Consider the following 57,671-nt stretch of genomic DNA (forward strand, 5'->3'; position numbering starts at 1 on the left):
AACACCGACGCGAACACCGGGAAACGGTCACACAACTCACGACCCATCCCCACCCGCTGCGCACCCTGACCAGCGAAAACAAAACCCAACCGCCCCGGCCGGGCAACACCACGGGCGATCTCCACACCATCCAACAGCACAGCGCGGTGCGCGAACAACGACCGGGACAGCAACGACCACGCCACGTCCCCAGCCGGAAGATCCACACCGGACAGTCGATCGACCTGGGAACCCAACGCCTCGGCGGACTTCGCCGACACCAACCACGGCAACACGGCGGTACTGGCGGGCGCGGGCGCGGCAGGGCCCGCTTCCAGGATCACGTGTGCGTTCGTGCCGCTCAACCCGAACGACGACACGGCCGCCCGTCGGGGACGGTCGACGGGGGGCCAGTCGACGGCGGTCGTCGCCAGCTCGATCTCACCGTCGGCCCACTCGACCCGTGAGGACGGGACATCCGCGTACAGGGTCGGCGGGACCACGCCGTGCCGCATGGCCTCGATCATCTTGATCACGCCGGCCACACCGGCGGCCGCCTGGGTGTGCCCGAGGTTCGACTTGACCGTGCCCAGCAGCAGCGGCGCCTCGCGGTCCTGGCCGTAGGTCGCCAGCAACGCCTGCGCCTCGATCGGGTCACCGAGCGTGGTTCCGGTGCCGTGCGCCTCCACCACGTCGACGTCCCGGGTCGACAGACCAGCGTTGGCCAACGCCTGACGGATCACCCGCTGCTGCGACGGACCATTCGGCGCCGTCAACCCGTTGGACGCACCGTCGGAGTTGATCGCCGAGCCACGCAGTACCGCGAGTACCGGCCGCCCGGACCGGATGGCGTCCGACTGTCGGGCCAGCACCAGCACGCCGACGCCCTCGGACCAGCCGACACCGTCGGCGGAATCCCCGAACGCCTTGCACCGCCCGTCGGGAGCCAGACCACCCTGCCGCGAGAACTCGACGAACGGCGACGGCGTCGACATCACCGTCACCCCGCCGACGAGCGCCAGCGTGCACTCCCCCGACCGCAACGCCTGGGCGGCCAGGTGCATCGCCACCAACGACGACGAACACGCGGTGTCGACCGTGACCGCGGGGCCCTCCAGCCCGAACGTGTACGCGATCCGCCCGGACGCGATACTCGCCGCGCTGCTCTGCCCCTGGTAGCCCTCGTGTTCCTCGCCCCGCAGCAACGCCGCGTAGTCGTTGTACATCACCCCGGCGAACACACCGGTCCTGCTGCCACGCAACGAGGCCGGGTCGATCCCTGCTCGCTCCAACGCCTCCCAGGATGCCTGGAGCAGCAACCGCTGCTGTGCGTCGGTGGTGAGCGCCTCACGGGGGCTCATCCCGAAGAACGCGGGGTCGAACAGGCCGGCGTCGTGCAGGAACCCGCCGGACGCGCTGTGTGAGGTGCCCGGCCGGTCCGGGTCGGGGTGGAACAGGGAGTCCAGGTCCCAGCCTCGGTTGCCGGGCAGGTCGGTGATCGCGTCGACGCCGTCACGGACGAGCCGCCACAGGTCCTCGGGGGTCGCGACGCCGCCGGGGAACCGGCAGGCCATGCCGACCACGACGATCGGGTCGTTCTGGCCTGCCGTGGTGACCGGGTCCACCATCTCGGTCACCGGGACGGTGCCGAGCAGTTCGGACGCCAGGTACTCGGCGAGGACGGTCGTCGACGGGTGGTCGAACACGAGTGTCGCGGGCAGCCGCAGCCCGGTCTCGGTGGTGAGGCGGTTGCGCAGTTCGACCGCGGTCAGCGAGTCGAACCCCAGCTCGTGGAACGCGCGGTCGGGGTCGACCCGGTCGACGTTCGGGTGGCCGAGCACTCCCGCGACCTGGCCGCGGACGAGGTCGGTGAGCAGGGTGAGCCGGTCGGCCTCTCCCAGCGCGGTGAGCCTGCCGATCAGGCCGGGGGCCGCGTCGGACACCCTGGCGACGCCACGCCGGGTCGGCACCCGGACCAGTCCGCGCAGCAGCGGCGGAACCTGTCCGCCTCGCACGCGGGGAAGCCGCACGGGGACCACGGTCGACCGACCGGCGGCGAGGGCGGCGTCGAACAGGGCGAGGCCCTGTTGGGTCGACAACGCCGGCATTCCGGTGCGGGCCTCGTCGACATCGCCTGCCATGCCCACCGTCCACGGGCCCCAGGCCAGCGAGACCGTGTCGGGGTGGTGCTCGGCGAGCGCGTCGAGGAAGGCGTTGGCGGCCGCGTAGTTTCCCTGTCCCGCGGCGCCGAACACCCCGGCGGCGGAGGAGAACAGCACGTGTGTCGCGGCGGGCAACAGCTCGTGCAGGTGCCAGGCGGCGTCGACCTTCGGTCCGAACACGGTGTCGATCCGCTGCGCGGTCAGTGACTCCATCGTGCCGTCGGCGAGTACGCCCGCGGCGTGCACCACGGCCGAGACGGTCTCACCGTTCAGGGCCGACTCGAGTGCGGCACGGTCGGCCACGTCGCACACCGACGCCCGCACCCCGTCCACATCGGACAGTGCGTCGGGCACGGTGCCGGTTCGGGACAGCAGCAACAGGTCGGTGACGTCGTGGGCCTCGGCGAGGTGACGGGTGACGAGCGCGCCGAGGCTTCCGTTGCCGCCGGTCACCACGACCGTGCCGGCCCAGGTGGTGGGTGCGGCCGTGGCTCGCACCCGCACGAGACGTGCGGCGGTCACGTCCGTGCCGACAGTGAGCCGCGGCTCGTCGGCGGCGAGCGCGAGCAGGAGCGTCGCGGAGGTCCAGCCGTCGGCCAGTTCGACCGTGCCGAACCTGCCGGGCTGCTCGGCGTCGGCGGAACGCACCAGCCCGTGCGCGGCCGTGGCGGGCAGGTCACCGGCGCGGGAGACGAACACCAGGCGGGCGGGATGCCGCCAGTCCTGGATCAGGGTCAGCGTCCGGTGGGTGAGGTCGTGTGCGTCGGCGACCGGGTCACCGGTCCCTTCGAGGCAGGCCAGCACCACCTCCGGTCGGCCAACCACCGCGTCACTGTCGAAGGCGGGCAGGTCGAGACCGAACGGGTCGGTACCGAGGATCGCCGCCGTGGCGGGGTCGCCGGGCAGCGGAATCGGCACCTGGTCGATACCGTGCAGAGCGTCACGCACGAGCGCGCCCGCCGGGTCGACGGCACGCAACACGAGCGCGTCGACCGTGGCGACAGCGCCGCCGGCGGGGTCGGCGAGGGTGAGGGACACGCGGTCCTCACCGGTGCGCGTGACGCGGACGCGCACCGTGGTCGCGTGGGCCGTGTGCAGGGTCACGCCCTCCCACGAGAACGGCACCGCGCCCGTGGGCATACCGAGGCCGGCGGCGCCGATGGCGTGCAGAGCGGCGTCGAACAGCGCGGGGTGCAGGCCGTAGCGGTCGGCGTCGCCGACCACGTCCGGCAGGGCCGTCTCGGCGTACACGGTGTCGCCGGCGTGCCAGGCGGCGCGCAGACCGCGGAAGACCGGCCCGTAGACGAATCCCGCCTCGGCGAGGCCGTCGTGGAACCCGGTGAGGTCGACCGGTGTCGCGTCGGCCGGTGGCCAGGCGGCGAGATCCGACTCGACCGCCGGGCCGGCCGTACTCAGGGAACCGGTGGCGTGCTTGGTCCAGGGCGCGTCGTGGCGGTCGTTGGGACGGGAGTGGATGGTCACGGGCCGGCTGCCGTCCGCGCCGGGCTCGCCAACGGCCACCTGGAGCGCGAGGGCGCCGTGGGCGGGCAGCACCAGTGGTTCGGCGAGGACCAGTTCGGCCACGTGCCCACAACCGACCTCGTCGCCCGCGCGGATGGCGAGTTCGAGCAGTGCGGTGCCGGGAACGAGGACCTGGCCGCCGACGGTGTGGTCGGCCAGCCACGGCTGGGTGCCGAGCGAGAGTCGGGAGGTGAACAGGAGGCCGTCGCCGTCGGCGAGCGGCACGGCCGCGCCGAGCAGCGGGTGGTCGGCCGCGACGAGCCCGAGCCCTTCCGGGTCGCCGGTCCTGCCGGACGGCGCGGGCCAGAACCACTCGTGTTGGAACGCATAGGTGGGCAGGTCGACGAGTCGACCGCCGGCCACCAACGGAGTCCAGTCCACCGTGGTTCCGGCGACGTGCAGTCTGGCCAGCCCGGTCAGGAAGGCCGTGTTCTCGTCACGGTCCCTGCGCAGCAACGGAATCCCGTCGACCAGCGCGGACAGCGTGCCGTCAGGGCCGATCTCCACGAACGTGTCGGCACCGGCCGCGGCGACGTCGTCGGCGAACCGCACGGTCTCCCGGACCTGCCGCACCCAGTACTCCGGGTTCGCCACATCCTTGACGAAGGCGACCACGGGCTCCTGGAAGGTGATCCCGGCGATGGCGGCACGGAAATCGTCCAGCATCGGGTCCATCAACGGCGAGTGGAACGCGTGCGACACCGCGAGCCGCTTGTGCTCACGGTCCCCCACCGCCACCATGACCTCGGCCTCGACACCCGCGAGAACGACATTGTCCGGACCGTTGACCGCCGCGATCGACACCCCGTCGGACAGCGTCACGTCAGAGGTACGGATGGCGACCATCACGCCACCCTCGGGCAACGCCTGCATCAACCGGGCACGTGCCTCCACGAGGGTGCACGCGTCATCCAGGGAGAACACGCCGGCCACCTGGGCAGCCGCGATCTCACCGATCGAATGACCGACCAGCACATCCGGCCGAACACCCAACGACTCGACCAGGCGGTAGAGCGCCACCTCGAACGCGAACAACGCCGGCTGCGCCCAACCCGTCCGGGTCAACGACTCCTCGTCACCCCAGACCACGTCCCGCAACCCGGGGAACCGGTCCACGATCTCGTCGAACGCCGAGGCGAACACGGGGAACAGCCCGTGCAACTCCCGGCCCATGCCAAGGCGCTGCGCGCCCTGTCCGGCGAACAGGAACGCGACCCGGCCGGGCGCCGCCACACCACGGGCGACCTCCACCCCGTCCAGCAGCACCGCCCGGCGGTCGAACGAGGATCGGGTCAGCAGGGAGAAGCCGACGTCATGGGCCGTGCGATCCACGGCCGTCAGTCGGTCCAGCTGTGCGTCCAGTGCGGCGTCCGTCTTCGCCGACACCACCCAGGGGACCGCACCGGCCCTCGGCCGGGGGACCTCCCGCTCGGCGGGCGGTTGCTCGACGATCACGTGCGCGTTCGTGCCGCTGATCCCGAACGACGACACGGCCGCCCGCCGGGGACGGTCGACGGTGGGCCAGTCGACGGCGGTCGTCGCCAGCTCCACCTCACCCGCCGACCAGTCCACGTGCGTGGACGGGACGTCCGCGTGCAGGGTCGGCGGAACCACGCCGTGCCGCATGGCCTCGATCATCTTGATCACGCCCGCCACCCCGGCGGCCGCCTGGGTGTGGCCCAGGTTCGACTTGATCGCGCCCAACAGCAACGGCGTCTCGCGGTCCCGGCCGTAGGTCGCCAGCAACGCCTGCGCCTCGATCGGGTCACCGAGCGTGGTTCCGGTGCCGTGCGCCTCGACGACATCGACGTCCCGGGTCGACAGTCCGGCATTCGCCAACGCCTGTCGGATCACCCGTTTCTGCGACGGGCCGTTCGGTGCGCTCATCCCGTTCGACGCGCCGTCCTGGTTGACCGCCGATCCCCGCAGGACGGCCAGTATCCGGTGCCCGTTGCGTTTCGCGTCGGACAGCCGCTCCAGAACGACCATGCCGACGCCCTCGGACCAGCCGACACCGTCGGCGGAGTCCCCGAACGCCTTGCACCGGCCGTCCGCGGCCAGTCCACCCTGGCGGGAGAACTCGACGAACGGCATGGGGGTCGACAGGACGGTCACCCCGCCGGCCACGGCGAGCGAGCAGTCGTCCGAGCGCAGCGCCTGTGCCGCGAGGTGCATCGCCACCAACGACGACGAGCACGCCGTGTCCACGGTGACCGCCGGGCCCTCGAACCCGAACGTGTAGGACAGGCGACCCGTCAGCACGGCCGGTGAGGCTCCGGCGCCGCGGAATCCCTCGAACTCGTCGTCGCCGAGCAGGCTCACGTAGTCGCCGTACATGACGCCCGCGAACACGCCGGTCCGGCTGCCGCGCAGGGTGGACGGGTCGATGCCCGCGCGTTCCATCGCCTCCCACGTGACCTCGAGCAGTTGCCGCTGCTGGGAGTCGGTGGCGAGCGCCTCCCGGGGGCTCATCCCGAAGAAGTCGGCGTCGAAGGAGCCCGCGTCGTGCAGGAAACCGCCGTCGGTGACGTGGGTGCGACCGACCGCCGCCGGGTCGGGGTCGTAGATCGCGGTGAGGTCCCAGCCTCGGTTCTCGGGGAACCCGCCGATCGCGTCCCGACCGTCGGCGACCAGGTCCCACAGGTCCTCGGGAGTCCGCACACCGCCCGGGTACCGGCAGGCCATGCCGACGATGACGATCGGGTCGTCACCGGTCACCGCGGCGCGGACGGGTGCCGGTAGGTCGACATCCGACCCGAACAGCTCGTCGAGCACGTGGTTCGTGAGTGCTGTGGCGCTCGGGTGGTCGAACACGAGGGTCGCCGGCAACCGCAGCCCGGTCTGTTCGGTCAGCCGGTTGCGCAGCTCCACCCCGGTGAGCGAGTCGAATCCCAGGTCGGTGAACGGGGCGGCCGGGTCGACCGCCGCCGCGTCGGCGTGCCCGAGCACGGCCGCGATCGCCGTGCGGGCGATACCGAGGACGGTCGCGCGACGCTCGTCGGCCGACAGACCCGCGAGCCTGCCGACGAGGTCGTCGGCGGCGGCCGAGACGACCGTGACCGCGCGCCTGCCCTGCGCCCTGACCAGGCCGCGCAGCAGTGGCGGCACGTCGCCCATGGTCCGCAGCACGGGCAGGTCGAGCCGCACCGGTACGAGCGCGGGCGGTCCGGCGGCGACCGCGGCGTCGAACAACGCGACCCCCGCCTCGGCCGTCAGCGGCGGCATCCCGGAGCGCTCCAGGCGCTCCACGTCGGACTCGCTGAGCCCTCGGGTCATACCGGCGGTCCGGTCCCACGGCCCCCACGCGAGGGAGGTCGCCGGCTGGCCGAGTGCGTGGCGGTGCGCGGCGAGGCCGTCGAGGAAGGCGTTGGCCGCCGAGTAGTTGGCCTGTCCTGGGCTGCCCAGGGTGGCCGACGCGGAGGAGAACAGCACGAAAGCGCCGACCTCGCCGACCAGTTCGTGCAGGTACCAGGCGGCGTCGGCCTTCGGACGCAGTACGCTGTCGAACCGCTGCGGGGTCTGGGACACGAGCAGGCCGTCGTCGAGGACACCGGCGGTGTGCACGACGGCGCCGATCTCGCGGCCGGCCAGGGTCGCGGCGAGCGCCGCGCGGTCGCCGACGTCGCACGCGACGACCTCGGCGGTGGCGCCGGCCTCGGCCAGCTCCTCGACCAGGGTCCCCGCGGCGGCCGGGCCGCCTCGGGACAGCAGCAGCAGGTCGGTCACCCCGTGCGCGGTGACGAGGTGGCGGGCGATCCGCGCGCCGAGCCCGCCGGTGCCACCCGTGACGAGCACCGTGCCGGTCCACGGGTTCTCGCCGGTGCCAGGACGGGTACGGGCCAGCCGGGGCACCGTGATCTCGCCGCCACGCACGGCCACCTGGGGTTCGTCGACCGCGAGTGCCCGGCCGAGCGGCTCGCGGGACCCGTCGAGGTCGACGAGCCGGAACCGTCCCGGGTGTTCTGCCTGCGCGGTGCGCACCAGGCCCCAGACCGCGGCGGCGGCGAGGTCGTCACCGGTCGTCGCGCCGTCGGTGACCACCACGAGGGTCGACTCGGCGTGCGCTGGTGCGGCCAGCCAGGACAGCAGGCGGGTGAGCACCTCGGCGGTCAGGTCACGGGTGGCGGCAAGGGGGTCGGCGCTCGCGCCGGTCGCCTCGGTGAGCACCAGCGGCGGGGTCGGACCGTCGGGGAGCGACTCCAGCCACGGCGCGTCCTCCACGGCCGCCCCGGCCGGCGCGGCGGCGACCCAGTCCACCTGGAACAGGGCGTCCCGGTCGACGACCCCGGCGACGGCGAGCTGCTCGGCCGACACGGCCCGCACCACGAGCTGGTCCACCGACAGCACCGGCTCGCCGTGGGTGTCGGCGACGACGATCGACACGGAGTCCTCGCCGGTGCGGGCCAGCCGGGCACGCACGGCCGTGGCGCCCGCCGCGTGCAGGGAGACGCCCTCCCACGTGAACGGCAGCCCGCCGCGGCTGATGACCCCGAGGTCGGCGAACGACACGGCGTGCAGCGCGGCGTCGAGCAGCGCCGGGTGCAGCCCGAAGGGCGCCGCCGCGGCATGGTTGCCGGTCGGATCGGGAAGGACGGCCTCCGCGTAGACGGTGTCCTCGGCGAGCCAGACCGCGCGCAGGCCCTGGAAGACCGGGCCGTAGGTGCGGCCGCCCTCGGCGAGGCCGCGGTAGAGGTCGCCGACCTCGACGGGTTCGGCGCCCGGCGGCGGCCACTCGGTGAGCGGCACTCCCGGTGGGTCGGCCGGGGACAGTGTGCCGCTCGCGTGCCGTACCCACGGGCCGTCGTCGGCGTTGTCGGGCAGGCTGTGCACGCTGACCGTTCTGCGGCCCTGCGCGTCGGCGGCGCCGAGGCGGAGTTGGAGTCGGACCGCTCCGGTGAGCACGAGCGGCGCGGCGAGGGTCAGCTCCTCGACGCGGCCGCAGCCGAGCTCGTCGCCCGCGTGGGCCACCAGTTCGAGAAAGCCTGTGCCGGGGAACAGGATCTGGCCGAGGACGACGTGGTCGGCGAGCCACGGGTGGGTTGCCGACGACAGGCGGCTGGTGAACACCGCGCCGCCATCGTCGGCCAACTCGACCACAGCACCGAGCAGCGGGTGCCCGGCGGCGCGTTGTCCCAGCCCGGTGGGGTCGCCGGTGTGTTTCGGGTTCGACGGCCAGTAGCGGGCGTGCTGGAACGGGTAGGTCGGCAGGTCGACACGGCGGGCGCCGGTGCCGTCGAACAGGGCGTGCCAGCGCGGGGTGACGCCGACGGTGTGCAGGCGTGCGAGACCGGCGACGAACGCGGTTTCCTCGTCGCGGTCCTTGCGCAGCAACGGAATCCCGTTCGTGAGCGCGGACAGCGTGCCGTCGGGTCCGATCTCCAGGAACGTCGTGACCCCGGCGTCGGTCATCGTGGTGACGTCATCGGCGAAGCGGACGGTGTCGCGCACCTGATCGACCCAGTAGTCGACCGACGAGACGTCCTTGGGCAACGGGATCGTCGGCGTGGCGAAGGAGATCCCGGCGATGGCGGCCCGGAACGCCTCAAGCATGGGGTCCATCAACGGCGAGTGGAACGCGTGCGACACCGCCAGCCGCCTGTACTTACGGTCCCCCACCACCGCCATGACCTCAGACTCGACACCCGACACCACCACCGAATCCGGACCATTCACCGCCGCGACCGACACACCCCCGGTCAACGTCAACTCGTCCTCGGAACACCGCACCGCCACCATCGCGCCACCCTCAGGCAACGCCTCCATCAACCGCGCCCGCGCACCCACCAGGGTGCACGCGTCATCCAACGAGAACACACCCGCCGCATGAGCCGCCGCGATCTCACCGATCGAATGGCCAGCCAGACAGTCCGGCACAACACCGAACGACTCAACCAACCGGAACAACGCCACCTGCAACGCGAACAACGCCGGCTGCGCCCACCCCGTCCGACTCAACTTGTCGACATCACTACCCCACACAACCTCACGCAGCCCCGGAAACCGGTCCACGACCTCGTCGAACACCGACGCGAACACCGGAAACCGCGCATGCAGCTCGCGACCCATCCCGAGCCGTTGCGACCCCTGGCCGGAGAACAGGAATCCCGTCAGCCCGTCGCCGGTGACCCCACGGGCGATCTCGGCGCCGTCCGCGAACACCGCGCGATGAGGCATCATCGCCCGGCCGGCAAGGGACAACGCAACGTCAACGGAGGACCGACCGGCCGTCGCGGCGGTGACCCGCTCGATCTGCTCGTCCAGTGCGGCCGCCGAGCGGGCGGAGAAGACCCACGGCACCGCCGACGGTGTCACGGTGACCGGTGTCGGGTCGGCGACCACGACCGGCGCCTGCTCGACGATCACGTGGGCGTTGGTGCCGCTGATGCCGAAAGCCGACACCCCGGCCCGGCGCGGACGGTCCACCGACGGCCACTCGGTGCCCTCGGTGAGCAGGTCGATCGAACCGGCGGCCCAGTCCACATGCGACGACGGCTCACCGACATGCAGGGTCGCGGGCGCGAGACCGTGACGGAGTGCCTGCACCATCTTGATCACGCCGGCCACACCCGCGGCGGCCTGGGTGTGCCCGATGTTCGACTTCACCGTGCCGAGCAGCAGCGGCGTCGACCGATCCTGGCCGTAGGTCTCCAACAGGGCCTGCGCCTCGATCGGGTCACCGAGGTCGGTTCCCGTTCCGTGTGCCTCGACGACGTCGACGTCCTGCGTGGACAGTCCGCAGCTGTCGAGGGCGGCACGGATGACCCGTTGCTGTGACGGGCCGTTCGGAGCGGTCAGCCCGTTGGACGCCCCGTCGGAGTTGAGTGCCGAGCCGCGTAGAACGGCCAGCACGGGATGCCCGTTGCGCTGCGCGTCCGACAACCGCTCCAGCACCACCACGCCGACGCCCTCGCCCCAGCCGGTGCCGTCGGCCGACTCGGAGAACGCCTTGCACCGCCCGTCCGCGGCCAGGCCGTGGCCCTGTGCGGTGAACGCCTCGAACGGCGCCGGGGTCGTCATGACCGTGGCGCCACCGGCCAGCGCGACCGAGCACTCCCCCGACCGCAGGGCGTGGATCGCCCAGTGGATCGCCACCAGCGAGGACGAACAGCCGGTGTCCACGGTGACCGCCGGCCCCTCAAGGCCGAGCACGTAGGCGATCCGGCCGGACAGCACGCTCGCGGCGAACGCCGTGCTGCCGTAGACCTTCAGGTCGTCGTCGGAGTCGATGACGACCGTCGAGTAGTCCTGGCCGGTGGTGCCGGTGAACACGCCCGTCCTGCTGCCCCGCAGTGAGTCCGGGGCGATACCGGCCCGCTCCAGCGCCTCCCACGCGACCTCCAGCAGCAGTCGCTGCTGCGGATCCATGGCCGTCGCCTCACGCGGCGAGATCCCGAAGAACGCCGGGTCGAAGTCAAGCGCCCCGTCGAGGAAGCCGCCCTCGACGGTCAGGCTCTCGCCGCCGCCCAACGCCCCGAGGTCCCAGCCCCGGTCGGCGGGGAACGGGCCGACCGCGTCGTGCCCGCCGGCCACCAGGTCCCACAGCTCCTCCGGAGAGGTGACCCCGCCGGGGTACCGGCAACCCATGCCGACGATCGCGATCGGCTCGACCGCGCTCGCCACGAGCTGCTGGTTCTGTCGCTCCAGCAGCTCGATCTTCCGCAGCGACGCGCGCAGTGCCTCGACGTAACGGTCGTTGGTCATCGTGCTCCGGTTTCAGGTCAGTTCGTGATCTCGCCTGCGAGGCGCAGCAGGTCCTCGCCGTCCAGGTCGTCGAGCGAGTCGCCGTTCGCCTCGGCGTCGGTGCCGGTGCCCGTACCGCCGTCCTCGGACGCGAGGCTCAGTACCAGATCCAGCACACCGGCCTGGCGCAGCCTGCTGACGGGGATCGTCGCGAGCGCGGCACGGATCTCGGCGTCCGGGTCGGCGACCGAGGTCGCGTCCTCGGGGTAGAGCTGGGCCAGCAGGTAGGAGGCCAGGGCGGTCGCGGTCGGGTAGTCGAAGACCACACCGCCGGACAGGGTCAGCCCGGTGGCCGCCCGCAGCCGGTTGCGCAGTTCGACGGCGGTGACCGAGTCGAGGCCGAAGTCCCGGAACGGCCGGGCGACGGGCACCGGCTCGGTCGTGTCGAGGCCGAGTACCACGCCCGCCTCCGCGCGTACCAGCTCCACCATCTCCCGTTCCCGTTCGGCGGGACGCAGTCCGTCCAGTCGGGACCGCAGCGCGCCCTGGTCGACCTGATCGTCCGGTGTCGCCTCGGAGAGCGCGCGAACCGCGGGAAGGTCCCCGACCAGCGGACTCGGGCGCACGGCGGTGAAGCTCGACGCGAACCGGGACCAGTCCATGTTGGACACCACGAGGGTGGCGGCACCGTCCTCGACGGCGCCGTGCAGCGCGGCGACCGCGAGCGCCGGATCCATCGCCAGCACACCCCGGCGGACCAGCTGCTCGTCGTTGTCCGCCTGGGCCGCGATCCCCACGCGCCCCCACGCGCCCCACGCCACCGACGTAGCGGGGCGGCCGGTGGCGCGGCGGGACTCGGCCAGCGCGTCGAGGTAGGCGTTGGCGGCGGCGTAGCCGGGTTGGCGCCCGCTGCCCCACACTCCGGCGCCGGAGGAGAACAGCACGAAGTCCACCAGCTCGATGCCGCGCAGCGCGGTCAACTCGTGCAGGTGTACCGCACCGGCGACCTTCGCACCGAACAACGAGGTCAGGCCGGGCACGTCCAGCTCACGGACCTCGGCGTCGTGGTCGGTCCCGCCGGCCGCGTGGAAGACGGCGGTCAGGGGCAGCTCGGCGGGGACGGAGTCGAGCAGCGCGTCGAGGGCTTCGCGGTCGGCGACGTCGCACGCCGTGACCGTCACCCGGGCGCCGGTCGCCCGCAGCTCGTCGGCCAGGTCCGCCGCGCCCGGCGCGTCCGGGCCACGGCGGCTGGTGAGCAGCAGGTGCTCGGCACCGGCGGCGGCGACCCAGCGGGCCACCTCACCGCCGACACCACCGGTGCCGCCGGTGATCAGGACCGTCCCGGTGGGCCGGAACGGCCGCTTGCGCGACGCGGGCCGCGCGTGGACGAGCCTGCGGCCGAACACCCCGGCCGAACGGATCGCGACCTGGTCCTCGGTGCCCGCGAGGACTCCGTCCAGCCGCCGCGCGACGTGGTCGTCCACCACCGGAGGGAGGTCGACCAGGCCGCCCCACAGGCCGGGCAGCTCCAGTGCGGCCACCCTGCCGTAACCCCACACGGCTGACTGTGCCGGGTTGGTCAGGGGGTCGTGGTCGCCGGTCGACACCGCGCCCCGGGTCACGCACCACACGGGTGCGTCGACCCCGGCGTCGCCGACGGCCTGCACGAGCGTGACGGTCGCCGCGAGCCCGGCGGGCACCGGTGTCCCCGCGAGCGGCTGCTCGACGATGCCGAGCAGCGACAGGATCCCGGCCGGGTGAGCGGCGGTCCCGGTCGCGGCGAGGGTGGCCGCCGCGTCGCTGATCAGGCCGGTGAGACCCGCCCGGTCCGGCGCCGGGTCCGGAGCCACCACCGGCACCGCCCGCGCTCCGAGCGCGTCGAGCACGGCGCTCACCCACGGGTCGTCCTCGTGACCCGCTGGCAGGACGACCAGCCAGTCGCCGTCGGTCCGGCCGTCCGCGCGCACGGGGGTCCACCCGATCCCGTAGCGCCATGAGTCCACCGTCGATCGCTCGCTGGCCCGGCGGCGCCACGCGTCCAGGCCCGGTGCCACCTTCCTGGCGAGTTCGGGGTCCACGTCGAGGGCGGCCGCGAGCGAGTCGGCGTCGCCGTCAGAGACGAGGTCCCAGAACTCCGTGTCGCCGAACCCCGCCCGTGAGTCGGGGGCGGGCTCCCACCAGTACCGGTTCCGTTGGAAGGCGTAGGTGGGGAGATCGACCCGACGGCCCGCAGCCCCGAAGGACTGGGCCCAGTCCACATCGACGCCGGCGACCCACGCCTGCGCGAACGAGGTCACCAGGCGCGCCGCGCCACCGTCGTCGCGGCGCAGCGTGCCGACGACCACGAACTCGCCGCCCGCCGCCTCGCAGGTCTCGGTGAGGGCCGAGGTCAGCACCGGGTGCGGGCTGACCTCGACGAACGTGCGGTAGCCGTCGGCGACCAACGCGGTCACCGCGGTGTCGAGTCGGACGCGGGTGCGCAGGTTCCGGTACCAGTACCTGACGTCCATGGTCGTCGTGTCGATCGGCTCACCGGTCACCGTCGAGTAGAGCGGCACGGCGGCCTGCCGTGGCCTCACGTGCGCGAGCACCCGGACCAGCTCGTCGCGGATCTCCTCCACGTGCGGGGAGTGCGACGCGTAGTCCACCGAGATTCGCTTGGCGCGCACGCCATCCCGCTCGCAGGCCGCCATCAGCTCGTCGAGTGCGGCGGCCGCGCCGGACACGACCACCGTGAGCGGCCCGTTCACCGCGGCCACCGAGATGTCCGCGCCCCACGGGGCGATCAGTTCGCTGGCCGTCTCCAGCGAGCACGGCAGCGACACCATGCCGCCCCGGCCACCGAGCGGCAACAACGCCTTGCTGCGCAACGCGACCACCGCCGCGGCGTCGTCGAGCGAGAGCGCACCGGCGACGTGGGCCGCCGCGATCTCGCCCTGCGAGTGCCCGACAACGGCGGCCGGTTCGACGCCGTTGGCCCGCCACACCGCGGCCAGCGAGACCATCATCGCGAACAGGGCCGGTTGGACGACGTCAACCCTGGACAGCAGGGTCTCGTCGACAGCACCGGAGATCACGTCGGTGAGCGACCAGTCGACGTGCGGGGCGAGCGCGGCGGCGCAGTCGTCGATACTCGCCCGGAAGACCTCGGAGGTCGCCAACAGTTCGGTGCCCATCCCCTGCCACTGGGAACCCTGACCGGGAAAGACGAACACCGGACCCGCCGAGCCCGGCACCACGGTCCCGGTCACCACACCGGGTGCGGTGGCCCCGTCGGCGACGGTCGCCACGCCCTGCTCGTGGTCGGTGAGTACGACAGCGCGGTGCTCGAACGCCTGTCTGCCGCGCAGCAGCGACCAGCCGACGTCGGCCACCGGTTCGGCGACCTCGACGAGCCGGCCCGCCTGGGCGGCCAGTGCCCCGGCGGACCTGCCGGACACCAGCCACGGCACCGAGCCGCCCACGGGGGACTCGTCGGGCTCCTGGTCGGCGGGCGCCTGTTCGAGAATCACGTGCACGTTCGTGCCGCTGATCCCGAACGACGACACGCCGCCGCGGCGCGGCCTGCCGGCCTCGGGCCACGGCAGGCCCGCGGTCAGCAGGTGCAGCGCACCGGAGGACCAGTCGACGTGCGGGGACGGCTCGTCCGCGTGCAGGGTGGGCGGCAGCACCCCGTGGCGCAGGGCGAGCACCATCTTCATGAGGCTCGCCGCGCCGGACGCGAGCTGGGTGTGCCCGATGTTCGACTTGACCGAGCCGAGGTACAGCGGCGTCTCACGGTCCACGCCGTAGGTGGCGAGCAACGCACCGGCCTCGATCGGGTCGCCGAGTTTCGTACCGGTTCCGTGTGCCTCCACCACGTCGACGTCATGTGGGGACAGTCCGGCCGCGGCGAGGGCGGCACGGATGACCCGCTGCTGGGACGGTCCGTTCGGCGCGGTCAGGCCGTTCGACGCGCCGTCCTGGTTCACCGCGCTGCCGGCCACGACGGCCAGCACCGGGTGGCCGTTGCGCCGCGCGTCGGACAGTCGTTCCAACAGCAGCACACCGACGCCCTCGGCCATGCCGAAGCCGTCGGCGTCCGCGCCGAACGCCTTGCACCTGCCCTGGGCCGACAATGCGTCCAGCTCACCGAAACCGGCGAACTCGGCCGGGCTGGCCATGACGGTGGCGCCGCCGGCGATGGCGAGCGTGCTCTCCCCGGTGCGCAGTGACTGGCACGCGAGGTGAAGGGCGACGAGCGCGGAGGAACATCCGGTGTCGAGGGTGACCGCCGGTCCCTCGAACCCGTACAGGTAGGAGATCCGGCCGGACATCAGCGACGGCGACACCCCGGTGACGGAGTGGACGTCGGCGTCGATCTGGCCGTAGTCCTGGTAGGCGCCGCCGACGAACACGCCGGTCGGGGTGCCGCGCAGGGTGGTCATGTCGATGCCGGCGCGTTCGACGGTCTCCCAGGTCGTCTCGAGCAGGAGCCGCTGCTGCGGATCCATGCCGATGGCCTCGCGCGGGGAGATGCCGAAGAACCCGGCGTCGAAACCCGCCACGTCGGCGAGGAAGCCGCCCACGGCCTGGATGTCCCAGCCTCGGTCGGCCGGGGCAGGGCCGACGGCGTCGACCCCGTCGGCCACGAGTCGCCACAGGTCCTCCGGGGAGCTGACCCCGCCGGGGAAGCGGCAGGCCATGGAGACGACGACGATCGGGTCGGTGTCAGGGCCGGTGTCTGGGTCGGTGTCAGCGTCGGTGTTGTCGATCCGACCGGTCACGGGGACGTTCGTGGTCGCCCCGAAGAGTTCCGCGTGCAGGAACTCCGTGAGCGCCTGCGGGTTCGGGTGGTCGAACACGAGTGTCGCGGGCAGTGCCGCGCCGGTGGCGGCGGTGAGGCGGTTGCGCAGGTCGACCGCGGTGACCGAGTCGAAACCCGCGTCGCGGAAGGCGACGCGCTCGGACAGTGCGTCCGTGCTGGTGTGCCCGAGAACGGCGGCGGCCTCGTCCCGGACGATCCGCAGCAGCGCCTGCCGGCGTCCGGTGGCGGGCAGGGTCCGCAGCCGGTCAGCGATCCCGGTCGATGCCGCCACCGGCGTGGCGGTCAGCGCCGCGACCTCCGGCACCAGGTCGAACAGGGTTGTCGTGCGGCCGGAGGCGAACACCGGGTAGTAGCGCTCCCACCGGACCCCGGTGAGTGCCAGCACCGTCTCGTCGTCGTCCAGCGCGCGCCGCAGTCCGGTCATCGCCAGGTCCGGGTCGAGGTGGGCGAGGCCGGATCGGCGTGCGCCGAACGGGTCGTCGGAGTCGAACAACTCCCGGACCTCGTCGCTGTCCGGCCACTTCCCCCAGTGGATCGCGGTGGCGGGCAGGCCGGCCGCACGGCGGTGTTGTGCGAGAGCGGCGAGGTAGGCGTTGGCCGCCACATAGGCAGCGTGGTCACCGCTGCCCCACAGGCCCGCGTTGGACGAGTACAGCACGAAACTGTCGAGGTCGGTCGCCAGCTCGTGCAGGTTGCGGGCACCGGTGGCCTTCGCGCCGACGACCCTGGCGACGTGGTCGAGAGACGCGGCGTCCAATGAGGACAGCTCGATGACGGCGGCCGCGTGCACGACGGTGCGGACGGGACGGCCGGCGTCGGCGAGCTCGGTGAGCAACGCGGTGAGCGCGACGCGGTCCGCGATGTCGCAGGCGGCGACCGTGACGTGCTCGCCGAAGTCGTGTTCGGTGGCCGTGCGGCTGGTGAGCACGATGTCGGTGGCACCCTGGTCGAGCAGCCACCTCACGAGCCGGGGGCCGATCTGACCGGTGCCGCCGGTGACGAGCGTCGTCCCGGTCGGCGTCCACCGTCCGGACGGGGCACCGGAGGCCGGCGCGCGCACGACCCGACGGGCGAGCGTGCCGGTCGCGCGGATCGCGAGCTGGTCCTCGCCGGTGCCGCCCGCGAGGACGGTCAGCAGACGGCGCCCGGCCCGCTCGTCGAGGGCGGCGGGCAGGTCCACCACACCGCCCCAGCGGCGCGGGTGCTCCAGCGCGGCGGTCCAGCCGACGCCGAGTGTCAGTGCCTGCGACGGGTTGGTGAGTGGCTCGGTGTCGTTCGTGGACACCGCGCCCCTGGTCAGTGCCCAGACCGGCGCGGTGGTGTCACCCAGCGCCTGGACCAGGGTGATCGTGAGTGCGAGGCCCAGCGGCAGGTCCGGATGCGTGGCGCACGGTTGTTCGGCCACGGCCAGCAGGGACACGATGCTGGTGACCTCGCCCGGCAGTCGGGCCGCGAGCGTCACCCGGTCGAGGTCGGTCTCGTCGAGGACCAGCACCCGGAACGGGACTCCCGAGTTCGCGAACGCGGCCCGCACGTCGGTGTCGTCGACCCCGGAGGCCGTGACGAGCAGCCATTCGCCGTCCGGCACCCGGTCACGGACGCCGGTGACCGGGCGCCACGCCACCCGGTACCGCCAGTCGTCCACGGTGGATTCCGCGGACCGCTGCTCGCGCCACGACCGCAGGGCGGGCAGGACGTCGGCGAGCGCGTCGGCGGGCAGGTTCAGGTGCTTCTCGGGGTCGGCCAGCGCCGTCCACAGCTCGTCGTCGCGGGCGTGGGTCGGCGCGACCGTCGGCCAGTACCGCTCGCGCTGGAACGGGTAGGTCGGCAGGTCGACGTGGTTGCCCGGCAGGGCGGGCCATCGCACCGCGACACCGAGGGTGTGTGCCTGCGCCAGTGCCAGCGCCAGCCTGTCCGCTCCGCCGTCGTCGCGGCGCAGCGTGCCGAACACGGCGGCGGTGGGCGCGGTCTCCTGGATGGGCAGGGTGAGCACGGGGTGCGGGCTCACCTCGACGAAGGTGTCGTAGCCCGCCTCGGCGAGCTCGGCGACCGCGTCCAGCAAGCCGACGGCGCCGCGTAGGTTGCGGTACCAGTAGTCGGCGTCGACGCTCGGGTCCCATCCGCCGGTGACCGTCGACCGGAAGGGCACGACCGCGGGCGACGGAGCGACCTCGGCGAGGTCGGTCAGCAGGACGTCGCGGATGTCCTCGACGTGCCTGGAGTGCGAGGCGTAGTCGACGGGAATCATCTTCGCCCGCACGTCGTCCGCCTCGCAGTCCGTGACCAGGGCGGCGAGCGCGGACGGGTCGCCGGACACGACCACCGCGGCGGGACCGTTGACGGCGGCGATCGACGCGTCACCGTCGAGCTTCTCCAGGCGCGCGATGACCGTCTCGACCGGTTCGGCGACCGACGCCATCGCACCCCGGCCGGACAGGTGCGCGGCGATCGCCTGGCTGCGCAACGCGACCACCCGCGCGGCGTCCTCGATGGACAGGGCACCGGCGACGACCGCCGCCGCGATCTCGCCCTGCGAGTGGCCGAGCACCGCGTCCGGTACGACCCCGCGCGCGGCCCACACCCTGGCCAGCGCGACCATCATCGCCCACGACGCGGGCTGTACGACGTCGACCCGCTCCAGCCCGTCACCGGTGCGCAGCACCTCGTGCAGGGACCAGGTCACGTGCGGGGCGAGCGCGGCGGCGCACTCGTCGACGGCGGCGGCGAACACCGGTTCGTGGTCGAGCAGGGCGGCCCCCATCCCCGCCCACTGTGCGCCCTGGCCGGGGAACACGAGCACGACCCGGCGGGCGGTGGCCGCCGTGCCGGTGACCACGTTCGCGGCCGGACGGTCGTCGGCGAGCGCGCGCAGCCCGTCGGACAGCTCGGCGGCCTCGGCACCGACGACGACCGCGCGGTGGTCGAAGCGGGTACGGCCGGCCAGGGTCGCGGCGATCGACAACGGGTCCGCGTCCTCATCGGACAGCCGGTGCGCGAGGTCGCGCAGGGCCCGCGGTGACCGCGCGGAGAGCAGGTAGGGAATCACCGGCGGCGCGGCGCCCGGTTCGGTCGCGACGGCCGGGGCCTCGCCGAGCACCACGTGCGCGTTGGTGCCGCTGATCCCGAACGAGGACACCCCGGCACGCATCGGCCCGCCGTCGGTTCCCCAGTCCACCGGCTCGGTCAGCAGCCGCACCGCACCGGTCCAGTCCACATGGGACGACGGGGTCTCCGCGTGCAGGGTGCGTGGCAGTCGCCGGTGTCGCATGGCGAGCACCATCTTCATCACGCCCGCGACCCCGGCCGCCGCCTGTGTGTGGCCGAGATTGGACTTCACCGACCCCAGGTACAGCGGGGCCTCCCGGTCCCGCCCGTAGGTCGCGAGCAGCGCCTGCGCCTCGATGGGGTCGCCGAGCTTCGTGCCGGTGCCGTGGGCCTCGACGGCCGTGATGTCCGACGGGGACAGTCCGGCGTTGGCGAGCGCCTGGGTGATCACCCGCTGTTGGGCCGGGCCGTTGGGGGCGGTGAGCCCGTTGGAAGCGCCGTCCTGGTTCACCGCGGAACCCAACAGAACGGCCAGGATCGGGTACCCGCTGCGCCGCGCGGTGGACAGCGGGGCGACGAGCAGCATGCCGACGCCCTCGGCGAACCCGGCACCGTCGGCGCCCTCGGCGAACGCCCTGCACCGGCCGTCGGGCGACACCGCGCCCTGGCGACCCAGTTCGGTGACCGGGCCCGCGGTGCTCATCACCGTGACACCGCCCGCCAGGGCGAGATCGCACTCGCCGCGGCGCAGCGAGTCGGCAGCCAGGTGCAGCGCGACCAGCGACGACGAACACGCCGTGTCGACCGTCAGCGCCGGGCCCTCCAGCCCGAAGGTGTAGGAGATCCTGCCGGCGAGCACGCTCGCGGCGATGCCGGTGCCGGCGTGCCCGTCGGTGTCCTCGACGCAACCGCGCACCAGCTCCAGGTAGTCCTGGCCGTTGGTGCCGACGAACACGCCGGTTCGGCTGCCGCGCCCGGCCACCGGGTCGATGCCCGCGTTCTCGAAGGCCTCCCACGAGGTTTCCAGCAGCAGCCGCTGCTGCGGGTCCATCGCGAGCGCCTCACGCGGGGAGATTCCGAAGAACCCGGCGTCGAACCCGGCGACGTCGGTGAGGAAGCCCCCGGCGCCGTGCGGTGTCGAGGTGTCCCAGCCTCGGTCGGTCGGCAGTGGACCCACCGCGTCGCGGCCCTGCGCGAGCAGGTCCCACAGTTCTTCGGGAGTGGTGACGCCGCCGGGGAAACGGCAGGCCATGCCGATGATCGCGACCGGTTCTGCGGTGGCGATCTCGGCGGTCGCCTCGACGGTCGGCAGGGTGCCGAGGAGGTGGTCGGTGAGCTGCCGCACGGTCGGGAAGTCGAACACGATCCCGGCGGGCAGTGTCAGCCCGGTGACGGCGGTGAGCCGGTTGCGCAGTTCGACGGCCGTGAGCGAGTCGAACCCGAGGTCGCGGAACGCCGTGTCCAGACCGATGCTCTCGGTGGTCGGGTGGCCGAGTACCGAGGCGACCGCGGCGCGGACGGCGGCGAGCAGGCCCGCGGGGTCGCCGGGGGCGGCGGTGGGCGGGGCCTCGGCGACGTCGGGCAGTTCGGCGAACAGCGGGTGGTGGCGGTGCCCGGTGAACAGCCTGCGGTCGGTCAGGTCGAGCACCAGCAGCGACGGTTCGCCCGACGCGACGGCCGGGCCGAGCAGGCCGGCGGCGGCCTCGGGGTCGAGCAGGGGAACGTTCGCGGGCCGGTGCCCGGCGGCCATCCCGGCGCCCGCCCACGGGCCCCACGCGATGGCGGTCGCGGTCAGGCCCCTGGCGTGGCGGCGTTGCGCGAGCGCGACGAGTTCGGCGTTGGCCGCGGCGTACCCGGCCTGGCCGGGGTTGCCGATCACGGCGGACGCGGACGCGAACAGGACGAACGCGTCGAGGTCGAGGTCGGCGCTGCACTCGTCGAGTACCAGGGCCGAGGTGACCTTGGCGTGGCGCATCGCGGCGAGGTCGGCGGGGTCGAGGGTGTCGATCATGCCGTCGTGGACGACGCCCGCGGTGTGGACGATCGCGGTGACCGGGTGCTCGGCGAGCACCGCGCTCAGGTGCTCGCGATCGGCGGCGTCGGCGGCGACCACGGTCACCCGGGCACCCGCCTCACGGAGTTCCGCGCACAGGTCGTCCACGCCGGGCGCGTCGGTGCCTCGGCGGCTGACGAGGAGCAGGTGTTCGGCGCCGTCGGCGGCGAGCCCGCGGGCCACGTGGCCGCCGAGTGCTCCGGTGCCGCCGGTGACGAGCACGGTGCCGCGCGGGCGCCAGCCCCCGGCGGGCAGTTCGGCACGCACAAGCCTGCGGCCATACGCGCCGGACTCGCGGACGGCCAGTTCGTTCGCGCCGTGGGCAAGGGCGCGCGCCACGGTGGCCAGGACGGTGTCGGTGAGCTCCGCCGGAAGGTCCAGCAGACCGCCCCACTCGGCCGGGTACTCCAGTGCCGCCGTGCGACCGAAACCGTGCACGGCGGCCTGGGCCTCGTTCGGTGTCTCGCCGTCCTCGACCGCGACGGCGCCGCGGGTGAGGGCCCACACGGGAACGTCGAGGCCGGCGCGCAGCACGGCGGCGGTGTCGATGCCGACGAAGGACAGGATGCCCTCGGCGGCCGGGAGGTGGTCGAGGTCGGTGATCGCGACCGTGTCGGCCGCCAGGGCGGCGGCCACCGTGGTGGTCCAGGCGTCCGGTGTCTCGGGAACGATCGCCACCCAACGGCGTGGCGTCGCGTCCACGTCAGGCAGGCGACGCCAGGTCTCGCGGTAGGTCCAGGAGGTGACCGGTTGTTCGGTTGTCGGCAGCGTCGGCCAGTAGCGGGTCCGTTCGAACGGGTAGCCGGGGAGGGTGGCGCCCGGAACGCCGGTGAACAGGGTCGCCCAGGCGACGGGGACACCGGTGACATACAGCCGGGCGAGTCCGGTCAGGAACGCCACCTGGTCGTCACGGTCCCTGCGCAGCAACGGAATGCCATCGACCAGTGCCGACAGGGTGCTGTCGGGGCCCAGTTCGAGGAAGGTGTCCGCGCCGGTGGCCGCCACGTCGTCGGCGAAGCGGACGGTGTCGCGTACCTGGTTCACCCAGTAGTCGACCGACCCGACATCCTTGGTCAACGCGATCGTGGGCTCGGCGAAGGAAATCCCCGCGATGGCCGCACGGAAGTCAGCCAACATCGGATCCATCAACGGCGAATGGAACGCGTGCGACACCCGAAGTCGCGTGAACTCCAACCCCTCCACCGCGGCCAGGACCTCGGACTCGACCCCGGACAACACGACGTTGTCCGGTCCGTTCACCGCGGCGACCGACACGCCGTCGGTCAACACCACGTCAGCCGTACGGATCGCGACCATCGCGCCGCCCTCGGGCAACGCCTCCATCAACCGCGCCCGAGCCGCCACCAGCGAGCACGCGTCATCCAACGAGAACACGCCGGCCACATGAGCCGCCGCGATCTCACCGACCGAATGGCCCACCAGCACATCCGGCCGAACACCCAACGACTCCACCAGGCGGTAGAGCGCCACCTCGAACGCGAACAACGCCGGCTGCGCCCAACCCGTCCGGTTCAGCGCCTCGGCGTCGACACCCCACATGACATCGCGCAACGCGCCCGCCATGCGGGCGTCCAGGACGTCAGCCACCTCGTCGAACGCGTCGGCGAACACCGGGAACCGGTCGTACAGCGCACGACCCATCCCGACACGCTGCGAGCCCTGACCGGCGAACAGGAACGCGAGCGATCCGACGGAGTCGTCGCCCACGATCTCGTCACGCGCGACCTCGACCACACCGTCCAGCGTCGACAGCAGGACCGCGCGGTGTTCCAGCACTCCGTGACGGGCCAGCGCCGCGGCGATCCGCACCGGCGCCTCATCCACGGTGGACAGCGCGGTCGCGCGGGCGGTGAGCGCGCGGGACGTCCTGGCGGACAACACCCACGGCACGACCGCTGGCTCGGCACGCTGGGCCGGCTCGTCGGCCACCTGCTCCAGGACGACGTGCGCGTTGGTTCCACTGACCCCGAACGCCGACACCCCCGTCCGGCGCGGCCTTTCGACGGTGGGCCATCCGGTGTTCGCCGTGACCAGCTCGACCGAACCCGTCGACCAGTCCACATGCGACGTCGGCGCGGTCACGTGCAGCGAGGCGGGCACGATGCCCGAGCGCATGGCCAGCACCGATTTGATGACGCCCGCGATCCCCGCGGCGGCCTGGGCGTGGCCGATGTTCGACTTCACCGAACCGACCAGCAGCGGGGTCCGCCGATCCTGACCATAGGTGGCGAGCAGGGCCTGCGCCTCGATCGGGTCGCCGAGCGTGGTTCCGGTGCCGTGCGCCTCGACGACGTCGACGTCCGACGTGGACAGTCCGGCGTCGGCGAGGGCCGCGCGGATGACCCGCTGCTGTGACGGGCCGTTCGGCGCGGTCAGTCCGTTGGAGGCGCCGTCGGAGTTCACCGCGGAGCCCCTCACGATCGCCAGCACCGGGTACCCCGCCCGCTCCGCGTCGGACCGCCTGGCCACCACCAGCACGCCGACACCCTCGGACCAGCCGGTGCCGTCGGCGTCGTCGGAGAACGGCTTGCAGTTCCCGTCGGCGGCCAGGCCGCCCTGGACGGAGAACTCGACGAACGTGTTCGGGGTGGACATGACCGTCACGCCACCGACCAACGCGAGCGAGCACTCCCCGTCCCGCAGCGCCTTGGCTGCCAGGTGCAGCGCCACCAGCGACGACGAGCAGGCGGTGTCCACGGTGACCGCGGGGCCCTCCAGGCCCAGCGTGTACGCGAGCCTGCCCGACAACACGCTCGCCGCCGTGCCGATGCCGACATGCCCGGCCGCGTCGTCCTCGCTCGCGTCGAGCACGCTCACGTAGTCCTGACCGCTGTTGCCGACGAACACGCCGGTTCCGCTGCCGCGCAACGACTCCGGCGCGATCCCGGCGGCCTCGACCGCGTCCCACGTCGTCTCCAGCAGCAGCCGCTGCTGCGGGTCCATGGCCAGCGCCTCACGCGGCGAGATGCCGAAGAACTCGGCGTCGAAGTCCGCCGCCCCGGCCAGGAAACCGCCGCGGGTGGTGGCGGAGGCGACTCCGGCCAGGTCCCAGCCCCGGTCGGCGGGGAAGTCCGAGACACCGCTGCGTTCGGCGACCAGCAGCCGCCACAGGTCAGCCGGCGACTCGACCCCGCCGGGCAGTCGGCAGCCCATGCCGACGATCACGACGGGGTCCTGCTCGGGCGGCGCGGCGACCCCGGCGGCCGTCGGTAGGTCCGCGTCGCCGGCGAGGTGCGCGGCGAGCGCGGCGGCGGTCGGGTGGTCGAACACGAGCGTCGCGGGCAACCGGGTGCCGAACAGCGAGGACAGCCGGTCCCGCAGTTCGACGGCGGTGAGCGAGTCGAAGCCGAGGTCGGCGAACGCTCGGTCGGGTGCCACCGCGTCGGCGCCGGAGTGGCCGAGCACGGCGGCCACCTCGACGCGGACCAGGTCGAGCAGGGCGGCCGGGTCGGCCGGCGCGGTACGTACCGACGCCTCGGCGGGGGTGTCGGGCAGCAGCCCGGTGAACAGGTCGCTGGGTCGCCGCGCGGTGAAGCTGGCCACGAACCGAGCCAGGTCCAGGTCGGCCACGACGAGCGTCGGGTGACCCTCGGCGACGGCGCGGTCCAGCACCTCGACGGCGAGGGCCGGGTCCAGTTCGCGGACGCCGTGGCGGCTCAGCCGCAGCGACGCGTCCTGGTGGTCGGCCGCGATGCCCACCGCACCCCAGGTGCCCCACCCGATCGAGACGGCGGGCAGACCGGCGGCGGCGCGGTGTTCGGCCAGGGCGTCGAGGTAGGCGTTGGCGGCCGAGTAGCCGGCCAGCCCCGCCGAGCCCCACACACCGGCCGCCGACCCGAAGAGCACGAACGCGTCGAGGTTCTCGGTCAGCTCGTGCAGGTGCCGGGCGGCGAGCTTGGCGGAGAGCAGGTGTTCGAGTTGGCCCGAGGTGACGGCGGCGACGTCGGCGTCCCCGAGCACGGTGCCCGCCGCGTGCACGACCGCGTTCGGCGAGTACTCGGCGACCACGGACGCCAGCGCGTCGCGGTCGGAGACGTCGCACGCGACCATCGTCACCCGGCAACCGAGACCTTCCGGCGCTTGGCCGCCGCGACGGCTGACCAGGACGACGTGGTCGGCGCCGGCGGCCCGCGCCCAGCGGGCCACCAGCCCGCCGAGCCCACCGGTGCCGCCGGTGACCAGGACGGTGCCCCGCAGTCGGGGCCCGTCCGGTACGGGACGGGCCGGGGCCGACACGAGCCTGCGGCCGAACACACCCCACGACCGGACCGCCACCTGGTCCTCGGTGCCGTGGGCGCCGGCGAGAACCGCCACCAGCCGCGCTGCCGCGCGGTCGTCGAGGCTCTCGGGCAGGTCGACCAGGCCGGCCCACACGCCGGGTTGTTCGAGCGCGGCGACACGGCCGAGGCCCCACAGGGTGGCCTGTTCCGGGTGGGTCACCGCGTCACGGCGGCCGGTGGCGACCGCGCCGGACGTGATCGTCCACAGAGGAACGGAGCTGGCGCGAAGCAGCCGGGTCGTGCCGGCGAGTCCGGCCGGGACCACCGACGTGCCCGGTTCGGTGCGCTCGTCGAGACCGAGAAGCGACACCATGTTGTCCACATCGGACAGATCAGGAACCGCGGCGCCGGTGGGCAGTACCAGCTCTCGAACCGACGCTCCCGCGGCCGCCAGCGCCGCCGCGACCTCGTCCGCCAGCGGGCACTCGTCGTCGGGACGGACCAGCAGCCACGTGCCGGTCAGGCCCGTGGCGTCGGAGGTCCGCAGCGGTGCCCAGCCCACGCGGTAGCGCCACGAGTCGGTGGTCTCCGTGACACGTCGCCGGTCACGCCAGTCCGACAGCGCGGGCAGCACCTGGGCCGCGGTGTCCGACGGCAGCCGCAGCGCGTCGGCGAACGCACCGGGGTGGCCGTCCACCAGCGACCAGAAGTCGTCGCTGCTGGCCGAGACGGTCGCACCGTGTTCCGGCCAGAAGTCCTGGTGCTGGAAGGGATAGGTGGGCAGCGGAACGACCCGCGCGCCGAGTCCGGCGAAGAAGTCGCCGTCGATGGGCAGGCCGGTGACGTACAGTCGGGCGAGCGCGGTCACCGCCGTTTGTTCCTCGCCGCGGTCCCTGCGTAGCAGCGGCACGGCCGTCACGCCTTCGGGCAGCATGGCCGACAGGGCGCCGTCCGGGCCCAGTTCGACGAACCGGGTGACGCCGGCGTCGGTCATCGTGGTGACGTCATCGGCGAAGCGCACGGTGTCGCGCACCTGATCGACCCAGTAGTCGACCGACCCGACGTCCTTGGGCAACGGGATCGTCGGCGTGGCGAAGGAGATCCCGGCGATCGCCACCCGGAACGCCTCAAGCATCGGATCCATCAACGGCGAATGGAACGCGTGCGACACAGACAACCGCTTGTACTTACGCTCCCCCACCACCGCCATGACCTCAGACTCGACACCCGACAACACCACCGAATCCGGACCATTCACCGCCGCGACCGACACACCCCCGGTCAACGTCAACTCGTCCTCGGAACACCGCACCGCCACCATCGCGCCGCCCTCGGGCAACGCCTCCATCAACCACGCACGCGCCTGGACCAACGCGCACGCGTCATCCAGCGAGAACACACCCGCCACCTGCGCCGCCGCGATCTCACCAACCGAGTGGCCGGCGACGTGGTCCGCGCGGATGCCCCAGGAGGACACCAGCCGGAACAGCGCGACCTCAAGGGCGAACAACGCGGGCTGTGCCCAACCCGTCCTGTTCAGCTCGGCCGGGTCGTCACCCCACATGACCGCACGCAACCCGGGGAACCGGTCCACGACCTCGTCGAACGCCGACGCGAACACCGGGAACCGCGCATGCAGCTCGCGGCCCATACCCAGGCGTTGGGACCCCTGGCCGGTGAACAGCAGGGCCGTACGTCCACCGATGGCCTCACCGGTCAGCAACGCCGGGTCGGTCGCGCCCTCGGCCAGTGCCCTCAGCGCGGTGCGTGCGGCGGCCTCGTCCCCGGCGACGACGACCGCGCGCTGCTCGAAGTCCGACCGGGTCGTGGCATACGAGAACGCGGTGTCCACAAGGGAGTCCGGTAGTGCCGCCGCGCGTGTGGCCATGTCCCGCAACGCCTCCGGCGACCGCGCGGACAACGCGAGCGGCACCGCCGCGAACGGGACCGGGTCCGGAGCCGACGCCGGTTCCGCCTCGGGCGCCTCCTCCAGGATGAGATGCGCGTTGGTGCCGCTGATCCCGAACGCGGACACCCCGGCCCGCATGGGCCGGTCGGCGCGCGGCCACTCCCGTGCCTCGGTCAGCAGCGACACCGCGCCCGCCGACCAGTCGACATGGGTGGACGGCCGGGTCACGTGCAGGGTGGGTGGCAACAGCCGGTTGCGCATGGCGAGAACGAGCTTCAGCACGCCCGCGACCCCCGCGGCGTTCTGCGTGTGCCCGATGTTCGACTTGATCGAGCCGATCAGCAGCGGGTGCTCGCGGTTCTGGCCGTAGGTCTCCAGCAGCGCCTGCGCCTCGATCGGGTCGCCGAGCGTGGTACCGGTGCCGTGCGCCTCCACGACGTCCACATCGGATGGTCCAAGGCCGGCGTCGGCCAGGGCGGCACGGAGCATCCGCCGCTGCGACGGGCCGTTCGGGGCGGTGAGCCCGTTGGACGCACCGTCGGAGTTGATCGCGCTGCCTCGGATGACCGCGAGCACCGGGTGCCCGTTGCGCCGCGCGTCGGACAGGCGCTCCAGCATGACCACGCCGGCGCCCTCGCCCCAGCCGACACCGTCGGCGTCGTCGGAGAACGCCTTGGACCGTCCGTCGGCGGCCATACCGCGCTGCCGGGAGAACATCACGAACAGGTCGGGTGAGAGCAGCAGCGCCACCCCACCCGCGAACGCCAGGCCACACTCCCGCCGCCGCAGCGACTGGATGGCCAGGTGAATGGCGACCAGCGAGGACGAACAGGCGGTGTCGATGGTCACCGTGGGGCCTTCCAGCCCCATCAGGTAGGAGATACGCCCCGACAGGACACTGGGCGAGAGCCCGGTGACCGCGTGACCGTCCAGGCGGTCGTCACGGCCGAGCGCCGCGCCGTACTGGGCGTCGTAGCCACCGACGAACGTGCCGGTGTCACCGCCGCGCAACGACTTCGGGTCGATGCCCGCCCGCTCAGCCGCCTCCCAGGCGATCTCCAGCAGCAGTCGCTGCTGCGGGTCGGTGCCGAGCGCCTCACGCGGGGAGAGGCCGAAGAACTCGGCGTCGAACGCCGCGACCCGGTCGAGGAACGCGGCGTCGAACGTGTAGGCCGTGCCGGGGTGCTCCGGGTCGGGGTGGTACAGCGAGGCGGTGTCCCAGCCTCGGTTCGCCGGAGGGTCGGTGACGGCGTCCACACCGTCCGCGAGCAGCCGCCACAGCGCTTCCGGCGTGTCGGCGCCGCCGGGGAACCGACACGCCATGCTGATGATCGCGATCGGCTCGACGGCGCGCTCGGTGACCTCCTGCAGGCGCGTGCGGCTGTCGTGCGCCTCGGCGATGGCACGTCGGAGGTAGTCCCGCAGCTTGTCCTCGTCGGCCATGGTCGTTGGGCTCCCAGCTGTCACCGTGACACGGATGTCGTCTGCGAACCTAGGAGCGACGCGCTGAGGTTTCCCCTAGAACGGACACCGGACTAGGGGAAACTCTGAACCCGACGTGAAATCTTGGCGCTCATGGCGATCGGCTCTGATCTCGTCGCGTTCCCCATGAGGCGTCCGGGGGAACCGTTTCCCCCGCCCAGCTACGAGGAGTACCGCAACCGTCAGGGCATGGTCTTCTCGATGATGCCGACCGGGTCGAAGGTGTGGCTGGCCACGCGCTACGAGGACGTCCGCGCGGTGCTCACCGACAAGCGGATCAGCTCCAACCCGGCGCACGAGGGCTTCCCGTCGGTGGGTCGTACCGGCGGCGTGCCGGGACAGGACCAGATCCCCGGCTGGTTCGTGGCGTTGGACCCTCCGGAGCACGACCGCTACCGCAAGTCGCTGATTCCCGAGTTCACCGTGCGGCGGGTCAGGGAGCTGCGCCCGGCGATCCAGGAGGTCGTGGACGGCGTGCTCGACGACCTGGCCGCCAAGGGCGGTGAGGCCGACCTGGTGCGTGACTTCGCCGCCCCCGTGCCGTCGCTGGTGATCGCCGCGCTACTGGGCGTGCCGAAGGTGGACCGCCCGATCTTCGAGGAGCACATCCGCTCGCTGGTCACCCTGTCCTCGACCCACGAGGCACGCGAGACGAGCACCAAGTTCCTGCTGCGCTACCTGAACCGGCTGGTCAAGATCAAACAGCATCGGCCGGGCGACGACCTGTTGAGCGTCATGATCGCGGCCGGCACCTTGTCGGTGATCGAGATCTCCGGAGCGGCGATGCTGCTGTTGATCGCCGGCCAGGAGACGACCGCCAACAACCTGGCGCTCGGCGCGGTCACGCTGCTGTTGAACCCCGAGTGGGCGGGTGACGAGCGGGTCGTCGAGGAGGTCCTGCGGTACTACTCGGTCGCCAACCTGGTCGCGCTGCGCGTGGCGACGCAGGACCTGGAGATCGGCGGTCAGGAGATCCGGGCGGGCGACGGCATCGTTCCCCTGCTCGCGTCGGCCAACTTCGACGAGTCCAAGTTCAGCTGCCCCCACCAGTTCGATCCCGGCCGCTCCTCGCGCCACCACGTGGCCTTCGGTTACGGCGTGCACCAGTGCCTCGGGCAGAACCTGGTCCGCGCGGAGCTGGACATCGCCTACCGCAGCCTGTTCGCACGGCTGCCTGACCTGCGGCTCGCCGTTCCGGTCGAGGAACTCCCGTTCAGGTATGACGGAATGATCTTCGGCCTGAACGGTCTCCCCGTGCGCTGGACCCCCTGCTGACAGCACACGGGTCAGGGGCCCGGTCGGCCTGAGGGCTGACCGGGCCCCTGTGGTTCAGGGCTTGGTCACGGTGTCGTCGGCACCGTCGTGGCCAGCCACTGGCGCATCAACCCCGCTGTCATCGCCGAGTCCTCCTGGGCCAACGAGTGGTGGTCGGCGTCGATGACGATCACCGTGTCCGCCGGCACCGGGGCGAACGAGGTGTCCAGCGGCGAGCCGTCCTCCCTCTTCGAGCACTGCAGCAGCAACGTGGGCACGACGGGCGGCGCCGGGGTGATCTCCTCGACCCTGGCCTGCCAGTGCGCCATGGCGGTGAGCCTGGCGGTGTCCAGTGACACGGTCGGTGAGTCGATGTCGGCGAAGTAGTACTTGCCGATGTTGTCGAAGTCGATGTTGTCGTTGTCACTGTTGGCGTAGCTGAAGCCGAGGGTGTCCAGCATGATCACGGCGTCCGGACGGATACCCCACGTGTCGACCAGCATGTTCGCCGCCAGGAACGCCAGCGCGCCCGCCGAGGAGTGCCCGACGAGGACGAACGGGTCGCCTTCGCTCGCGTGCAGCGCGCTTTCGGCCAGGATCCGGATCGCGGCGTCCGCCGTGGCCGGCAGCGGCTCCCCGGTCGCGAAACCCATGAGCGGCAACGCGTTGACGGTCCGTTCGCCCCGGAAGTGGGCGCTGAGCCTCGCGTACTGGTGCACGCCGCCGGTCGCGCCGGGAGCCGCGACGCAGATGAGCCTGGGCTTCGCCGGGCCCTGGGCGAGGGTGACCGGCTCGGACAGGTCGACCAACTCCGCGGGGTTGTGGAACTGCGTGCGGGTCGCGGCGACGGCGTTGAGCATGCGCATGGCCTGGGGAATCCGGTTTGCCCTGACCGCGTTGAAGAACAGCTCCTCGACGGTCTCGCCCTCCACCGACCGCCGCGTCGTGCGAGCGGTCCGGTTGTCCGGCGACGTGGCGGCCGCCAGCTCGTCACGCAGCCAGGTGGCCAGGCCGGTGGCCGTGCGGGCCTCGAAGATGACCGACGTCTGCAGCCGCAGACCGACCATGTCGGACAGCAGGTTGCGCAGTTCCACAGCGATCAGCGAGTCGAACCCCAGTTCGAGGAACGCCCGGTCCGGGTCGATCTCGGCGGAGTCGGTGTGCCCGAGCACGCCCGCCACGTTGTTCACCACGATGTCGCGCAGCACCGTCAGTCGCCCGGCCTCGTCCAGGCGCGCCAGGTGCTCGGTCAGCGAACCGTCGGACCGGGCACGGGACGCGGTGGCGCGGCGGGTGACCTTCGGGGCGAGGTCACGCAGCAGCGGAGGGGCCAGCGCGCGCAGCCCGGCCGGGTTGACCCGCAGCAGGGCCTGGACCGGCGCGTCGGTCGCGATCGCCACGTCGAACAGCGCGGTGCCCTGGGCGGCCGTCAACGGTGGCATCCAGGAACCGCTCAGTCGCTGCATCTGCGAGTCGCTCAGTTCGCTGGTCATGCCCGCCGAGGGACCCCACGTGCCCCACGCGAGCGACGTCGCCGGCTGCCCGAGCGCCCGGCGATGGGTGGCGAGCGCGTCGAGGAACGAGTTCGCCGCGGCGTAGTTGCCCTGGCCGGGACTGCCGAGCAGGCCCGAGACCGAGGAGAACATCACGAACGCGTCGACGTCACCCGCCAGTTCGTGCAGGTGCCACACGGCGTCGGCCTTCGGCGCGATCACCGCGTCGAGCCGGTCGTCGGTCAGCGAGGTGACCAGGCCGTCGTCCAGCGCTCCCGCGGTGTGCACGACGGCGGTCAGCTCGACCCCGTCGAGCAGGGCGGCCACCGAGGCCCGATCGGTCAGGTCGCACGCGGCGAACCGAAGGTGGGCGCCGTGCTCGGCGAGTTCGGCCGTCAGTTCGGCGGTGCCGGGCGCGGCGTCGCCACGGCGGCTGGCCACCAGCAGTCGTCGTGCGCCGTACGCGGTGACCAGGTGGCGGGCGAAGGTGGCGGCCAGCCCACCGCCACCGGTGATCAGCACCGTGCGGTCGGGGTCGATGCGCCGGGGCGCGATCAGCACGACCCGGGCCGGGGTCGAGTCGTCCCCGAACGCCTCGGCGATCCGGCGCACGTCCACGGCACGCGTCGGCGGTGGTGTCAGCCCGCCGTCGGCGAACGCCGGGAGCAGGTCCGCGAGAACCGCGCCCCCGGGGGTCGACCTGTCCAGTTCGTCCGTATCGTCCAGGTCGACCAGCCTGCCGGTCGCGCGGAGAAGACGCCGGGACGCCTCCACCGGCGCACCGGCGAACGCGCCGATCACCCGGTCCATCAGCTCACCGTTCGTGGCCATCTCGAACTGGGTCAGGTACCCGGGATTGGCCGAGGACGCCACATGGTGCTCGCCGAGGTCCATGGCGGCCAGCAGGTCCAGCGTCTGCCCCTCCGCCGTGGCGTACACCTCAGCGCCGAGCCGCCCCGCGAGGGCGACCGTGGCGACACCGGTGGCGGTGTCGGCGGAGGAGACCTGGACGAGCACCCGCTCCCCCGGGCACACGCCGGTCAGCGCCCGCGACGCCCGCAGGAACGGCGTCGGGACCGACGCGGCGGTCCGCGCGGACCAGCCGTCCGGGATCAGGGCCAGGTGGTCCTCGTCGGTGACGGCGCTGGACGCGACCGCGCCGGACAGCAGCCCGAACACCCGGTCACCGACCGTGAACCGTGTGACCTCGGCGCCGGTCTCGACGACCACCCCGGCCCCGTCGCGCCCGAGCGGGCCATCACCGAGGGCCCCCGTATCGACGGCCGCGGCGTGGACCGCGACCCGCACCTGCGTGGCGGCCAGCGGTTCCGGCTCGACGGCCACCATCCTGGGCCGCGGTCCCTCGACCCGCCAGGAACCGGCCGGCGGCACCAGCCCGCGCTCGGCCGTGCGGCTCAGTCGTGGGCTGTGCAGCACACCGTCACGTTCGGCGAGTTGCTGCTCCTGCGCGGCGAGCGCGTCGAGCAGCAGCGCGGCGCCGGGGTTCGCGGACTCCAGGTCGAGCAGCACCACGCGGTCGGGGTTCTCGGCCTGGGCCGACCGGATGAGGCCGGCCGCGGCCGCGGCGGCGAGGTCGGCCACCGGCTCACCGGCGACCGAGGCCGCACCGCGGGTGACGAACAGGATCCTCGCATCGGCCAGTCGTTCGGACTCCACCAGTTCCCGCACGAGAGCGAGGACGCGGCGAGCCGTGACGTGGACGGACTCCGCGCCGGCGGGCCCGCCGAGAAGGGGGACGAGGTAGACGTCGGGCACCTCCGTGACCCCGGCGGGGGTGTCGGCGTACCCGATGACCTGTTCACCCGACACGTACAGCGGGTTGGCGAGGTTCAACTCGTCGCCACCGAGGACCACCCACCGCAGGCCGGTCGGCGCGTCGGGTGGCGGTACCGGCACCCAGTCGAGCAGGAACGGGATCTCGGCGCCGGCCTGGGTCTGGGCGGGCACCGACCCGCCGGGCGCGCGCATGGACAGCGCGTCGACCGTGAGCACCGGGGCGCCCGTCGGGTCGACGGCGGCCACCGCGACCGTGTCCTGACCGGCGGGACTGAGCCGAACCCGCAGCACGCGGGCGCCCTGCGCGTGCAGCGAGACTCCCTGCCACTCGAAGGGCAGCAGCGACCGGCCGAGCCCGTTGACGAACACCGCGGCGTGCAGGGTGGCGTCGAGCAGGGCGGGGTGCAGGCCGAACCTCTCGGCGTCGGACACCTGCTCGGGCAACGCGACCTCGGCGAACACCTCGTCCTCGAGCCGCCACGCCGCGCGCAGGCCTGCGAACACGGGGCCGTAGCGGAGTCCCCGGCCGGCCAACCGAGGGTAGAAGTCGGTCAGCTCCACCGGTTCCGCGCCCTGCGGCGGCCAGGTGAGCGTGTCGAACGTGCCGGTCACGGTGTCGGTTACCAGTGAACCGGTGGCGTGGTGGGTCCAGTCGGCGTCCGGGTCGGCGGCCGGGCGGGAGTGCACGTCGACCGTGCGCCGGTCGTCGTTCGGGGCGCCGACCGTGATCTGCAGGGTCAGCGCGGTTCCCGCGTCGAACGCCATGGGCACCAGCAGTGTCAGCTCGTCGACGGTGGCGCAGCCGACCTCGTCGCCCGCACGCACGGCCAGTTCCAGGAAACCCGTGCCGGGGAACAGGACCGCGTCGCCGACACGGTGGTCGGACAGCCACGGATGGGTGTCGGTGGAGAGCGTTCCGGTGAGCAGGACCTCGTCGGACGACGCGAGTGCGACGGTCGCGGCGAGCAGCGGGTGGTTCGGCTCGGCCAGCCCCAGTCCGGCGGCGTCGGCCGGGGCGCCCCGTAGCGTCGGCCAGAAGCGGTCGCGGGTGAACGCGTAGGTCGGCAGGTCGACCTGACGCCCGCCGGTGCCGGCCAACAGCGCCGTCCAGTCCACCGCGGAGCCGGCGACGTGCAGCCTGGCGAGCGAGGTGACCAACGCGCTCTCCTCGTCGCGGTCGCGGCGCAGGGCGGGCACGGCCAGCGCGCCGGACTCGGCGACCAGCGCGGTGAGCGTGCCGTCGGGCCCGAGTTCCAGGAACCGGGTGACCCCGGCGTCGGTCATCGTGGTGACGTCGTCGGCGAAGCGGACGGTGTCCCGCACGTGGTTGACCCAGTAATCAACCGACGAGACATCCTTGGGTAACGGAACCGTCGGCTGGGCGAAGGAGATTCCGGCGATGGCGGACCGGAAGTCATCGAGCATCGGATCCATCAACGGCGAGTGGAACGCGTGCGACACAGCCAACCGCCGGTACTCGCGGCCCCCGACCACCGCCATGACCTCGGCCTCAACACCAGCCACCACAACCGAAGCCGGACCGTTCACCGCCGCGACCGACACACCGTCGGTAAGAGACAACTCATGCTCGGCGCACCGAAGCGCCACCATCACGCCGCCCTCCGGCAACGCCTCCATCAACCCGGCACGAGCCGCCACCAAGGTGCACGCGTCCTCCAGCGAGAACACCCCCGCCACGTGCGCCGCCGCGATCTCACCGATCGAGTGCCCGGCGACGAAGTCGGGGCGAAGTCCCAGTGACTCGGCCAGGCGGTAGAGCGCGACCTGCAGCGCGAACAGCGCCGGCTGCGCCCACCCGGTCCTGTTCAGCTCGTCCGTGTCCTCGCCCCACATGACCTCACGCAGACCGGGGACCCGGTCCACGACCTCGTCGAACGCCGACGCGAACACCGGGAACCGCGCGTGCGACCCTCGGCCCATGCCGGGCCGCTGCGATCCCTGACCGGAGAACAGGACACCGAGCCCGCCGGGCCTGGCGACGCCGCGGGCGAGTTCGACCACTCCGGCCGATGTGGACACCAGTACCGCACGGTGGGTCAGGTTCGCCCGTGTGGCGAGGGAGCACGCCACATCCTGCGGGCGGTGACGGCTCGCGGCCTGGACGACCTGGTCGACCTGCGCGTCCAGCGCCTCGGCCGCGGCGGCCGACACCGGCCACGGCACGATCGCGGCGGACACCACCGTGTCCGGTTCGGTCGCGGGCTCGGGTTCCGGTGACTCCAGGATCACGTGCGCGTTGCACCCGCTGATGCCGAACGACGACACCCCGGCGCGGCGCGGCCGGTTGGTCGACGGCCACGGGGTGGCCTCGGTCACGACCCGTACGGCACCGGCCGTCCAGTCCACCTCGGACGTCGGCGTGGTCACGTGCAGGGTCGCGGGTACCACGCCGTGACGCATGGCGAGGATCGACTTGATGAGCCCGGCGACCCCGGCCGCGGCCTGGGTGTGCCCCAGGTTCGACTTCACCGAACCCACCAGCAGCGGCGTCTCGCGGTCCTGCCCGTAGGTGGCGAGCAGGGCCTGTGCCTCGATCGGGTCACCCAGGCGCGTGCCGGTTCCGTGTGCCTCCACGACGTCCACCTCGGACGGCGTGAGCCCGGCGCCCGCCAGCGCGGCGCGGATCACCCGCTGCTGCGAGGGGCCGTTCGGCGCGGTCAGCCCGTTGGACGCGCCGTCGGAGTTCACCGAGGAGCCGCGCACCAGTGCGAGCACTCGGTGGCCGTTGCGGCGTGCGTCGGACAACCGCTCCAGCACCAGTACCCCGACGCCCTCCGACCACCCGGTGCCGTCCGCGTCGTCGGAGAACGCCTTGCACCGCCCGTCCGGCGCGAGTCCACCCTGGATGGTGAAGTCGGCGAAGTTCGAGGACGTGGACATCACGGTGACGCCACCGGCCAGCGCGAGGGTGGCTTCGCCGTCCCGCAACGATCGCGCCGCGAGGTGCAGCGACACCAGCGACGACGAGCAGGCGGTGTCGACGGTGACCGTCGGGCCCTCCAGCCCCAGGACGTAGGACAGGCGCCCGGACATGACGCTCGCCGCCGTGCCGGTGCCGCCGTGGCCCTCCTGATCCACTCCGGAGAAGAACATCAGGTGCGTGTAGTCCTGGCCGCTCGCGCCGACGAACACGCCGGTCCTGCTGCCCCGCAACGACTCCGGGTCGATCCCCGACCGCTCCAGCGCCTCCCACGACACCTCGAGCAGCTGCCGCTGCTGCGGGTCCATGGCCAGCGCCTCACGTGGCGAGATCCCGAACATTCCGGGATCGAAGTCCGCCACGTCGTACAGGAACCCGCCGCGACCGGTGGCGCTGTGACCCTGTCCGTCCCCGCCGAGGACGTCCAGCTCCCAACCGCGGTCGGCCGGGAAGGCGCCGACACCGTCGGCCTCCCGTTCGAGCATGTCCCACAGGTCCTCCGGGGACCGGACGCCACCGGGGAACCGGCAGGCCATCCCGACGACGGCGACCGGCTCCTGCCGGCCCGCCTCGACCTCCTCGAGCCTCGCCCTCGTCCTGCGCAGGTCGGTCGTGACCCATTTCAGGTACTCGACCAGCTCACTCTCGTCAGGCATGTCAGCCTTTCCTTCCGCACACCGAGCCGAGGTCACTGACCCGGCCGTCGCCCCAGTTCGTTGTCGATGAAGGCGAGCAGGTCCGAGGCGCTCGCCGTGTTCAGCTTCTCGGCCATGTCGGCGTCCCCGGTCTGGTCGCCGGAGTCGCTCACCAGCGCCAGCAACGCCCGCAGTCGTCCGCTCACGCCCGCCTTCGTGACCTCGTCGAGCTCTCCGGCGGCCAGGACCGACTCGACCCGCGCGAGGTCGCCGAGCACCACGCCGCCCGCGTCCGGAGCCGCCTGCCCCGCCTCGCCGATCGCCGCCAGCAGTTCGGCGGTGACGTACTCGGTGAGCACGGCCGGGGTCGGGTAGTCGAAGACCAGGGTCGCCGGCAGCGGCAGGCCGGTGGCGGCGGTGAGCCGGTTGCGCAGTTCGCCGGAGGTCAGCGAGTCGAACCCGAGCATCCGGAACTCCCGTCGCGGATCGATCGACCTCGGCCCGCCTCGCCCGAGTACCGCCGCCGCGGCGCCGCGCACCACCTCACTGACGAGCTTGCCTCTGCCCGCGTCGTCCAGCGCCAGAAACCGTTCGGCCAGCTCCTCCGCCGAGCCGCCGACGTCCGCCGCGAGGTCGCGCAGCACAGGCAGGTCCGCGTGCTCGCCGGGGCGCGGCACCAGGACCGGCTCGACCGAGCCGAGCGCGACGTCGAGCCGCGCCGGGTCGGACGGCCCGGCCAGCACGGTCGCGGCCAGACCGGCGGCACGCCGCAGGCCGGCGATCGCGTCGAGGACCGCGCCGTCCGCGCTGCCGAACACGCCCGGGTCGGGTGAGAGCAGCACGAACGCCGACAGGTCCCGCCCGGTGGTCAGCTCGTGCAGATGCCAGGCCACGGTCGTCGACGGACCGGCGTGCACGATCGCGTCCGGGGCCACCTCGTCGATCAGGGTGGCCAGTTCGTCGCGGCTCGTGGCGTCGGTTCGCACGGCCCGGTCGTCGAGATGACCGGTCAGTCTCCCGTGCGGGTCACCGGTGACGAGCACCGCGCCGTGCGCCGGACGGGGCACGGTCAGCACGAGCTTGCCGACGTGCTTGGCGTTGCTCATGTGCCGGAACGCGTCGCGTGCCGCGCGCACGTCCCACGCGCGCACCGGCAGCGTGGCGATCGCGCCGGAGGCGAACAGCGCCACCAGTTCCTCCAGCATCTGCCGGATTCGGGCCGGGTCGACCTGACCGAGGTCGAACGCCTGGTAGGAGATGTCGGGCAGCGACGCCGGGTCGCGCAGGTCGGTCTTGCCCATCTCCAGGAACCGCCCGCCCCGGTCGAGCAGGTCCAGTGACGAGTCGATGAACGACCCGGTCAGCGAGTTGAGCACGACGTCGACCTGGCCGAACTTCGCCGAGAAGCCGAGATCGCGGGAGGACGCGATGTGGTCGTCGCTCAGGCCCAGCTCGCGCAGGGTTTCCCATTTGGACTCACTGGCGGTGGCGAACACCTCGGCGCCGGCGTGCCGGGCGAGTTGGATGGCTGCCATGCCGACACCGCCCGCGCCCGCGTGCACGAGCACGCGCTCACCCGGCTGGAGCCGTGCGAGGTCACCGAGGGCGTGGTGCGCGGTGAGGAACACCAGCGGCACCGAGGCCGCGGTCCGGTCGTCCCAGTCCGCCGGTGTCCTGGTCAGCAGGCGCGCGTCGGTGACGCCGACCGGGCCGAAACCGCCGGGGAGCATGCCCATCACGCGGTCGCCGACCGCGAGGTCGGTGACGTCCCGGCCCGTCTCGATGACGACGCCCGCCGCCTCGGAGCCGAGCGGGCCCGCCTCGCCGGGGTAGCGCCCCAACGCGTTGAGCACGTCACGGAAGTTCATTCCGGCGGCGCGGACGGCGACGCGGACCTGGTGTGGCGCGAGCGGCGCGTCAGCCTCCGGGTGGGGCACGAGCGCGAGATCGTCGAGGCTGCCCCGTTGCCGGGTGTCCAGCCGCCACGGCCCGACGGCGGGAGTCGCTAGCGTCGTGACCGGCGCGAGCCGGGCAAGGGTGGCCACCCCGTCGCGGACGGCGACCTCGGTCTCCCCCGCGGCCAGCAGCGCGGGCACGGTCGCCATGGCGGTCTCGTCGAGCACGCCGTCGAGCAACAGGAACCGGCCGGGGTGGTCTCGCTGTGCCGCGCGGACGACACCCCACGCGGCGGCCGCCGCAGGGTCGGTGACCGGGTCGACCGCGCCCTCGGTGCGCACCACCAGACAGGAGCTGGCGAACCGGGGGTCGCCAAGCCAGGTGCCGACCAGTCCGGCGGCCCGCTCGGTGACGCGCGCGATGGCGTCCAGGTCCGCGCCGCCGTCGAGGGTGTACGCCACCAGTTCGGGCACCGGGCCCGCCGCGAGGGTGGCGAAGTCGGGGACGTCGGTGCCGACGACCGCCCAACCCGCCTGCGCCGGGGCGACCTCGGCGGGCAACCAGTCGACGCGGTACAGGTCGTCGGCCGCCGTACGGGGCAACGGCGCGGACAGTGTCCGTGCGCGTAACGCGAGCGAGCTCACGGTGAGCACCGGCTCACCGTCGTGCGCCACCGCGGCCACCTCGAAACTGTTCTGGCCCAACGGGGCCAGTCGCGCGCGCAGCGCCCGGGCACCGGGAGCGTGCACGGTCACGCCGCGCCACTCGAACGGCAGGTGCGCCTCACCCAGCTCGGCCACGAACACGTCCGCGTGCAGCACGGCGTCCAGCAGCGCGGGATGCACGCCGAACATCTCGGTGGCGCCGGCGGCCTCCGGCAGCTCGACGTCGACGTACACCGCGCCGTCGAGCACCCAGGCCGCCCGCAGGCCACGGAACGCCGGACCGTAGTTGATGCCCGCCTCGATCTCGCCCACCGAGTGGTAGAACTCGCTCACGTCCACGGGCGTCGCGCCGGGCGGCGGCCACTGCGCGACCGACAGCGCCGGCGGCGCCACGGGCGCGGGGGCGAGCACGCCGGTCGCGTGGTGGACCCAGCCGTCGTGCCCGGCACGCGCGTGGATGTCGACCGCCCGCCTGCCGTCGGGGTCGGGTGGGGAGACGATCACCTGTACGCCGTACTCGACGCCTTCGGCGAGCGCGACCGGCACCTGGAGCACGAGGTCCTCGACGGTCGCCAGGCCGACCTCGGCGGCGGCCCGACCGGCCATCTCCAGCAGGGCGGAGCCAGGCAGCAGCACCTGGCCGCCGACGCGGTGGTCGGCGATCCACGGGTGTGTGGCCAGCGACAGCGTGCCCGACAGCACGGTGACATCGGTGGACGCGAGCACGAACGTCGCGTCGAGAAGCGCGCGCCCGTCCGGGGCACCGAAGGCGGGCCACCAGCGCCGCGACTGGAACGCGTAGGTGGGCAGGTCGGTGTGTCTACCGCCGATGCCGGCCAGTACCGCCGTCCAGTCCACGGTGGACCCGAGAACGTGCAGGCCGGCGAGCGCGGCGACGAACGCTCGTTCCTCGCCGTCCGGCCCCTGCGGCCCGAGGGTGAGGACCGCGGTGGCTCCAGGGACCTCGGTGACCGGACGCCAGGTGAGCCAGTACTCGGCGGAGACGAGGTCGCCCTCGGTGATCCCGAGTGGCACGCGCGGGGTCGAGAACGTCAGTTTGTCCAGCAGGGAACGGAAACCGGCGAGCAGGGGGTCGGCGGCGTCGGTGAGGTGGAGATCGACGAGGCGTCCCTGTGCGACCACGAGCATCGCGGCCTCGCGCAACGAGAGCGCCCCGGCGACGTGCGCGGCGGCCACCGAGTGCCCGGCGACGTACTCCGGACGCAGGCCAACGGACTCGGCGAGCCGGAAGAGCGCGACCTCGACGGCGAACACGGCGGGCCGGGCCACGGTCTCGGTCTCCAGCGGCGCCGGGTCGGTGCCCCACATCGCCTCCCGCAGACCGGTGGACAGCAGCGGGTCCAGCTCGGCGCTCACCTCGTCGAACACCGAGGCGAACGCGGGGAACCGCGCGTACAGTTCACGGCCCATGCCGGGACGCTGGGTACCCGCTCCCGGCAACAGCACGCCGAGTTCGCGGTGGGTGGCGGTTCCCCGTGCGAGAACGGTGTCGCCGTCGAACACGACCCGGTGGGCCAACGCCGTGCGGTGGGCGAGGGTGTGGGCCACGTCCCGCGCGGACGCGGGCCCACGGTCGGCGCCGCGCAGCCGTGCGATCTGCTCGGTGAGCGCCTCGGCGGTGGCGCCGGAGACCACGAACGGCAGGACCTCGGCCCGCACGGGTTCGGTGTCGGTGTCGGTGTCGATGTCGTCGGGGCTGGGCGCCTGTTCGAGGATCACGTGCGCGTTCGTGCCGCCGATGCCGAAAGCGGAGACCGCGGCGCGTCTGGGCCGGTCGAGACCCGGCCACGGTCGTCGGCTCGCGGCAAGCGCGATCCCGCCCGTCCAGTCCACAAGGGATGACGGGTTGGCGACGTGCAGGGTCGCGGGCACCACACCGTGGCGCAGGGCGAGCACCATCTTGATGATCCCGGCCACCCCGGCGGCGGCCTGGGTGTGCCCCAGGTTCGACTTCACCGAACCGACCAGCAGTGGCGTCGCCCGGTTCTGGCCGTAGGTGGCGAGCAGCGCCTGTGCCTCGATCGGATCGCCGAGCTGGGTTCCGGTGCCGTGAGCGTCCACCACGTCGACGTCCGCAGTGGACAGTCCGGCCGACGCGAGCGCCTGGCGGATCAGCCGCTGCTGCGACGGCCCGTTCGGCGCGGTCAGCCCGTTGGACGCGCCGTCGGAGTTCACCGAGGAGCCGCGCACGACGGCGAGCACCGGGTGGCCGTTGCGCCGCGCGTCGGACAGTCGTTCCAGCACGAGCATCCCGACGCCCTCGGACCAGCCGATGCCGTCGGCCTCCTCGGCGAAGGCCTTGCACTGACCGTCCGCTGGAACTCCGCTGTGGACGAAGCTGGTCGAGGTGGTCAGGACGGTGGCCCCGCCCGCGAGCGCGAGCGCGCATTCGCCGTCCCGCAACGCCTTCGCCGCCAGGTGCAGGGTCACCAGTGAGGACGAGCAGGCGGTGTCGACGGTGACCGACGGTCCCTCCAGACCGAAGGTGTAGGACAGCCTGCCGGAGATGACGCTGGCCGCGACCCCGGACCCGTCATCCTCGGCCAGCTCCTCGGTGCCGGACTGGCGCGCGGCGAGCAGCACGTGCCGGTAGTCCTGTCCGTTGGTGCCGACGAACACGCCGGTCCCGCTGCCCCGCAACGACTCCGGGTCGATCCCCGCTCGTTCGACCGCCTCCCAGGACACCTCGAGCAGCTGCCGCTGCTGGGGGTCCATGGACAGCGCCTCGCCGGGGGCCACGTCGAAGAACTCGGCGTCGAACGACGCGGCGTCGGCGATGAACCCGCCCCTGGCGTCCAGCGTGGGGTCCCAGCCCCGGTCGGCCGGCAGCGGGCCGATGCCGTGCTCACCACGGGTCAGCAGGCCCCACAGGTCGGCCGGGGACCGCACGTCGCCCGGGAACCGGCAGGCCATGCCGATGATCGCGACCGGCTCGTGCCGTACGTTCTCGGCCTGCGCGAGCCGCTGCCGCGTCTGGTGAAGGTCCGCCGTCACCCATTTCAGGGCTTCGACGAGCTCGGCTTCGTCCGCCATGTCCTACCTCTCCCGTCGCTCAGCGGTCCTGCCGCCGACCGAGCTCGTTGTCGATGAAGGCCAGTACCTCGCGCGCGCTGGCGGCGTTGATCTTCTCGGTCACGTCCGCCTCGTCCGTCACGGGCGTCACCGTCACCCGCGCGAGCAGCGCGCGCAGCCGCAGCTCGATCCCGGTGCGCGCGACCTCGTCCACTTCCTGCCCGGCGAACGCCGCCTCAAGCCGGTCCAGCTCGGAGAGCAACGCGTCGGCGGGCGCGGCCTCGACCACCTCACCGCCCAACTCGTCGGCCAAGAACCCGGCGAGCGCGAGCGGGTTGGGGTAGTCGAACACGATCGTCGAGGTGAGCGTGTGGCCGGTGGAGGCGGCGAGCCGGTTGCGCAGCTCGACCGACGTGAGCGAGTCGAACCCGAGCTGACGGAACTCGCGACCGGGCTCGACGGCGTCGATGCCGGTGTGACCCAGCACGGCGGCGGCCTCGGTGCGCACGAGGTCGCACAGCGCCCGCACCCGGCCCTCCCGATCCAGGCCGGCGAGCCGGTCGAGGAACCCGGCCGACGCGGTGGACGCGGTCCGCCTGCCGCCACGGATGATCCCGGCCAGCAACGGCGGGATCCGCGTGCCCGGTGGGGCGACGGCGAAGGCCGCGCCGCCGGCGAGCCGCACGGCGAACACAGCGGGCGCGCCGCGCGCGACACCGGCGTCGAACAGCGCGAAACCGTGTTCGCTGGACAGCGGCGGCATACCGGAGCGGCTGATCCTGGCCAGCTGCTCCTCGGTGAGCGTGCCGGTCATGCCGCTGCCCCGCTCCCACGGGCCCCACGCGAACGACACGGCGGGCAGGCCGAGCGTGTGCCGGTGGCGGGCGAGCGCGTCGAGGAACAGGTTCGCCGCGGCGTAGTTGGCCTGGCCGGCGCTGCCGAGCACACCGGCCGACGACGAGTACAGCGCGAAGCAGGCCAGGTCGAGATCTCGGGTCAGCTCGTGCAGGTGCCACGCGGCACCGGCCTTCGGCGCCAGCACGGCGGCGAGCCGGTCGGGAGTCAACGAGGACACCACCCCGTCGTCGAGCACGCCCGCCGTGTGCACGACCGCCGTCAGCGGGTGCGCGGGATCGATCCCCGCGAGCAACGCGGCGACCGCCGGGCGGTCGGTGACATCGCAGGCCACGACCGTGACCTCCGCGCCGTGGGTGGTCAGTTCCTCGATCAGGTCGGTCGTGCCCGGCGCGGCCATGCCCCGGCGGGACACGAGCAGCAGCCTGCGCACGTCGCGGGTGGTGACCAGGTGCCTGGCCAGTGCGCCGCCCAGCCCGCCGGTGCCGCCGGTGATCAGCACTGTGCCGTTCGGATCCCATTCGCGGCCCGGGGTCCCGCTGTCGTCGAGCACCGCCAGCCGGGCGACCGACAGTTCACCGTCGCGGTGGCGTGCCTGGGTTTCGCCCGCGCTGAGCAGTCCGGGAACGAGACCGGCGAGCACACCGTCATCGGGATCGCCGTCCACGACGTCGATGAGCGCGAACCGGCCGGGGTGCTCGGACTGGGCGCTGCGGACCAGCCCCCACACGGCGGCCGCGCCCAGGTCGGTGCCCGTGGTGGCGCCCCGGGTGCGGAACAGCATCGGGACCGTCGCGAACCGGTCGTCGTCGAGGTAGGCGCGCAGGAGGGCCACCGTGTCGGCGAGCAGTGCCGGCACGCCGTCGACATCGGTGCCGACGACCGGCACGACGACGACACCGGGCGGGCCCGTCTCGGTGAGCGCGGCCAGGCCGCCCGTGGTGACCGCCCAGGTGACGTCCGTGGTGGGCAGGTCACCGGCCGGGACCCAGTCCAGGCCGAACAGCGGGGTTTCTGGTGCGGTTCCCGCGCGGAAGCCGGCGGCGCCGAACTCGACGGAGGCGACCGTGAACACCGGTTCCCCTCCGGCGTCGACGGCGGCGATGGACACGGTGTGTGTGCCGGTCGCGCGGACGTGGACCCGGAGTTCGGTGGCGCCCTGGGCGTGGACACGGCTGCCGTGCCAGGTCACCGGAACCTCGCCCGCGACCCCGGTGAGCGCCGCAGCGCGGACTACCAGGGACAGCAGCGCGGGGTGGATGAGGTAGTCGGCGGCGTCGGTCACGGAGTCGGGCAGGTGAACCTCGGCGAACACGTCCTCGCCCCTGGTCCACGCGCCGGCCAGGCCGTCGAGGGCGACCGGGTCCGCGTCCCGGGGCGGCCACACGCCGGTCATGGTCTCGACGGACACGTCGGCCACGGCGACGCCGCTGCCGAGCACGCCGGTGCCGCAGCGGTAGAACCCGCGCTCCTCCGACGGTGCAGCGCCGGTGTCCCTGGCGTACAGCAGAACCGGGCAGTGGCCCTCGGCGTCGACGTCGCCGAGGCGGACCTGGATCGGGGTACCGTCCGGGTCGAGCACCAGCGGCGCGTCGAGGCTCAGTTCGACGAGCGTGTCGCAGCCGACGTAGTCCCCTGCCCTGGTGACCAGTTCGACCCACGCGGTCGCCGGCAGGACGGTCACCCCGCCGACCTGGTGGTCGGGCAGCCACGGGTGGGCGTTGGGCTGGACCCGGCCGGTCAGCAGGGTCTCGGTGGTGCCGCCGAGCGGCGTGATCGTGCCGAGCAGCGGGTGCGGCGCGGTCTCCAGCCCGAGGCCGGCCGCGTCGCCCCGGCCGGCGCCGACGACGGGCCAGTAGTGGTCGCGGTGGAACGCGTAGGTGGGCAGGGCGACCCGGCGGGCACCGGTGCCGGCGAGGATTCCGGACCAGTCGACGCGGACCCCGGCGGCGTGCAGCCGGGCGAGCGCGGTGACCACCGCGGATTCCTCGTCGCGGTCGCGGCGCAGCGCGGGCACGGTCAGCACGGTGTCGACCGCGTCGTCGACCGCGGTGCCGACGACGTTGCCGACGATGTCCGAGGTGAGCGCGGTGAGGGTCCCGTCCGGGCCCAGTTCCAGGAAGACGTCGATGCCGCGTGCCCGCAGCCCGGTGACGGTGTCGGAGAAGCGGACGGTGTCGCGGACGTGGCGCACCCAGTACTCGGGGTCGGTGACCTCGCCGGTCATCGCCAACCGGGGCTCGGCGAAGGAGATTCCGGCGATGGCCGCACGGAAGTCATCCAACATCGGATCCATCAACGGCGAGTGGAACGCGTGCGACACGGACAACCGCCTGTGTTTGCGGTCACCCACCACCGCCATGACCTCGGCCTCGACACCGGCCACCACCACCGAGTGCGGACCATTCACCGCCGCGACCGACACACCCTCGGTCAACGCCAACTCGTGCTCGGCGCACTGAACAGCCACCATCGCGCCACCCTCAGGCAACGCCTGCATCAACCGAGCGCGCGCGCCCACCACGGTGCACGCGTCCTCCAGCGAGAACACCCCCGCCACATGCGCCGCCGCGATCTCACCGATCGAGTGTCCAGCGACCGCCGACACCCGCACACCACACGACTCGACGAGCCGGTGGAGCGCGACCTCCAGCGCGAACAACGCCGGCTGCGCCCAGCCGGTCCGGTTCAGCTCGTCCGCGTCCTCGCCCCACACGACCTCACGCAGACCGGGGAACCGGTCCACGACCTCGTCGAACGCCGACGCGAACACCGGGAAACGGGTGTGCAGTGCCCGACCCATGCCGAGGCGTTGTGCGCCCTGGCCCGCGAACAGCACGGCCGTCGAGTGCTCACCCGCCGTCGCCCTCGCGACCTCGGTCAGTCCGCTGTCGTCGACCAGCAGCACGGCGCGGTGGTCGAGCGCCGCGCGGTCGGCGACCAGTGCGTAGGCGACGTCGGCGTGGGAGACCGCCGGGTTGGCGGCGAGGAAGTCCCGCAGCCGCGCGAGTTGTCCGTCCAGCGCACCTGACGAGGCCGCGGACACCGGCAGCGGCAGCGCCACGGGCAACTGCGTCGGCCGAGGCGGCGCGACGACCGGGTCGGCCTGCTCCAGCACGACGTGCGCGTTGGTGCCGCTGATCCCGAACGACGACACGCCGGCCCGGCGCGGCCGTCCCCGGTCGGGCCACGCGAGGTTCTCGGTCAGCAGCCGGATGTCGCCGCCCGTCCAATCGACCTTGCTTGTCGGCTCGGACACGTGCAGCGTCCTGGGCATGGTGCCGGCGCGCAGGGCGAGCACCATCTTCAACACCCCGGCCACGCCAGCGGCCGCCTGGGTGTGGCCGAGGTTCGACTTCACCGCCCCCAGGTACAGCGGCGTGGTCCTCCCCTGGCCGTAGGTGGCCAGCAGGGCCTGCGCCTCGATCGGGTCGCCGAGCACGGTGCCGGTTCCGTGCGCCTCGACGACGTCGACGTCCTGTGCGGACAGTCCGGCGTCGGCGAGCGCCGCGCGGATCACCCGTTGCTGGGACGGACCGTTGGGTGCGGTCAGTCCGTTGGACGCGCCGTCGGAGTTGACCGCGGAGCCGCGCAGCACCGCGACGATCGGGTGCCCGTTGCGTTCGGCGTCGGAACGCCGTTCCAGCACCAGCATGCCGGCACCCTCGGACCAGCCCGTGCCGTCGGCGTCGTCGGAGAACGCCTTGCACAGCCCGTCGGGCGCGAGCCCACCCTGGACGGTGAACTCGGCGAAGCTCATCGACGTGGCCATCACGGTGGCGCCACCGACGAGCGCGAGCGAGCACTCTCCGCCACGCAGTGCCCGCGCGGCCCAGTGCATCGCCACGAGCGAGGACGAGCACGCCGTGTCGACGGTGACCGCGGGTCCCTCGAGTCCGAACGTGTAGGAGATGCGGCCGGAGATCACGCTCGCCGCGAGACCGGTGCCGGAGTGCGCGGCCAGATCCTCCCGCGCGCGAAGCACCACGTGCCGGTAGTCCTGCCCGTTGGTGCCGACGAACACGCCGGTCCTGGTGCCGCGCAACGACTCCGGGTCGATCCCGGCGCTTTCCACCGCCTCCCAGGAGGTTTCCAGCAGCAGCCGCTGCTGCGGGTCCATCGCGAGTGCCTCACGCGGCGAGATGCCGAAGGGGGCCGGGTCGAACTCCGCGGCGCCCGAGAGGAACCCGCCGCGCTGGGTGGCGCTGCGGCCCGGCCCCTGTCCGGACAACGACGCGAGGTCCCAGCCCCGGTCATCGGGGAACGAGCCGATCGCGTGCTCGCCGCCGGACAGCAGCGCCCACAGGTCGTCGACCGTGTCGATCCCCCCGGGGAACCGGCAGCTCATGCCCACGATGACGATCGGGTCGTCCGGGTCGGACCCGGACGGCGCTGCGAGGTCGCCGCGGTCGTCTCCGCCGACGGCGAGCAGGGTCTCCGCGAGATGGTCGGCGAGGGCCTTGGGGTTCGGGTAGTCGAACACCAGCGTCGCCGCGAGCGGCAGGCCGGTGCTCGCGTAGAGCCGGTCGCGCAGTTCCACCGCGGTGAGCGAGTCGAACCCCAGTTCGCGGAACGCCTTCCCGGTGGCGACCGCCGCGCGTCCGGTGTGTCCGAGCACGGCGGCGGCCTCGTCGCGGACCAGGTCGAGCATCACCTCGACGCCCTCGTCGGCCGGCATCCTCCGCAGTCGGGTCACCAGTTCCGCCGCCGCGGAGGCCGACTCCTGGCGCAGGGCGGCGGCCCGTTCGGCCGCGGCCCTGGCCGCGGGCAGTTCCGCGAGCAACGGGTTCGGTCGCTGGCTCAGCAGAGCGGTGAGCACGTCCTCCTGCTGGAGGTCGGCGAGTACGACGATCGGCGCCGGTTCGGCGACCACCTGCCACAGCGCGGGCACGGCGAGCGCGGGGTCCAACGTCGTGGAGGTCACCCGGTCGCCGCCGCCACGGCCCCTGACACCGGCCGCCATACCGCCGCCGTCCCAGGCGCCCCAGGCGATCGAGGTGGCGGCACGCCCGTGCGCCGCGCGGCGTTGTGCGATCGCGTCGAGCGCGGTGTTGGCGGCCGCGTAGCCCGCCTGGCCGGGGTTGCCGATCGCACCCGCCACGGAGGAGAACAGCGCGAACATCTCCAGGTCGAGCCCGGCGGTCAGCTCGTCGAGTACCAGCGCGGAGGTGACCTTGGCGCGGAAGACCTCCTCGAACCGGTCCGGGGTGAGGTTGGTGAGCATGCCGTCGTCGAGCACGCCGGCGGTGTGGACGACACCGGTGAGCGAGCCAGCCGGGAGGTCGGCGAGCACGGCCGCCACGGCGTCGCGGTCGGCGGCGTCGCAGGCGACGATCGTGGCGGTGGCGCCCAGCTCGGTCAGTTCCGCCGCCAGGTCGACGGCACCGGGGGCGTCCAGGCCGGAACGGCTGAGCAGCACGAGCCGTTGCGCACCTCGGGCGGCGAGATCGCGGGCGACGTGCCCGCCCAGGGCGCCGGTGCCACCGGTGACGAGAACGGTGCCGTGCGGCTGCCACGGGTCCAGATCCGACGGCTTCGCGACCACCATGCGGCGGCCGTACACGCCCGAGGTCCGGATCGCGACCTGGTCCTCGTCGCCATGCGCCATCACGGCCAGGAACCGTTCCAGCGACACGGAATCCAGCTCGTCGGGCAGGTCGATCGCACCGCCCCACCGCGCGGGCTGTTCCATCGCCGCGACCCGGCCGAGGCCCCACAGCGCCGCCTGCCACGCGTCGGGCGCCGGGTCGGCGGCCGACGTGGACACCGCCCCTCGGGTGATGGCCCACACCGGGGCCGCGACGCCGGTGTCCTCGAGCGCCTGCAGGAGGGTGAGGGTCATGCCGAGACCGGCCGGAGCCGCGCCAGGCACGTCCTCGACGAGCCCCAGCAACGACACCACGGCGGAGAACGGGTCGGCTGGCAGCAGCTCGGCGTACCGTGCCCGCAACGGGTCGACGTCTCCGGACAGCATCGTGCGTAGCGAGTCGTCGGCCCACGCGGGCATCCCCGACGTGCGGGGCAGTGCCACGGTGACCGCGTCCTGGCCGAGCGCGTCCACCACGGACCGCACCCACACGTCGTCGCCGAGTTCGGCCGGCACCGCGACCAGCAGCGGGCCCTGAGGTCTGACGGTCGGAAGGGTCAGCGCCTTCCAGTTCTCCCGGTACCGCCACGAGTCCACGGTGGACTCCTGGCGGCGACGGACCCGCCACGCGGACAGTGCGGGCAGGACGTGGTCGAGCGTGTCGGCGCCGAGGCCGAGGGTGACGGACAGGGCCGAGGAGTCGGCGCGCTCGACGGCGTCCCAGAACTCGGCGTCCACGGGGTTCGCCTCGAACGTCATCGAGCCCAGCTTCGGCCAGTACCGCTCGCGCTGGAACGGGTAGGCGGGCAGGTCGACCCGACGACCCGCGGGCACCACGGCACGCCAGTCGACCGCCGTGCCCGCGACGTGCAGGCGGGCCAGTCCGGTGACGAACGAGGTCTGCTCGTCGCGGTCCCGGCGCAGCAGGGGGATCCCACCGGTGAGCGCGGACAGCGTGCCGTCCGGGCCGATCTCCAGGAACCGGTCCGCCGAGGCGGCGGTCACGTCGTCGGCGAACCGGACGGTGTCGCGGACGTGGTTCACCCAGTGGTCGACGCTCGTGACGTCCTTGACCATCGCGATGGCGGGTTCGTGGAAGGTGATCCCGGCGATGGCGGCGCGGAAGTCGTCGAGCATCGGGTCCATGAGCGGTGAGTGGAACGCGTGGGACACCCGCAGCCGCTTGTGCTCCCGATCCCCCACCACCGCCATGACCTGGTCCTCGACCCCGGCCAGGACGAGATCGTCCTGGCCGTTGACCACGGCGATGGACACACCGTCGGTCAGGGCCAGTTCGTCCTCGCCGGCACGGACGGCGACCATGGCCCCACCGGCCGGCAGCGCCTGCATGAGTCGTGCCCGGGCTTCGACCAGCGTGCACGCGTCGTCGAGGGAGAACACCCCGGCCACGTGGGCGGCGGCGATCTCGCCGATCGAGTGGCCGACGACGACGTCGGGCCGCACGCCCGCCGACTCCACGAGCCGGTAGAGCGCCACCTCGAACGCGAACAGCGCGGGTTGGGCCCAGCCGGTGCGGTTCAGCGCGGCGATGTCCCGGCCCCACAGGGTTTTCCGCAATCCCTCGAAGCGGTCGGTGATCTCGTCGAACGCGGCGGCGAACACGGGGTAGCGGGCGTGCAGTTCGCGGCCCATGCCCAGGCGCTGCGCGCCCTGCCCGGCGAACAGGAAGGCGAGCCGGGCGCCCTGGGCCTGTCCGCGTGCCACCTCGACGCCGTCGAGGATGACCGCCCGGTGCTCGAAGGTGGTGCGCGACAGCAGGGAGTACGCGATGTCGGCCGCCGGTTGGTCCACCGTGGCCAGTCGGGAGATCTGGTCGTCGACGGCGGCGGGGGTTCGTGCCGACACCACCCAGGGAACACCGGTGGCGGTGGACGATTCCGCCGTGGTCGCGGGCGGCGCCTGTTCGATGATCACGTGCGCGTTGGTGCCGCTGATACCGAAGGACGACACCCCGGCGCGGCGTGGGCGGTCGACGGCGGGCCAGCCGGTCGGTTCGGTCACCAGCTCGATCCGGCCGGCCGACCAGTCCACATGGGATGTCGGGGAGGTCACGTGCAACGTTGGCGGGACCACCCCGTGGCGGATCGCCTGCACCATCTTGATCACACCGGCGGCACCGGCGGCGCCCTGCGTGTGACCGAGGTTCGACTTGACCGAACCCAGCAGGACCGGGTTCTCCCGGTCCTGACCGTAGGTCGCGAGCAGCGACTGTGCCTCGATCGGATCACCGAGCTTGGTACCGGTGCCGTGGGCCTCGATCACGTCGACGTCGGCTGTGGACAGTCGGGCGTCGCCGAGTGCGGCGCGGATGACTCGTTGCTGTGACGGGCCGTTCGGCGCCGACAACCCGTTGGACGCACCGTCGGAGTTCACCGCCGAACCCCGCAACACGGCCAGAACCTCGTGTCCGTTGGCGACCGCGTCCGGCAACCGCTCCAACACGAGCATCGCGGCACCCTCGGACCAGTTCGTGCCATCGGCGTCGTCCGAGAACGCCTTGCAGCGGCCGTCCTGGGCCATTCCGCCCTGGCGGTCGAACCCGCCGAAGTTCATCGGGGTGGCCATGACCGTCACGCCACCGGCCAGAGCGAGTCCGCACTCCCCCGCGCGCAGGGCATTGGCTGCCAGGTGCATGGTCACCAGCGACGACGAACACGCGGTGTCGACGGTCAGTGCGGGGCCCTCGAACCCGAAGCTGTACGCGAGCCGGCCCGAGATGATCGAACCGGCGACCCCGGTGACCGCGTGTCCCTGGACGTCCTCGGCGGCGTTCACGACGACGTGGCTGTAGTCCTGGTTGTTCGAACCGACGTACACACCGGTCCGGCTGCCCCGCAGTGTCGTCGCGTCGATCCCGGCGCGTTCCAGCGCCTCCCACGTCACCTCGAGCAGGATCCGCTGCTGGGGATCCATCGCGACCGCCTCGCGCGGCGAGATCCCGAAGAACTCGCTGTCGAACGTCGTCGCGTCGTGGAGGAAACCGCCGACTCGATCACCGAGATCGCCGTCGGAGAACCAGCTCGACTCCCAGTCACGGTCGGTCGGGAACGGCGAGAGCGTGTCCCGACCGTCGACCACCACACGCCACAGGTCCTCCGGCGAGGCCACCCCACCGGGGAAGCGACACCCGATGCCGACGATCGCGATCGGCTCGTTCAGAACGCCCCGTTCGGTCACCTCGTCCCGCACCGGGGTTTCCGCGCCGAACAGTTCCTCCAGCAGGTGGCCCGCGACCGCCAGCGGAGTCGGGTAGTCGTAGACCAGCGTCGTGGACAGACGCAGCCCGGTGCACTCACGCAGCCGGTTGCACAGCTCCACCGCGGTCAACGAGTCGATACCCAGCTGGCCGAACTCGCGGTCGGCCTCCACCGTGGACTCCGAACGGTGCCCGAGCACGCTGGCCGCCTCGGTGCGCACGAGATCGGTGAGGAACCGCAACGGTTCGCCGTCGGGCAATGCGCGCAACCGCATCACCAGGCCGGTCGCCGTCGCCGATCCCGCCCCCGCCGCGACGCGACGCGCGCCCCGCACGAGGCCACGCAGGATCGGTGGCACCTCGCCGCTGATCCGGGCCCCGTCGGCACCTGGCCGCGCGGCCACCGGAACGACCACGGGAGTGTCGACGCCGAGCGCGGTGTCGAACAACGCGAGACCCTGCGCCACCGACAGTGGCGGCAGCACCGAACTCGCCAACCGCCTGCGGGCCTGGTCGGTCAGCGTGCCGGTCATTCCGCCCGCTTCGATCGCGTCCCAGGACGACCAGGCCAGCGACACCGCCGGCAGCCCCTCGGCACGACGACGCGTGGCGAGCGCGTCCAGATACGCGTTGGCCGCGGCGTAGTTGGCCTGGCCAGCGCCGCCCATGACCCCGGCGACCGACGAGTACAGCACGAACGCCGACAGGTCGTGGCCACGGGTCAGCTCGTCGAGATGACGGGCGGCCTCGGCCTTGGGCGCGAACACCCGGTCGATCCGCTCCCGGGTCATGGCCTCCACGACACCGTCGTCGAGCACACCGGCCGCGTGCACGACAGCGGTGAGCGGGTGTGTCAGGCCGGCCAGCAACGCGGCCAGCGCGTCGCGGTCGGCCACATCACACGCGGCGACGGTCACGTCGGCACCGGCTGCGGTCAACTCGGCGTGCAGGTCGACCGCCCCCGGGGCGTCGGGCCCTCGCCTGCTGGTCAACACGAGACGCCGGACCCCACGCGCCGTCACGAGATGACGGGCCAGAACGGCACCGAGCCCACCGGTCCCACCGGTGATCAGGACGATGCCGTCCGGGTCAAGGTCGACGGCGGGACCGGGCTCGGTGTGCGCCGCGAGACGCGCCACCCGCACCACACCGTCCCGTACGGCGAGTTGCGGCTCACCGGCCGCCAGCACCGGCAGGGCCGAGGACACCGCGTCGGTGACGTCGGTGTGGAAGTCGAGGTCCATCACCACGAACCGGCCGCGATGCTCGTTCTGGGCGGTCCGCAGCAAACCCCAGCACGCGGCGGCCGCGAGATCGGCGACCGGCTCACCGTCGACCGGGACCGCGCCACGGGTGACGACCACCAGGCAGGACGAGGCGAACCGCTCGTCGGCCAACCATTCCCGCACGAGCGCCAGCGCGCCGTGAACCGCGGCCCTCGGGTCGTCGACCATCGGCAGCGGGTGCACCACCAGCCCCGGCACGTCGCCGGTCACCTCGGCGAGCGCGGTCACGATCGGTACCGACACGGTGTCGCCCGCCGCGTCAGGCCTGCCGGTCTCGGCCGGCACGGCCGCCCAGTCGAGGCGCAGCAGGGTCTCGCCTGTTCTGGCACCCTCCGCCGGGGCGCCCAGCACGAGTGCGCCCACCGAGAGCACGGGCGCGCCCTGCTGGTCGAGTGCGGTGACCGACACGGTGTCGGCGTCGATCTCACGGACCAGGGCACGCAGTGCGGTCGCTCCGGAGGCGTGCAGGGTGACGTCCCGCCAGGTCAGGGGCACCCGTCCGGACCCGTCGTTGGTCAGCGCGTCGAGCAGTGCCGGGTGGATGCCGTAGCCGGTCGCGTCGTCGACGCCGTCCGGCAGGGTGATCTCCACGCAGGACTCGACCGGCGGCCACCGGTCCCCGCCGGGAGCGGTTTCGGCCAGCGTGCCGGTCGCGTGCCGTGTCCACTCCGGGCTGACGGCGTCGGCGCGGCGGGCGTGGATCCCCAGCGCGCGCGTCCCGTCGTCGGCCGGTGCGGACAGCCAGACCTGCACGTCCAACTCGGCGCCGGATTCCAGCGGCGCCAGCAACGTCAGCTCCGTGAGGTGCTCGCAGCCGACACGATCGCCGGCATGCAACGCCAACTCGACCAACCCGGTTCCGGTGAACCAGTCCGGCTGCGACAGCCTGCCGGTGAGCACGGACTCACCGGACTCGACCACGGTGAGCGCGGCGCCGAGCAGTGGATGTCCGGCCTCGGTCAGTCCCAGCGCGGACACGTCACCCGCCCTGGCCACGACCTCGGGCCAGAACCGTTCGTGGGTGAACGCGTAGGTGGGCAGGTCGTGGTCGATCACCGCACCGGTACCGACGTAGAGCGGCGCCCAGTCGACCGTCACGCCCGCGACGTGCAGGCGGGTGAGGGCCTCGACGAACGCGTCCTGCTCATCACGGTCGCGGCGCAGCGCGGGGACGGCGAGTCCGGTGTCGGCGGCGAGCGCGGACAACGTGCCGTCCGGACCGAGTTCGAGGAAGGCGGTGATTCCGGTCTCGGCGGCCTCGGCGAGTCGGTCGGCGAACCTGACGGTGTCACGAACGTGGTTCACCCAGTACTCGGGATCGGTCACCGCACCCGCGATCGGAATCTCCGGTTGGTGGAACACGATCCCCGCGATCGCCGCCCGGAAATCGTCGAGCATCGGATCCATCAACGACGAGTGGAACGCGTGCGACACCGGAAGCCGCTTGTGCTTACGGTCACCGACGACAGCCATGACCTCGGCCTCGGCACCCGCGAGGACGACATTGTCCGGCCCGTTGACCGCCGCGATCGACACACCGTCGGTCAACCGCAGCTGCGACTCGGTGGCCCGGAACGCCACCATCACACCGCCACGCGGCAACGCGCCCATCAGCGACGCGCGAGCACTCACCAGACGACACGCGTCCGACAGCGACAACACACCCGCCACATGAGCCGCCGCGATCTCACCGATCGAATGACCAGCCACACGATCCGGCCGCACACCGAACGACTCCACCAGACGGTAAAGCGCGACCTCCAGCGCGAACAGGGCCGGCTGCGCCCACGTGGTGTCGTCCACCAGACTCGGATCGACACCCCACATCACCTCGCGCACCCGAGGATCCAACTCGGCGAACACCGCCTCGATCGCCGAGGCGAACACCGGGAACCGCGCATACAACTCACGACCCATACCGAGACGCTGCGCACCCTGACCGGCGAACAACATCCCGAGCTTCACCCGCGCGGGCGCAACACCGGTCACGACCCCTGGTGCCCGGCCGTCGGCACGCCACGCCGCCAAGGCGGCACCCAACTCGGCCGTGTCCGCGACCGCCACACCGAGCCGGTGTTCGAACGACGCCCTCGCCGTCGTCATCGACCGGGACAGATCCCCAGCCCGAACGTCCGCGACGGACAGTCGAGCGAGCAGCGCGTCGACCTGAGCGGCCAACGCGTCGGCGCCGCGGGCGGACAACACGACCGGCAACGAAGCGATGCCCGTGGTCACCGGCTCCGCGCCATCGGACTCCGGCGCCTGCTCGACGATCACATGCGCGTTCGTGCCGCTCACCCCGAACGCCGACACCGCCGCACGACGGACACGACCCATCTCCGGCCACGGGATCGACTCGGTCACCAGCTCGATCCGGCCGGTCGACCAGTCCACATGGGACGTCGGCGCCGTCACGTGCAACGTTGGCGGGACCACCCCGTGGCGCATCGCCTGCACCATCTTGATCACACCAGCGGCACCGGCCGCGCCCTGCGTGTGACCCAGATTCGACTTGACCGAACCCAGCAGGACCGGGCTCTCCCGGTCCTGACCATAGGTCGCGAGCAGCGACTGCGCCTCGATCGGATCACCGAGCTTCGTACCGGTGCCGTGCGCCTCGATCACGTCGACATCCGACGTCCTCAACCGCGCGTCATCGAGCGCGGCACGGATCACTCGTTGCTGTGACGGACCGTTCGGCGCCGACAACCCGTTGGACGCACCGTCGGAGTTCACCGCCGAACCCCGCAACACCGCCAGCACCTCGTGCCCGTTGGCCACCGCGTCCGACAACCGCTCCAACACCAGCATCGCCGCACCCTCGGACCAGTTCGTGCCATCGGCATCGTCCGAGAACGCCTTACAACGACCATCCTGGGCGATACCGCCCTGACGGTCGAAACCACCGAAGGTCATCGGGGTGGCCATGACCGTCACACCACCGGCCAACGCCAGGCCACACTCCCCCGCACGCAGGGCGTTCGCCGCCAGGTGCATGGTCACCAGCGACGACGAACACGCGGTGTCCACCGTCAACGCCGGGCCCTCGAACCCGAAGCTGTACGCCAAGCGCCCGGAGATGACCGAGCCGCCCAGACCCGTGACGGCGTGCCCCTCGACGTCCTCGGCCGCGTTCACGATGACATGGCTGTAGTCCTGGTTGTTCGAACCGACATACACACCGGTCCGGCTGCCCCGCAGTGTCGTCGCGTCGATCCCGGCGCGCTCCAACGCCTCCCACGCGACCTCCAACAACACCCGCTGCTGGGGGTCCATCGCGACCGCCTCGCGCGGCGAGATCCCGAAGAAGTCGTTGTCGAACAGGGCCGCGTCGTGGAGGAAACCGCCGACACGCCCGTCGAGATCGGTCAGCCAGGTCGACTCCCAGCCACGGTCGGTCGGGAACGGCGAGAGCACGTCCCGACCGTCGACCACCACACGCCACAGGTCCTCCGGCGAGGCCACCCCACCGGGGAAACGACACCCCATCCCCACGATCGCGACCGGCTCGTCCGACGAGCCCCGGTCGGTCACCACGTTCCGCGCCGGGTCGTCCGCGCCGAGAAGTTCGTCCAGCAGGTGTGCGGCGACCGCGACCGGGGTCGGGTAGTCGTAGACCAGGGTGGTCGACAACCGCAGACCGGTGCACTCCCGTAGCCGGTTGCACAGCTCCACCGCGGTCAACGAGTCGATGCCCAGCTGGCGGAACTCCCGCTCGGCCTCGACGCCGTCGGGGGAACGGTGCCCGAGCACGGTCGCGGCCTCGGTGCGGACCAGATCGGTGAGGAACCGCAACGGTTCGCCGTTGGGCAACCCACGCAACCGCATCGTCAGACCGGTCGCGGTCGCCGAACCGGCGCCGGCCGCGGTCCGACGGGCACCGCGGAGCAGACCACGAAGAATGGGCGGCACCTCGCCGGTGACCCTGGCGCCGCCGGCACCTGGCCGCACGGCGACCGGGACCACCACGGCGTCGTCCACACCGAGCGCGGTGTCGAACAACGAGAGACCCCGCGCGACCGACAACGGCGGCAACATCGACCCCGCCAACCGGCCACGTACCGAATCGGCGAGCGTGCCGACCATGCCACCGGCGTCGGCCGCGTCCCAGGACGACCAGGCCAGCGACACCG

At 72.7% G+C, this 57,671-nt stretch carries 5 protein-coding genes and 1 pseudogene (1 of these 6 running past the window's edge); 1 reads left to right on the top strand and 5 read right to left on the bottom strand.

The features are described 5' to 3' along the window. Together BLA60_RS36330 and BLA60_RS45945 are read right to left on the bottom strand one after the other, a co-directional pair. The coding region (locus tag BLA60_RS36330; RefSeq protein WP_154814841.1) for a type I polyketide synthase at nucleotides 1-11,363 on the bottom strand (11,363 nt) is incomplete at its 3' end. A 17-nt stretch (nucleotides 11,364-11,380) separates the two neighbouring features. Next, on the bottom strand, nucleotides 11,381-28,840 hold the full coding sequence (locus BLA60_RS45945) for a type I polyketide synthase (protein WP_075137616.1): 17,460 nt from the start codon (nucleotides 28,838-28,840) through the stop codon (nucleotides 11,381-11,383). A gap of 165 nt (nucleotides 28,841-29,005) precedes the next feature. Between BLA60_RS45945 and BLA60_RS36340 the strand changes: the two genes are divergently transcribed. Next, on the top strand, nucleotides 29,006-30,154 hold the full coding sequence (locus BLA60_RS36340; RefSeq protein WP_245812407.1) for a cytochrome P450: 1,149 nt from the start codon (nucleotides 29,006-29,008) through the stop codon (nucleotides 30,152-30,154). Between the two features lie 65 nt (nucleotides 30,155-30,219). On the opposite strand, the pseudogene BLA60_RS36345 reads toward BLA60_RS36340, so the two are convergent. The 3 genes and pseudogenes from BLA60_RS36345 to BLA60_RS45950 all read right to left on the bottom strand — a co-directional run. Continuing rightward, nucleotides 30,220-37,020, bottom strand: a pseudogene (locus BLA60_RS36345) (type I polyketide synthase); the annotation flags it as partial. A 32-nt stretch (nucleotides 37,021-37,052) separates the two neighbouring features. Next, on the bottom strand, nucleotides 37,053-42,575 hold the full coding sequence (locus BLA60_RS45060; RefSeq protein ID WP_425427125.1) for a beta-ketoacyl synthase N-terminal-like domain-containing protein: 5,523 nt from the start codon (nucleotides 42,573-42,575) through the stop codon (nucleotides 37,053-37,055). Nucleotides 42,576-42,633: 58 nt separating this feature from the next. Continuing rightward, a protein-coding gene (locus tag BLA60_RS45950; RefSeq protein ID WP_425427123.1) for a type I polyketide synthase crosses the window boundary here: on the bottom strand, nucleotides 42,634-57,671 show its 3' portion. The gene runs 5,488 nt beyond the window's last position; only the last 15,038 of its 20,526 coding nucleotides appear in the window; its start codon lies beyond the right edge, outside the window; the stop codon is at nucleotides 42,634-42,636.

Source organism: Actinophytocola xinjiangensis, from assembly GCF_001921215.1.
Taxonomy (GTDB): domain Bacteria; phylum Actinomycetota; class Actinomycetes; order Mycobacteriales; family Pseudonocardiaceae; genus Actinophytocola; species Actinophytocola xinjiangensis.

What these genes read in the sequence shown, in the direction of transcription:
- BLA60_RS36340 (WP_245812407.1), top strand. Translation starts at nt 29,006, where the DNA reads ATGAGGCGTCCGGGGGAACCGTTTCCCCCGCCCAGCTACGAGGAGTAC.
- BLA60_RS45945 (WP_075137616.1), bottom strand. Translation starts at nt 28,840, where the DNA reads ATGGCCGACGAGGACAAGCTGCGGGACTACCTCCGACGTGCCATCGCC.